This window comes from Dysgonomonas sp. Marseille-Q5470 (assembly GCF_951230145.1).
Classification (GTDB): domain Bacteria; phylum Bacteroidota; class Bacteroidia; order Bacteroidales; family Dysgonomonadaceae; genus Dysgonomonas.
In genome coordinates this window covers 57672-115342 of sequence record NZ_CATNVE010000006.1, presented here as the reverse complement: position 1 = coordinate 115342, position 57671 = coordinate 57672, and the positions used below count along the sequence as shown (strand labels likewise).

Below are 57671 nucleotides of genomic sequence, written 5' to 3'. Positions count from 1 at the left end.
ATGGACATTTTTCTGAACATCTCGGACATTGTATTTACGGAGGCTATTGGGTAGGTGAGGACTCCTCCATTCCCAACACGCGTGGTATCCGCAACGATGTGGTAAAAGCTTTACGCGATATCAAAATTCCTAATTTGCGCTGGCCTGGAGGCTGTTTTGCCGACGAATATCATTGGATGGACGGGATTGGTCCTCGCGATAAACGTCCTAAAATGGTTAATACTCATTGGGGAGGAGTTGTCGAAGATAACAGTTTTGGCACGCACGAATTTCTCGATCTCTGCGAACAGTTGAACTGTGAGCCTTACATCTGTGGAAACGTAGGGAGTGGCACGGTGGAAGAAATGTCTAAATGGGTAGAATATATTACTTTCGATGGAGAAAGCCCAATGGCAAACCTGCGTCGTCAAAATGGTCGCGAAAAACCTTGGAAAGTATCTTTCTGGGGAGTTGGAAACGAAAACTGGGGCTGCGGAGGTAATATGACTGCGGAATTTTATGCAGATCAGTACAAACGTTATTCCACTTATTGCCGAAACTATGGCGATAACAAACTCTATCTTATTGCCGGAGGCGCTAATTCAGACGACTATAATTGGACAGAAACTTTGATGAAAAATGCAGCTCGTCAAATGCAGGGATTGTCTTTGCACCATTATACAATTCCTAAGAACTGGGAAGACAAAGGTTCCGCTACACAATTCGACGAAGCGGAATATTATGTGACTATAGAAAAAACACTAAAAATGAATGATTTGTTAAAAAGACATTCAAACATTATGGACCGATACGATCCGCAAAAAAGAGTCGCCCTTATCCCCGACGAGTGGGGTACTTGGTATAACGTAGAATCTGGAACCAATCCCGGATTTCTCTACCAACAAAACACTATGCGCGACGCGATTATTGCTGCTATCAATTTGAATATATTCAATAGCTATTGCGATCGGGTAAAAATGACTAACATAGCGCAAACAATAAATGTATTACAAGCTGTAATATTAACCGACAAGGAAAAGATGTTATTGACTCCTACTTATTGGGTCTATTATCTTTATAAAGTTCATCAAGATGCAACTTTGCTTCCTATTTCACTATCTTCTGCTAAATACGAGCTGAATGGGAAAAAAATTGATGCCATCAGTGTATCAGCATCAAAAGACGCTTCAGGAAAAGTTCATATTACATTGGTAAATATAGATCCCAACAAAGAACAAAGTATAGATGCCGATTTGCGGGGAATAGAAGTTAAAAACGTTTCGGGACAAGTATTGACATCTGGCAAAATAAATGACTACAATTCCTTCGACACTCCCGATGTTGTTTCTGTGAAAGCATTTACAGGAGCGAAATTATCAAAAGACAAAATATCGATAACATTACCATCCAAATCGGTTGTAATGTTGGAACTTAATTAACAATTCATTAACAATTAATAATATCATGGATTTTAAAGATTTAGAAATTTGGTTTGTTACAGGAGCGCAATTATTATATGGAGGCGATGCTGTTGTTGCTGTGGATTCACACTCTACTCAAATGGTAAAAAGTTTGAACGACTCAGGCAAACTACCTATCAAAGTTGTTTATAAAGGAACTGTCAATTCATCTAAAGAAATAACAAAGGCTTTTTCTGATGCTAATTCTGACAATAAATGTATTGGAGTAATAACATGGATGCACACTTTTTCTCCTGCAAAAATGTGGATACAGGGATTAAAGAATTACAAGAAACCTCTGCTACATTTTCACACCCAATTCAACAAAGAAATTCCTTGGAATGAAATCGATATGGATTTCATGAATCTAAATCAGTCAGCACATGGCGACCGTGAATTTGGGCATATGGTAAGCCGTATGCGCAAAAACAGAAAAGTAATTGTCGGACATTGGTCTGATGAAAAGGTACAGGCTAAACTAGCTTCTTGGATGCGTGTATGTGCAGGATGGGCAGATGCTCAGGATATGCTTATCATTCGTTTCGGAGACAATATGAACAACGTCGCTGTAACAGATGGAGATAAGGTAGAAGCCGAAATGCGTTTGGGTTATCATGTAGACAATGCACCTATCGCAACATTAGTTCCGTATATAGAAGCCGTAAAAGAAACTGAAATAGATGCATTAATTACTGAATACGAAAAAGTATATGACTTTGCTGCTGATTGCAAAAAAGGAGGAGAAAAACATCAATTTGTACGTGATGCAGCAGCACAGGAAATAGGGCTTCGTCGTTTTCTTCAAGAAAAGGGAGCGAAGGGATTCACTACCAGCTTTAATGAACTTGAAGGCATGAAACAATTGATGGGATTTGCTTCTCAACGCCTCATGGCGGAAGGCTACGGATTCGGAGCCGAAGGAGACTGGAAAACGGCTGCCCTTGTCCGTACAATGTGGGTAATGGGAAAAGGACTGCCCGGCGGTCAATCATTCCTTGAAGACTATACGCTCAATTTCGATGGAGAGAACAGTACTATTCTGCAATCGCACATGTTGGAAATCAATCCGGATATAACCGGGACAAAACCTCGCATCGAAGTTCATTTCCTTGGTATTGGCGATGCTCGCACTTGTTCGCGCCTCGTATTTCAAGCACATAAGGGTGAAGGTGTTGCAGCTACAATTGTAGACATGGGTAATCGCTTCCGTATGATTGTAAATGAAGTAGTAGTAGAAGAACCGAAACCACTACCGAAATTGCCTGTAGCATGTGCATTGTGGAAGCCAATGCCTAACCTAGAAATTGGTGCCGCTGCATGGATATTGGCAGGTGGGACTCATCACTCAAGCTTCTCATATTCTGTCACTACCGAAATGCTGGAAGACTATGCAGATATAGCTGGTATAGAACTGGTGACTATAGACAAGAATACAACCATAAATAACTTTAAGTTTGAGTTGAAAGTAAATGAAGTATACTACTTATTAAATACAGCGTTAAGCTGAGTTAGATTGTTTCAAGTATGGGGAGTAGTGATATTCCCTATACTTATTTTATCATTAAAAAGTTAACTACCTTATGAAAGGAACATATACTATAGTTGTCAACTATAATGCAATGTGAATTTCATACTATTTATGAAAAATAAAATATATGAAATATACAATAGGACTTGATTACGGTTCTGACTCTTGCCGAGCAGTAATCATAGAAGCTGAAACAGGAAAGGAAATTGCATCATCAGTCAAATATTATAAAAGATGGATACAGGGGAAATACTGTGATCCTCAAAAAAACCAATACAGACAACACCCTCTCGATTATATAGAAGCTTTAGAAGAATCCGTAAAGGAGGCTCTGAGTAAGTCTCCGGCAGGTACAGCAGAGCAAGTAGTAGGCATGTCATTTGATACTACAGGCTCTACTCCTGCCCTGATTGATAAAGACGGGCAAGTGTTAGCATTACGACCTGATTTTGCAGAAAATTCAAATGCAATGTTTGTCCTTTGGAAAGATCATACAGCGATCAAAGAAGCAGCTAAAATAAATGAGGTAGCCAAACGCTGGCCTATCGACTATACTGCCTATGTAGGTGGTATATACTCCAGCGAATGGGTTTGGGCAAAAGTGGCACATGTTCTGAAAGAAGATAAAGCCGTAGCCGGAGAAGCTTACAGTTGGATAGAGCATTGTGATTGGATGCCCGCACTAATTACAGGCACAACAAAACCATCAGATATAATAAGAGGACGTTGTGCTGCAGGGCACAAAGCCATGTGGCTGAAAGAATGGGACGGCTTGCCAACAGAAGATTTTCTTGTAGAAATAGCACCCGAACTGAAAGGGTATAGAGAAAGACTATTTCACGATACATACACCAGCGAAGTTAAAGTAGGAAACCTAACAGAAGAATGGGCTGGCAGGCTTGGATTAACAACAAATGTAGCTGTTGGTGTAGGAGCGTTTGACTGTCATATGGGAGCAGTAGGTGCCGAAATAGAACCGAAGGCATTTGTTCGTGTTATCGGAACCTCTACTTGCGATATAATGATTGCTCCATATGAAGATATGCACGGAAAACTAATACCTGGTATCTGCGGACAGGTAGATGGATCTGTTATTCCGGGAATGGTAGGTCTAGAAGCCGGACAATCTGGTTTTGGTGATATTTATGCCTGGTTCAAATCTGTATTGGCTTGGCCTTTGGAGAATATACTAAAAGACTCGGCACTAATAGATCAGGAAACAAAGCAAAAACTAATAGACGAAACTCTTGACAAGATAATCCCTACCCTATCTAAAGAAGCTGAAAAAATTCCCGTATCAGAAAGTTCTATTTTAGCAATCGATTGGATGAACGGACGTCGTACGCCTGATGCCAATCAAATGGTAAAAGGAACAATAACAGGATTAAATTTAGCCAGTTCTGCTCCTCTAATTTTCAAAGCGTTGGTAGAGGCCACTGCTTTTGGATCGAAAGCAATTGTAGATCGCTTTCTCGAAAACGGAATTGAAATCAATAGCGTAATTGGTATAGGGGGTATCTCCCTGAAATCGCCATTGGTTATGCAAACATTGGCAGACGTATTGGCAATGCCTATAAAAGTTGCTAAATCAGAACAAGCATGCGCATTTGGTGCAGCAATGTTTGCTTCTGTTGCAGCTGGAGTCCACCCTGACATTAAAGCTGCTCAGAAAGCGATGGGACAAGGTTTTGCTCACGAATACAAACCTAATATGGAGAAACACGAGGTATATATGCAGATATATGCAAAATATCAAAAACTAGGAAAATTTACTGAAACAGAATTATTCTCTTAAACATAATATCATACTATGAACTGGAATTCACACGAATTTATTTGGCTCGACTGGGTGATTATTGCAGTTGGGATATTGGCAGTAACATGGGCTGTCTGGCGTTCGATACAAAAAGACAAACGCCTGCAACAAGGTGCCAGTAGCGAAGACTATCTGTTCGGAAAAGGCGAACCATGGTACATAATAGGTGCTGCTATCTTTGCAGCAAACATCGGATCGGAGCACCTTGTAGGACTTGCCGGAACAGGTGCTAAAGCCGGAGTGGGTATGGCACACTGGGAGATGCAAGGCTGGATGATACTTATTCTAGGTTGGTTATTCGTACCATTCTATCAACTGATGAACAACAAGATGGGCAAAATAATTACAATGCCCGACTTCCTAAAATACCGTTATACACCTGCTACAGGTTCTTGGTTGTCTATCATCACTCTTATAGCCTATGTACTTACCAAAGTGAGTGTAACCGCATTTACAGGAGGTATCTTTATGGAAAGCCTTCTAGGTCTGCCTTTCTGGTATGGGGCTATCGGCTTGATAGTACTAACAGGTATTTTTACTGTTCTCGGTGGTATGAAAGGAGTTATGACTCTATCTGCAATCCAAACACCGATACTTATTATAGGTTCATTCCTTGTGCTTTTCCTAGGATTATCTGCTCTTGGAGGAGGTAGCATCCCTGAGGGTTGGACAGCGATGATCGACTATGCAAAAACATTGAATGTAGGAGAAGATGGTGTTGCATACGGTACAAACCACATGTTTCACTTCAATACCGGTGATCCGTTATATGATGATTACCCCGGCTTTTGGGTATTTATCGGAGCTTCAATAATAGGTTTCTGGTATTGGTGTACCGACCAGCATATCGTTCAACGTGTACTTGGACAACGCAAGGGCGAAGACAACGATGTAGTGATGAAACGTGCTCGTAGAGGTACTATTGCTGCTGGTTATTTCAAATTGTTGCCTGTGTTTATGTTCCTAATACCGGGTATGGTAGCAGCGGCATTGGCTGCACGTCCCGATAGCGGATTTACATTGGATGATCCGGACACTGCGTTCGGTTCAATGGTTAAATTTGTATTGCCTGCGGGTGTGAAGGGAATTGTTACTATAGGTTTTATATCAGCTTTAATTGCTTCTTTGGCTGCATTCTTCAATTCTTGCGCAACATTGTTTACGGAAGACTTCTATAAGCCTATGTTCAAAAATAAGAGTGAATCTACTTATGTTTTAGTAGGTCGTATTGCGACAATTGTAGTAGTGATACTTGGTATTGTTTGGATACCTGTTATGATGAGCCTTGGTAGTCTTTACGACTATCTGCAAGGTATTCAATCATTACTCGCACCTGCTATGGTAGCTGTATTTGCTCTTGGTATTTTTTCTAAAAGAATTACACCTAAGGCCGGAGAAGCTGGTATGATAGTAGGATTCGCCATTGGGATGGTACGCTTATTAACCAATATATTTACCAACACCGGCAAGGATGCAATGACCGGCTGGTATTGGGAATATACAAGCTGGTTCTGGCAAACAAATTGGCTTATTTTTGAAATATGGTTATTAGTATTCATTATGTTGCTAATGGTAGTAGTGTCGTTCTTCACTCCGAAGCCAACAGCCCAACAAATAGATGCTATCACTTTCTCTAGCGATTACAAGAAACTTATTAGCAAGAGTTGGAATAAATGGGATGTTATCGCATCACTGGGAGTTGTAGTTCTCTGTGTTGCATTTTACATATACTTTTGGTAAAACAATAACATACTTATATATATTTTTTTAACAACAGAATACTTTTATAAAGGAATAAAGCAAGAGGCTGTCTTATTGGACAGCCTCTTCTGTGTTTATGCAACTCTCTTTAATTATATTTTTATAAACAGACAAATAGAACAATCATAAACAATTAAATATAAAAGCTTTTCTAAAAGCTAAAAACAGTTTCTTATACACAAGAGAACTAATCTTCTTTAATCTAATAAAAATACAAAAGACACCTCATCTCCTACCGCTCTATATCTATCACAATATTGTGAAAAGATATGCATACATCTGTTCTGCCTATAAATAAAACTTCTAATATCATTTGATAGTAAAGAGAAACAGCGAAACCTTTATACAAAGATTTCGCTGTCTCCTCAAAAAAAGTACGAATCACCTAAAAGCCTACATGATATTATCTCATATCATTAAAAAACATTAGATTATTATTTACCACTCAAACCTTCCGCAAATCCGGCATAAACAGGCTTACGGTTATAGTTCAAGCTCCATAGCCCAATAGGCTGCCCTTTTCTCCAACCGCTGTCGTCAGGACTGTCTGTCGGACTCCAATGAGTAATTCCATATTGTTGACTCACAGGAATAATTTCAAAGTATTTTTTCACAATAAACTTATAATACTCAGACATCAATAGCTGTTGCTCGAAAGTAAGGTTTGCTGTCTTAATTTCATTACCATTCTCATCTACTATACCCATATCCAATTCAGATATTTTTATAAGTTTTCCTGAAGCTTTTAATAGTTCAAACATCTTCACGACATGGTCTTCTTTACTCTTTTGTGTTGCAGAGTTTAGATAATAAGAGACATGCATTTGAGTACCGATACCATCAATCTTAGTTCCGTCTTTCTCCCAACGTTCAATCCAATTTATCAAACTCTTCAGTTTCATATTATCATCCCAGTCTGATTCCAGATTGTAGTCGTTGATGAACAACTTCATATCTTCAGGTCCATATTTTCGGGTAAGTTGGATAGCTGTACGCACATAGTCATCACCCAAGTAATCTTGCCAATAGAAATTATTCTTAGCGTCTTCTGCCGATACGTTATTTACAGATTGTAAATCATACCAACCATCGCCATCTTTATCAGCACCAGCCAGAGGCTCATTCACTACATCCCATGCTTTCACATATCCGCCACAAGCTTCCATCATACCTTTTACCCAATTTTCCATCGCATTGGTCAAAACTTCTTTCTTTTCTTCCGGAGTCAAAGGAATGGTATTGCCTGATTCTTCTATCTCAAATACGATATCATCAAAATAGAATGTAGTTGCCAGCTTATTTTTTGCAAGATTAAAAGCTATAGTACTCATTCCTTCTTGTGATGAATTGATAGAACCTGAATTAGTATATTCCTGCCATTCTGTAGTTACATCAGGACTTCCAACCATAGCGTAATGCAAATAACCGCCCGGCTCTTTATGCGCCTGAGAATCAATACTAACATTTCTACTAGCCTTGACCTTCATACTGAAACGATATTTTTCACCCTCCTTAAATACATGAGGTACTTTTACAAAGAATTGAGTGTCCCAATCCTGAGTAGCATTATCGCCTGACTGAACAATAATAGCCCGTCCCGTACCACCGGCACCTGTACCTGCAGCGCTAAATGTAGCCGCTTTAGGGCCATTAGATACTTCAGTAGCATAGAAACAGGATACATCATTGTCTTCGCAATTGCTATTGCTTACAAGATTTTTCCACCAACTAGCTGGACCTGCTGCAAGTGCTTCAATATTGAAGGAATAGGAATGCCAGCTTGGTTTTCCCCAGTTTGATAAATCTTTACTGTCAAAGGCGCCATTGTTAACTACATTATCTGTAGAGTTAGCTGCTGTCAAAGTAATATCGTCAAAATACAAATCGCCACCAAATTTACCAAAACAGAACTGAAGTTTGTTAAACGCATGACTTGGTGTAAACTGAATAGTAACATTACTCCATTCTTTACTTGCCGCAAGAGATAAACCATAAAGAACATTACTACCATCTGTAGGCCAAAAGTCTACAGTGGCCGCCGCAGAGGCCTTAATTCTCATGCTTAATGTATATGTCACACCAACCGTTAATGGGCTTGCCGGTTCGTAATAAATTTGCCAATCCCATGTATTAGCCTTAGCTTCGGTTGTATTTATATGCAAGCAATTATTTGCATCGTTAGGATCTACTTCAATCTCCTTATCAGCAATCAAATTATTCAGATATTTATTATTTTGTTGAGAGTGCCACAATATCGTATGTCCATAAATACTAAGACCTGCACCTTTAGCAGCATCAACAAATTTTACGACCTGAGAGAAATCCATTGAACCATCGTCTTTTACAATCGAACCATATTTCATCGCATTACCCGCTGTTAATTCATCGAAATTGGAACAGGCAAGACTATAAACCATGTCTCTCTTCAAAAAATCGCTAACAGTAATGCCCGATCCTAATTTGAAATTTGGATTAGCCTTGCGGTCTACATACGATTTCAGAACATCATATTCATTCAGATATTCATATTTCTCGAGATCTGCCGGCTTATCAACATTAAAGTTGCTATCAAAATTATCGACACAAGAGACCATTGTCATCACAGCGACAATAATCAACAATAATTTATTATAATACTTCATCATACTCATCTTTAGTAAAATTAAAAATGATTAGTTTTATAAGTTGGAACAAACAATTCAGAATCGATCCCTCGGGTTTGTACCACCAAAGTATCTTTAGTCACATATTGCTTTGATCCGAAGTTTATATTGTACTCCAAATACATAGCATTACGGTCTTTATTACCCCAACTATTTTTCTCTCCGTTTTTTACAAATTTACCTGAGCCACTAGCGGTATAACCTTGCGTATCGGTAGAGATAGTACACTCATTATTATCATTAAAAGTTAGGAGTAAATCACATGTAAGAGTTTGTACACCTCCTAAACCATCAGAAACAGTAGTTTTAACCGGAAACTTAGTCACCTTTAAACTTGCAGTCGTTAAACTACAAAGTTCGTCATTTTCGACATGTGGTTTACGACGTACATTGGTTGCAGTTGCACCATTCTCGGTTACAAGATCTACCCCTCGGCGCAGATATTTTGCATGCCACGGATTAATAAATTTCATTGCATATAAGACATAGTCTTGAGGCTGAATATCCCACGCTTCTGAATATGTACGAGGTGCGTTCTGTATCAAGTGACGACCGCTCAAAATACTGTCTGCATTTTGTACTTTAGTCATTAATAATGGAATTACATACGTTTTTTTCAAAGCGTCGGGATCGGAAAAGAATGCATCTTGCAATTGGACTCCTACCGATCCTTGAATCTTCTTATCAAGAATAATCTTACTACCCGCTAAAGTGTAGTAATTGGATGGCATAGCTTGAACCGGACTACCGTCTTCGAAGAATAAGTTATCACATAATCCATTATCGACAGCAATATCTATGCTGATATTCTTTTGGTTTTTATATACACCTCCCATTGTTGCGTATATTTCGCAACGATGCTCATTATCTAAAGTCGTATCATAAGTATCATCTCCCAATACGATTGTACGCACGGGGTATTGATAGGCAAAATAAACAGTTGTTCCGCCTTCATAGTTTGGGAATTCAACACCTTGATTTTCGCATGATGTCATTGATGCAATCAAAATTCCGGCAAACAATACAGGCAATAATTTGAATCGTTTCATATTTTTCAATATTTAGATATTTTTTGATTATTCATTTACCAGCCTTGATTCTGCTGTAGGTTGCTCCATTTTATAGTTTCACTATAAGGCACAGGTCCATGATACATATAATCTTTGTAGTTTCTTTCTTCTACCGGAATCACTTTATATACCAAAGCTCCACCTACTTTATCTATCTGTATACCTTTGGCTTCCTCATTCAGATTGGCTTTCCAGCGACGCAAATCCCAAAAACGTCGGTTTTCGAAACAAAGTTCAATACGACGCTCATTACGTATCAGTTCACGCATTTTGTCTTTATCGTTTTTAATGCTTTCTAGATAAGGGTCTCCTCCATTAATACCTACACCTGCACGGGCACGGATAGCCTTGATTACGTCGTAAGCGCTGTATGAATGTCCGTTGCCATTAGTTGGCCCCCAAGCTTCATTTGCTGCCTCGGCATAAGCTAAGAATATTTCAGTAAATCGTATGCGTACGGGATAATGGTATTGTGCCGTATTATATGTCGGATCTGGATTACAATCGTCACGCAATAGTTTTTTCAAATAATATCCGGTACGTGTAGATGTACTTTCATTATTTAACGCATCTTTATTATCTGCTTCGTATGTTCCGGTAATTATTTTCTTCGAATTTGTACCATACGTAGTTTCGTTATACAATACATATGCTGTCAAACGTGGATCTCTGTTAGTGTATGGTGCATTAGAAGAATATCCACTTGCAGGATCAGATATTGGATATCCGCTTGCCATAGGAAATGCATCTACTAGATTTTGAGTTGGATTTATACGTCCACTTCCATACAGCGATGGAGGATAATTACTCTTCTCTTGCGAAAGCCCCATTGCATAATCTTCGGTGCTATTATCTTTGTCCCCTCTCCATAGAATCTCTTTAGGAACAGCTCCTGATCCCAATGAGTTGATTTCAGTTTTGTTCATATACCATGTCCATCCCGTTGGGTCTATTCCACCTAGGCCATTGATACGATCCAATACGATAGCTGCATTATCAGCAGCATTAGCCCATGTTACGGTTGTACCCGTGTTGTATGCAGGACTTGCTGCAAGTAAAGCAGCTTGTGCCCTAATAGCTTCTGCGATACGAGCAGTAAGGCGACCTCGTATATGAGTACCATTTACTCGATTATAATCACTGGCATTAGTTACGCCGATCGCTTTATATTTAGCCGGGATATTAGCATCACTGATGTCATTGTAATCAAGAGGTAAGTATTCTGTCGCTTTTTCTACATCACTAAAAATTTGATCTATACAAGCCTGAAATGTATCTCTTGGCACATTGAAATCTGTACTCATATTATCTACAGTAGTTACATTAGGTATCCCCAATAGTTTTCCATCTTCAGTCCAGCCTCCATGAGCCATCAAGAGATAGTACATATTCAACGCACGCAATCCATACGCTTCGCCTTTAAGGCGATCGCAATACATGATATGTACATTCGGATCTTTTGCCCATGCAACTTTGTCGGCATTTTCTAAAAAAATGTTGAGATATTGGATAGCAGCTCTACAGTTCTGCCACTTAGACATAGGATCGTTACTAGCTGTCCACGATCCTGTTGCCATGCTTAAATAGCTACTAGCTTTATCGTTAGTCACTGCATCATCTGTCGCAATGTCTGTTTCAGATTTAGTCTGATAGGGAAGCATGGAATAAGCGTATCCTAATATTCCTTGTGCATATCCCGGTTCATTATACATATCATCTAACTCTCTATTGTTCTCTAAAGCAGGAGAAAACAGATCATCACAAGATGTTAAGAAGAGCAAGATAATGACCAGAAATTTTGTTATATTATTTATTGCTTTCATACTGTTATTTTTTTATTAAAATGCAGCTTTTATACCTATATTATAAAATCTGGTTTGTGGAGAACTACCTACATTCATTTCCATGTGTTTACGTTCCTTGGATATTGTTAGCAGGTTAGCACCGCTTACATATGCGGAAAGCTCTCTGATAAAACTATTTTTCAATATATGCTTAGGCAAGTCGTATGTAACCTGCACTTTGGCCAAATCAAAACGATTAGATTTATAGATCCAGAAGTCAGACGAACGGAAATTATTACTTCCACTTGTAGTCGTTAAACGAGGGTAAGTTGCAGTTTCTTTTGTTTCTTCCGTCCATCGGTCGCGAACGACTGCGGAATACTTACCATCTCCAGAAACCCAATAATAAGAACTATTTTTCATACCATTAGCGCCAAAGCTGCCTGTTCCTAAAGCAAAGAATGTAAAATCAGACCATTTAAGTGTCATATTTATGCCCAAAGTAAATGGCGCACCATACCAACCAGCTTTGCCTAAATATATGACATCCTTCTCATCGATAACACCATCTCCATTTTGATCTACATACTTAATATCTCCAGGTTTTAATGTACCACCCAATTGTTGTTCAGGAGAATTAGCAATATCAGCATTATCCTTAAAAAAACCAGCACTTTGTAGCCCCATAATAGCATCTATAGGTTTACCTTGAGATTTTCGATAATCTTCGACATCTATTTCGCTACGCTTGGTGGCTTTTGTATCGTAGTAAGTACCCGATACACCTAGAGAAAAATTAACCTCTTCAATTTTTTTATTCAAATTAACACTAAAGTCAAATCCTGTGCGTTTATTGTTATTATAATTCATATATGGAACAAATGAAGCTTTTGGATAAGCTGTAGACAAGTAACTAGGGAAATTTGGGCTAGGACTTACAATAAGTCCTTCCATAGAATTCATGAAGAATGACAGATCTGCAGTTATCATTTTCTTCCACAAAGAAGTTCTTAGATTCGCTGATATTTCTTTGCGTTTAATAAATGTAAGATCATCATTATTTCCACGGAGAGACATTGTATATTTTTCCAAACTACCGTCATACCAACTCCAACCATAATCCTGTCTCCAAGCCGACTTATACATATAATAATCTTCGATATCAATATCTTGATGTAAGACGCTTCCTGAAACACTCAACATTAAATCATCTACAACAGACGATCCGGATAGGAAATTTTCATTGCTCATCCTCCAACCTAATGTAAGAGATGGTGAAAATGCATTACGGTGTCCTTCGGCTAACTTTGCTGAGTGTATTACGGCTGATCCAAAATCGGCATAATATTTCTTTTGATAATTATAACCAACTTGTAATGCTAAGTTTACATTTGATATTTTATGATATTCAGAAGATACGGTTTGCTGGTAGCCCGAAGCTATTAGCATAGCCGAGAGGTTATGATTATCTGCAAAAGTATTTATATAGTCAAACTGCCCTGAAAACACCATTGTTTGAGTATCAGCACTTTTGTCAACATTTTGAACTCCTGACTTTTTATCATTACCTTCCTTGGCTAAACCTGCAATAACGTCTTTTCCATTATAGTTTGCCCATTTAGGGTTATATACCGAATAGGTATTGTCAAAAGAGGTTGTATAACCTGTAGCATAATCTACGGCGAACTTTGTATGAAAAGAAAGTCCTTTCAAAAAGCTTTCTAAATTAATATCAATTCCCGTATCAAATTGAAAATAACGGCTTGTATATTTGCTACTACCTGCAGCATAGATATCGGCAAATACATTTTGGGGATCAATGCTATTTCCTCCCAGTATATATTTACCATCAATTATATTAGTATTATTTACCAAATCCCATGCGGCCAAAGCATCTTTATCAATCATATCTAATGGGATTAACGGAGCTACACGATTGGGACGAAATGTTGATGCAGCATTCCAATAATCACCCTTTGCGCTTTTGGCATCATAAAAAGTAGCATTCGCATTAATATATGCACTAATAGCATTACTAATCATAACATCCACATTACCACGCACATTTAGACGATTGATACTATTATCCTTCGCTTCACCGATCTTAAACAAGTCATCTTGATGATAATAACCTACATTACTATAAAAATGAGCACGTTTACTTCCGCCTGTAATTTCTGCTGTAACTTCTGAACGATTAGATACTTTCTTCAAAAACTCAGAAGAATAAAAATCTACATTGGGATAACGATACGGATTTAAGCCCGAAGCGGTATTATAAATCTCATTCTCAGTATATTTAGGAAGTCTAGTGGGATCATCATTATGAAGAGCTTCATTATAAAGAGTCATATATTCAGCAGATCCTAGATATTCAGGATAGCTTTTAGATATATGAAAACCTGTATTGGCTCTTACGCTTATCCTAAGATCTTCGGTCTTACCTCTTTTGGTCGTTATATATATAACACCTTTTGCTGCGCGGCTACCATAAAGTACAACAGCCTGCGCTCCTTTCAGGAATGTTATTTGATCAATTTCGCTAGGCAAAACATTGTTGGCCACACGGGGAATTCCGTCAACCAGCACTAAATATCCTGCATTGTCGGCATCCATACCCCACAGCGAATTTCCATTCCACCCCCCGATATAGGCCTGCATATTATCTAAACTATATGTGTTATAGTTCTTTTTTGACAGTTCCTCTACATTAACAACAGATACACCACCCAACAAGTCGCTTTGAGCTACTTTTCGAAAAGCAATCTGTACGAGCGATTCTTTATCACTTTTGAGTGAGTCCGCCTCATTTTGGTCTAATGTTTGAGCTTTGGTTGCAAATGGGCAGAAGACAAACATGGCACACAAAATGAATATTGATTGTATATATTTCATCTTTTATTCGTTTAAATTACACATTCATTTACTCTATTTGGATTTACCAGCCCGGATTTTGCCCGAATTCAGGATACAGATATACATCATTGTCAGGAAGAGGGAACCAATAATGTTTGGTACCAAATACTCGAGTAAGAATAACTTCTTCTTTGAATTCTGATACCCTTGCATCTTTTGGGTCGTTATTCTTGAAAAAGTCATTGTTTTCTACACGCTTAAATTCCTGTGATGTTTTTACTGTATACGGATATTCTGTTAGTAATAACCAACGTTGCAAATCATTGAAACGGAATCCTTCAAATGAAAGTTCTACGGCACGCTCTCTACGAATTTCGTCTATAAATTTATTTTTACTTGCTGTATAAGAGCTGCCTACATGTCCTGCTTTTACACGATCTCTCACTGTGTTGATCGCACCTTCTGCAGTTTTTGAGAAATTAGAAGATTTACCGCTAGCACCACCAAATGCAGCACATGATTCGGCATACATCAAATAAATATCAGATAAACGCATATATGGCAAATAGCAGTGATAGTTTCCTCCCCAGTCATATGTTCTATCATACTCGTTGCAGGTATGAGGTACTAGCTTTTGGATAAAATATCCTGTACGGCTAGCATTAGCTACGGGTCTCATTGCACCTCCTGTATAAAGACTACAATAACGCAGATATTCCATATCCGCAGGCATAGTACTATTTACATACTTGAATCCATCAAATACAATATCATGATAGAAGCGAGGGTCTCTATTTTTGAATGGATAATTAGGATCAAAGCCGGAAGCCGGATCATTTAGAGGAAGTCCATTATCCATGCCATACATATTAACATAGTTTGCTGTTGGTTGGTGAATCACGTTATCATGAGCAACCAAACCGCCAACTTTAGGACCAAATACCTTCGCAGTATTCCAGTTACTGGCATTGAAGTCTGGAGATGGCCCCCTGAAAATTGCTTCAACAGATCCCGGTTGTAACCAGTTTTGACGAGTGGTGTAAAAAATATCCGAGTAGCTAGATGTAGAACCTTCAGCTCTCTCATGATTATAAATATCTTTGTAGTTGAACTGAGCTAATGCATATTGAGTTTGATTACCTTCTACAAGACTTAGTAGTTCACCAAAGGCTTCAGCAGCTTTTTTACAGTATGCCTCATCATAGTCATAAGTTTGACTTCCACCTATTTTTGGTCCGTTTTTCATCAATGGGCTACCTGCCCAAAGATAATTTTTACCCAAATAACCTAATGCCATTATTTTATTAATACGCAATTGGTTTTTGCCCACTGTATTTTTCCCTACTGTTGTGTTATCCCAGTCGATAGGAAGTAGATCGGCAGCTTGCCTAAAATCGGCAGCAACTTTATCTGCACATTCCTGATAACTCAATCGAGGAAGAGTCAATGTTCCGGTAGCATCTAATACATGGTCTACATAAGGTAACCCACCAAAGAATGTCATGAGTTCAAAATGCCACCATGCACGAAAGAAATATAGTTGCCCTGCAATCAGATTTTTTTCCTCAGCTGTGGCTGTTGTTAGCTTGTCCAGATTAGCCAATCCTTCATTTGCTTTACTTATGCAATACCATGCATGAGGCCATAACGAATGTCGTTTAGGAGATCCGTCTCCGGTAGCTGTAGAACTACTATTACTGTTATATAACCAATCACCTGCGCTTCTCCATGCGCGATAGTTTCCTAGGTCTACTTGGTGAGTCATGCGACCATCAGCCTCGGGGTTGAAGATTTCATCGTCACCCCAATTCCAGGAAGGAGCCCAATTACACTTCTGTTTATCAGGTATGCAATTGTAAATCTCTTCTATATAGCCCTGAAAATTCATGAAGTTCTTAAAGGCATCATCTCCTGATATAGTAGAATCAGGTTCTTTATCCAAATAATCTTCACAAGAAGCTAAACTAGTTCCTAATATTAAGAACAGGATACAACTCTTTAGAAAAGTTTTATATATATTTTTCATCATCTTTAATCTTATAATGAGAATTTAATACCTAAATTGTAACGTCTCACAGTAGGATAAGCGCCTAAATAACCTGCACCGGATAAATTTGCTTCACGGTCGTCAGGCATTCTTGTCCACAACCACAGATTATTTCCATTGAGATATATTTTCATATTTTTCACACCTAATTTCTTAATCCAGCCATCAGTAAATGTATAGGCAACCTCAGCATTCTTCAAACGGATATATGATCCGTCATATAAAAACTGAGTACTGGTATTATAGCTCGGACTAGAAGACCATCGTGGCACTACAACATCGGCAGATGTATTATCTTTCGACCACCATGTTCCTATATCGTATACAGTGTTTAGTTTATTACCGAAGCTTGTTAATGATACATCTCGGGTTACATTTGTCACACCATAGAACTGAACGAAAGCACTAAATCCTTTCCATTCGAAGCCAATAGTAGCATTGAATGTATTCTGAGGTGTACCGGAATATCCATAAGGCACTAAGTCTTTATTGTCAATCACCCCATCTCCATTGAAGTCTATTATGTTATAATCGCCGGGTAATTTTTGCGAATCGTTAGTGTCATGACGGGTACTTCCATATAATTGGTCGTAGGTATTGACATATCCGGCATCAACGTATGATGTATATTGTCCAATGCTATATCCGGCAGCTTTCTGATAAGCAGGTCTTAACGCCTGGTCATCTTTTTCTAATATTTTATTTTTAGAGTGTGTCATGTTGAAATTACCCCAAAGTCTCATATCATTAGAAAGTCGTTTATTTATACGTAATTCCAATTCATAACCATTTGTACGAACTCTACCAATATTCGCTGTAGGAGGCATAGCTCCCAAATACGACGGAGTAGAACGTTGATCACCCCATACCAAGATATCTCTACGGTCATCTCTAAAAACATCTACGCTACCAATAAATAATCCGTCCAAGAATGAGTAGTCTGCTCCTACATTTATCTTTCTTACGGTTTCCCATTTCACATTTTCATTTCCAAGTGCTGATTTTCTGTACCATGTATAAGGACTATTTCCATGATTTAAATCCATTGCTGTAACTCCTCCATAAGCCCACTGGGTCATATAAAGCCAACGTCTGGCTGAATCGAATTTGTCACCACCAAGATTATCATCTCCAATTTCCCCATATGAAGCTCTGATCTTAAGCATATCTAAGAATTTTAATCCTTTCATAAAATTCTCATTGCTTAACATCCATCCTATAGCACCAGAATTGAAGAATGCAAAACGATTTTCTTTACTGAATTTATCAGAACCATTATAAGCACCGTTGTATTCTATAAAGTATTTGTCTGCGTAATCATAAGTAGCACGGAAAGCCCAGTCTTCACGGAAAATAGGCATCACACTACCTCTCGCCTCTTCTTGACGACTGAAAACACCCATGGCTGTTATGCTATGCGCATCAAATTTACGAGCCCAATTCAATTGGGCCTGATAGTATAAATTACGTAATGTTGCTCCATTATTTACAGATCCTCCTGATGTAGCCCAGTTAACACCTTGCATCCAGTCGAACTTATTATTTCCATCAAAATTTTGTCTATAAGTTACTTGACCTGTTTCTGGATCTATCCATTTTCCCTGAGCCGAATTATTTAAATCATTTATTCCTCTTTCGAATTCAACGAAAGTATTATCCCAAGAAACAACTCCTCTAGCAGACAATCCTTTTGTTATAAAACCCAAGTCTTGCTCTAAAGTAAAGTCTGTATTGATACGAGTTGTTGTTGTCTGCATTGTACCTCCCAAAGAAAGAACTGCAGCCGAGTTACTCACATTCGAAATATTTGGATAGAATCCCCATGAGCCGTCCGAATATTGGGGAAGGAAAACATCCGGTGCAATATTATAGGCTCCAGACCATTGTTGAGCAACAGCCCATGTGGAGTTATCGGTTTGTCCCCAAGGTGTTTTCTTGATAGCATTAGAACCCGCTAGATTAACCTTAAACAAAGTTGTCTTTGTAATTTGAAAATCCAGATTACTACGAACATTTAGCCTGTCGAATCCATATCCGGCATTATAATTACGTCCATTATCATAAACGCGGAAAAGGTCGCCTTCATGCACAAAGTCGGCAGAAGCAAAGTATTTTACAACTTTTGTTCCTCCCGATACATTTATATTTGCATTATAAGACATTGCAGTCTTCTTGAATAGAGCATCCTGCCAATCTACATTCGGATAGCGTTCTCGTTGCTCTATAGTAGTCTGGTTCCGATAATTGTTGATGAATGCTTGTGGTCGTATATAAGCCCAAGAATCAGGCGTTAGAGCTAATTCATGCTCAATAGCCCTGTTACGAGCCATTAATGCATCATAAGAATCCAATTTGTTAGGTAATTTAGACGGAGCTTTTAGTGTTGCATTGAAACCAACATCTATCTTTGCGCTTCCGTCACTACCTCTCTTGGTGGTAACCAAAATAACACCATTCGCACCTTTAACTCCATAAACAGCTGTAGCAGAAGCATCTTTCAGAACAGATACGCTTTCTACCGAACTAATATCTACGGAGCTGATTGGACGTTCGATACCATCGACTAATACTAGAGGATCGCTATTGTTCCACGAACTAGCTCCTCGAATTACAATCTTTGGTTCTTCTTCTCCAGGCATCCCTGTACTCTGAGTAGTGATTACACCCGGCAAATTACCGGTAAGAGCAGCTCCAATATCAGAAATACCAGCGGCACGCTCTAAAACTTTACCTGTAGTTTGTGTGATTGCTCCTACGACACTGGCCTTCTTCTGTTGACCATAACCTACCACAACTACTTCACTTAAAATCTCTTCATTTTCGGACATAACCACTCTTACATTCTGTTTGCCTTGTATGTTTATGTCCTGTGTTGTCATGCCTACATAAGTAGCTACGATGGTCTTTGTTCCGGCTGGAACAGTTAATGAAAAATTTCCATCAAAATCTGTTACAGTTCCTACTGATGTATTGCCCTTTAAAGTAATATTAACTCCTGTAAGAGGCTCATCATTTTTGTCTACGACATTTCCCGTAATAACAGTTCCTTTCTGCGCATATGCTGCAAAGCAAATAAATAGCAGTAGTAAACTTATGCAGGGAATTTTCCAAGCTCGTTTTGTTTTATTATTCATTACTATTAGTTTAATATGATTAACAATTTTAATTTATCATAATATGATCGATTCTTAATATCAATCTAATAGGATTATAAAAGTCAGCTGTCATCAATATTAGTTTTCATGGATTAAAAATTAAATAATAAGTTAATGCCTATTATTAAAAAATACATTTGCATACTCTCTTCGAGAATTTGTCAAATCAGCATTTAGGTCTAGGAGATTATTGATCATAGAAAACATAACATAGAGTATTGTCTAGCTACATTTTCTTCAGTTTATTGGTATTTTTTCACAAAAGAGTTTTTTATCATATGGTATTACAATTTAAGGTTATTTTAAGTGTATTATTTACAATTATTATCTCAGACAGTATTTTTTATCACCACAGTTTTGGTTATCGTTTTCTGTTTTTCTAATAGTATTTGCTGCAGTAAAATGCCTGGAGAGATGGTATTAAATTTTTCAGGTAACTATCGACGTAGTGAATAATCGACTCCAAAATGTATGCTAGTTCTCCACTACGCCGAAAAAAGTTTATATGCAAATAAGCAAAAGCTTATGGTTGAAAATCATTTGAAGATGTTGAATATAAACCAATCAATGCTCCAGTAAACCCACCAGCAACATCTGTGGAAAGAATATCACCGGAAACAGTTCCTCCAACATTTTTGAATACTTGATTATCAACAGAGTAATTAAATCTATAATTATCTTCGTCTGCTTCAACCTGCAATTGTATTGGTTTGCTTACATCAATTTTTTCACTAGCAACAAGGGTAGACTTATTCTTATCTGTTCTGACAAGCAAGATATAAGAGTCGCTTCCTTTTTGTGTAATACCAAATACATAGTTAAATGATTCTTTTTGATAACAAACGATTCCGGCTAAATCAGTTTCAGAGGCAGGTACATAGTTCATGTTCACTGTTGTTGAAAATGTTTTATGCTGTTGTCTATGAAATAAAGCTGAAATAGGCTTACGATCTTTGATGTTTGCCTGGAATGGCTTAATCTGTAAACCATCTTTTGTAATATTCACAAAACCTTCACGAGGGCCTCTTACTGCTATCCATCTATGATCTAAACTTTTGCTTGAAAAATCGTCATTAAAAGTAAAGTTTCCATTAGGGAAGAAACCATTCATTCCTGTTTGATTTTGTACACCTTCCGGCATTTTCAACTTAGGCGATAGAGGAATAAGCCCATTCTCGAAAACAGGGAATTCTCCACTCCAGTCTACAGGTAATATAAATGTTTCTCTACCCGAATTTACTCTTTGTTTATTATTAGGACGAATTGCTAAAAACACGCCGTAATACTTACCATCAGGAGCTTGTACTAAATCGGCATGTCCAGCCCAATCTACTTTATCTTTTCTATCTTTTGCAAAATATCTTTGAGTCAATATAGGATTATTAGCAGCCGGCTTAAATGGTCCGCGTGGATTTTCACTAACAAAAATCACTTCACTATGCCAATCGCCAGTACCTCCTTCTGCACACATCAAAAAATAGCGACCATCTTTTTTATATATATGAGGGCCTTCTATCCATATAGGTCTCTTTGTAATATCCACCCCCCCATCTACTATTATTTTATCTGTACCAGGAATAACTCTATCGTTTTCTACATCATATTCCCATTGTTTAATAACCCTGTGACCAGAATACAATTCTTTGCCATGATCCGGAGCATCATTGTGTACTAAATAAGCTTTACCGTCATCATCAAAGAATAAAGCCGGGTCAATTCCATTAAACTCTAGGCGGATCGGGTCGCCCCATCCTTGTCGAGGATCTTTAGTTTTAACAACAATATTACCCAAACCTCCTCCAATATGAGTCGTGATCATATAAAAGGTGTCATTATGAGGATTGTATGCAATGTCGGGAGCATAAACTCCTGCACTCATTTCTATATCTTGTACTTTTAGTTGAGTTGGTCTTTCTAATACATTTCCTATTTGTGTCCAATTAACTAAGTCTTTACTATGAAAGATTGGGACTCCCGGGAAAAAAGCAAAAGATGAGTTGACCAAATAATAGTCATCTCCTTTACGAGTAATACTCGGGTCGGGATAACACCCTTGCAAAATCGGTGTATAAAATTCATTGCTTTTTAAAGGATTTTCATTATAAACCTTATCATTCCCTTGATAAATAAATTTGGAAAAAGTAGGAATCCCTTTTTGAAGTTTTTTGTTTGCCTTAGTCTGACTGCTCAAACTAAAAGGACTAAATAAGAGTATACCTGTAATAATAGCAATTACATTTTTTTTCATGATATGAATTAAGTTATTATATGGTTTTACGCTTTAGCGATAACATTACAAAGCTATATATCTAAAAAAATTAAAGGATAAAAACTTGTTTCTTTTACAATCGCACAAGTAATTACAACCCTACGGATTGTTGCATTTTCAATCTTCTATGTTGCACGTTACATTTCCTTTCACTAAAAAGACTCTCTACATAAGGGAGAAAGCGAATAATTGGCTTTTTTATATTATTTATAATCGATTGCATAAAAACAGAGTCATCGTCCCTCGTATATGCAGCAACTAATTAAGTGTACCTTCAATCGTTTTGATTTTACCGTTGCTGTCATATTCCAGTTCTACCACCTTAAGGCTACGCAACCATGTTTTCCCTCCAGATGGTACACAGTCATGGTAAAATAAATACCATTTCCCTTTGAATTCGGCAATTGCATGATGAGTAGTCCAACCGATAACCGGAGTAAGAATTACTCCTTGATACACAAAAGGACCGTATGGATTATCTCCGGTAGCATAACACAATAAATGTGTATCACCTGTGGAGTATGAAAAGTAATATTTACCATTGTATTTATGCAACCATGATGCTTCAAAAAAACGCTTCTCTGTATCTCCTGCCGTTAATGAGTTTCCGTTTTCATCTAGGATGAGAACATCGCGAGGCTCTTCTGAAAATCCAAGCATGTCAGCACTCAATTTTACAACTTTAGGACATAAAGCTAAATCTTTCCCTTCGGGCAGAACGGCACATTCTAGCGCTTTGTTGTTGCGATAACGTTGAAGCTGTCCACCCCATAATCCACCAAAATACATATAGTATTCGCCATTTTCTTCCCAAATAGCAGGATCGATACTATAACTTCCCTTTATTGGATTTTCCTCAGGAGTGAATGACCCTTCGGGCTTATCGCCAATAGCTACTCCTATACGAAAAATATCATTTTGATCCTTCAGTGGAAAATACATATAATATTTGCCATCTTTACAGGCTACATCACAATCCCACAATTGACGACCAGCCCAAGGGATATCAGCTGTATCTAAAACAACACCATGATCTTTAAGAACACCATTTTCGATATCATCCGTAGAAAACACATGATAATCCTTCATATTGAAGTGATCGCCATTATCATTTTCTTCGATTCCACTTTCCCAATCGTGTGAAGGATATATATACAATCTCCCGTTAAAAACATGAACAGCTGGATCTGCCATGTAAGCATCAGGAACTAAATATTTAGACGTTTTCATATTTCCGTTATTTCTCAGTTGATATTCTTTTTTATTTTCTTCTAGACATTGCCTCATCTATAATACTCTGAACAACAGGTTTAGCTTTATAATTCCTATCAAATAACAAAGGATAATCTGTACGTCCTCTCATTGGAAAATTATTTTTCCACGAATCGCCATCCGTAACACCCCACATAGTTACCCTACTTACTTTATCAGAATTATCCAAAAAAAGTGTAAAGTATTCCAACATCCGCTTACTCCAAACATCTGAAACAGAATCGGGCAAAGCTTCAACATAAGGATTCATCTCCTTCCTATAAGCTTCTGTATCCGATATATTAGCTCCCACATTAAAGCGAGGCGAAGGCAATGCACTCAATTCAAACTCTGTAATCATAACTTTTACACCCAATGCTGTATAGGCATCTATCGCCGCCTTATAATCAGCTAATGTCGGGGAATCTAATCCCACATGACCTTGCATACCAACGCCATCGATACGAATACCTTTTTCTTTTAAAGTTTTAACTAGATCCACAATCGCATCGCGCTTCTCATTAAGCCATTCATTATAGTCGTTGTAATAAAGCTCTGCATCGGGATCAGCTTCATGAGCATATTGAAATGCTAACGGAATGAATTCTTCACCTAATATCTCATAGAATTTACTTTTGCGAAACTCTCCATTATCTAATATCGCTTCGTTAACAACGTCCCAGCCTTTTATGCGTCCTTTATAACGGTTCACAATTGTTGTTATATGATTTTTTATCCTTTCTTTTAATACTTCAGGCGAAACGTCTTTTCCTTTATCATCAGTAAAGAACCACGACGGAGCCTGAGAATGCCAGATCAGGCAATGGCCTGTGACAAACAGGTGGTTCTGCTCACCTAATTCAACAAACTTATCCGCATCATCAAAAAAGAACTCTCCTTCTTTGGGCTGCATATACATGCTTTTCATGCAATTTTCTGCTACAATGGCAGCAAACTGATCTTTTACAATTTTCAATGAAGCTGTATCGCGACCTTGTATCTGATTTAGATTTAAAGCCGTTCCGATATAAAACTTTCCATCTAGTGCATTTTTTAAAGATGGATTTTTGTCATCACTTGTCGATTTAGCCTGAACACAGCAGAGCAATAAAAGCATCAAGCTAAAACTAAGAATAGGTGTTAATAATTTCATGATAATGATTTTCTATATTATATATTTATTAATTTCATTTTTAGATGAACGTTACTTGTCATTCAGATAACGTTCTTCGATTTCCAAATGAATCTTGTTTATCTCATTGTATTCCTGTTCAGGTTTAGATTTATCCCCGCCGGTTTTATAAATTAAACTATAAGCACAAGCCATACCAGTATCTTTATTGATTTTGATTTATGCCCCCTATCTTCACACGTCTAAGGCTAAGGACTTTCTGCATTGTAAAATTAAACCATTAACAAAAGAGAGGTAACTATTATTGATACAGCTTACGCTATCATATGTTTCGCAACAACTCTAAGATGTTTCACTTTATATCTATATTGTTTCTTCAGATTCTTGAAAGCATACAAAGAGATTTTTTGTGCTTCTTTTTCACAAAAGAGCTTGACCTCAAAAAACAGACTATTCCGTCTAAAAAGTCAATGCTAGCATAAATGCCATACATTTGCACTTATAATCGAATTGATACATGTGTAGATTTAGCTAAAATATACTAACATTTGAAATTTAAAGAAACGTACATGCAATTATACCATCATTAATATATGTGTTCCCAAAACAGAAGAAACCGATATAATCCACCTAAACAAAGACATAAAACACCCTTTACGTTTCACAAACGATAGTTTATGTTGCACATGGAACAAAATATGTTTATTTTGTTCCCTTTTTCATTGTTTAATTCTTTATTTTTGTTTCACATTCTAATACCGAAAATCTAAAATACATGAGCAAACGCTTTTTTTTGTTTATTGCCCTTTCGTGCGTCTCCATTAGTTTAAGCTTAGCTCAACAGGAACGCTTTTATGGATTAGGGAAATTATCGAGCAACCTAATCACCCGAATTACTCAAGATTCCTCAGGATTTATTTGGATAGCTACCCAGAACGGATTAAATAAATTCGATGGATGGAATTTCACTCATTATTTTTACAATGACAAAGACTCCACATCCTTATCAGGTAATTATATCGAAACTTTTTTCACTGATGACTCCGGCTCTCTCTGGATCGGTGCAAATAGAGGATTAGAATATTACAATCCTTACAAAGACTCTTTCATTCATGTCAAATTCCCCGATAATACACATCCATCAGTCAGAGGAATTATACAACTGCATAGCGGAGAAATCTGGATTGTAACAGGAGGCTATGGCGTATACTCTATTAATAAACAAACAATGACAGCAACTTCTCTCACAGATATAAACAAACTATTGGTAATCCCTTATTCTAACCATATTTTTGAAGATCGGGCACACCAAATATGGATAGTATTATCAGAAAGCCGTATGGCATGTATTTCTCCAGACAAAAAAAGCGTAAAAACTTATGATTTACCTATCGACCCTCAATATAAGGTCTATGGAATAACAGAAGACCACATGGGAAGAATGTTTGTTGCAACAAGCTCTTGTGTTTTTTTATGGGATATAATCCGTCAAGACTTTATGCGTATCAAAAATGATGAACCAAATGTAAATATACGAGGTATCGCTTGTCTTAAAGACGGAATGGTATACGTCAACACTGTAGGGCAAGGACTGAAATATATAGATACCAATACGATGACCTTGGTTACGCCTTCCAAACTTAAAAATGGATATGACAATCCTATAAAAGAACGTATTACAACTTTTTTTGAAGACAATAAAGGGAACTTATGGTTTGGATGCAATCAAAAAGGATTATTAATGGGCTTAAATGAGCCTACTCAGTTCGATTTTTGGTATTTTAAAGAAAATGGAGAGACAGGATCTATTACTTCATTATATGAAGACCGTGAAAATGAATTATGGCTAGGAACGGACAATGGTAAACTCAATAAGATAAACAACAGAGGGAAGATTTTAGAGTCTTATAATATTCAAAAAGATGTTTCTACCATATATGAGGATATCAACGGAACATTTTGGATTGGAAGCTACCAAGGAGGTGTTTATACTTTTGATAAAAAAAGTGGGAGGAGTGCTAAATATCCATCCTTCGAAGGAAAATCTGTTGTTGCTATAGCTGAAGATAAAAAGAAAAATGTATATATATCCGTACTTGGAGAAGGTTTCATTCGGTATAATATTGAAACAAAAAAATGGATATTGATATCTGATAAAACCCGTTTAGCAAATGATCAAGTTTTATCTAACAACTGGATTAATGATATCTTGTGCGACTCCGATGGGCTTATTTGGCTTGCACATAGTATAGGTGTAGACTGTTACGATCCGAATAAGAATATCCTTCTACACTATAGCGATGATACATCTCTTTCTTCTATGATTTGCACCACTCTAATGGAGGACAAGAAAAAAAATATTTGGATTGGGACAAATAATGGATTATACAGATATGACAAAAAAAACAAAAAAATAGAACACTATGGGATGGAAGAAGGTTTGCCGAACAACATTATATGCGGACTAGGCACTGATGCTACGGGAAACAACATTTGGGGAAGTACACTCAACGGAATATTCCAATTAAATATAGAAACCGGACGTATCGCATGCTACTACACAGGGAATGGACTTGTTGATAGAGAATTCTCGAAGAATATTTTCTTACAAGATAAGATGGGATATTTATATTTCGGTGGATTATATGGAGTAACGAAATTCCTCCCGGATTCAATTAAGGCTCTAAGTTTAGACTTTCAACCCAAACTAACTCATTTATACATAAATAATGTATCAGTTAGTGCTGATAAGATAATAAAAGGCAAACCGATATCCGAGACTAGACTGTTTGATGCCTCAGAGATAAACCTATCCTATAACGAAAAGTCTTTTTCTCTGGAATTTTCCACAATGAATTATCATAATCCGGAGAATGTTATTTTTGAGTATCGCCTACTGGGAATGAATGAAGAATGGATATCTACATTTCCGGGAGAGAATCGTATAACATATAACTTTTTATCTCCAGGGAATTACACCTTAGAAGTAAGAGCTTTCGAGAACAATGCTTATTCTTCTATCAAGACTCTAAACATAAAGATTTCACCACCTTGGTACAGTACTACTTGGGCAACATCCTTATATGTATTACTTTTTATCGGAATATTAACAGGTATTGTCTATACATGGCAGAAACGTCAACAAAGACGTAGAGAAGAACAAAACAATGAAGATAAATTGAAATTCTTCATTAATATTGCACATGAACTACGATCACCTACCACACTAATCATAAGCCCATTATCTGAATTACTAAAAACCGAATATGATGAAAAAACAAAAAAGTTATTAGAAACAATACAGCGTAATGCACATCGGATAATGAGCCTTATAAACCAGCTTTTGGATATTAGAAAGATAGACAAAGGACAGATGAAGATTGCATGTCAGGAAACGGATATGGTCGGATTTATAAAAGACCTAACACTTGTATTTGATTACCAAGCAAATAAGCGAGATATAAAGTTCTCTTTCGAATCAACAGAAGATCGTCTGCCAGTATGGATTGACAGAAATAACTTCGACAAGGTATTGATGAACTTGCTCATAAACGCATTCAAATATACGAAGGACGGAGGAGAGATTAAAATAACCCTTACAACTATTAAATCCGAAAATGCAGGAAAGTATGCTGAAATTAATATCATTGATTCGGGATTAGGATTAAACGAGAAAGAGGTTGAACGCATTTTCGAACGATTTTATCAAACAGAGCCATACAATCCATTAGGATTCGGCATAGGGCTGAACTTATGCAAACTATTAGTTGAGCTTCACCATGGAACTATAAAAGCTTCTAATAGGAAGGATATACAGGGTAGCTGTTTTACTGTTCGTATTCCTATAGGGAATGAACACTTCACAAAAGAAGATATTGTTCAGCAAAGCGAAACAATCCGCTTTGCATTAGAAACACCTATTTGTTGGGAAGAAAAAGATCATCCAACAGTAGCAATTAAAAATAAAAAAAGACAACGCATATTGGTTGTAGATGATGATGAAGGACTACAGGAATATATACAAAGAGAATTAAGTGCGAGTTATAAAGTCGTTACTGCAAATAATGGCAACGAAGCCTTGCAAATATTACTACAAGAACGCATCGACTTGGTCATATCAGACGTAGCAATGCCCGAGATGGATGGTTTCACTCTACTCAAGAAAATTAGAAGCAATGAGAATATAAGTCATATCCCGGTGATCCTCTTAACATCTCAGGTTGAAGCGGATAGTCGCATGATGGGCTGGAATGTAGGTGCGGATGGCTTTATGGATAAACCGTTTCTGATGGAAGAACTGCTCTTCCTTTGTAATAATCTGATATCAAACAGATCTTTATTGAAAGGTAAATTTGTAGGGGTAAAAGAGTTGGAAGAAAAAGTTACTCCCTTAGATATTAAATCGAATGACGACTTATTTATAGAACGACTGATGACTCTTATTAATAAAAATATAGACAATTCTAAATTCAGCATCGAGGCTCTATCTAAAGATGTTGGTATCAGCCGTACACAACTACATCGAAAACTTAAAGAAATAACAGGGATAACTACCAGCGACTTTATTCGAAATGTACGTTTAAAACAAGCTGCAAAATTGTTAGTTGAGAAAAAAGTAAACATATCACAAGTCGCTTATGCTACAGGTTTTTCGAACCCTACCATTTTTGCAGTTGCATTTAAGAAATTCTATGGATGTACCCCTACAGAGTATGCAGAGAGGGGAGAAAGTTAAGATGCAACATAAAAGAACGAATATGCGACATAATAGCAGTCCAAAGCACTATATACGATTGTAAAAGGAATGGATTCTGTAATTATTATTTTTAATGTTTCGTAAATTTGAAATATGATTATTGAGAAAAAACAATTATTGAAAACAAGAAAGCTTCACTGATGAAAATGACAGTTTATATCTAAAAAGCCCTAGTTTTACAAATATAATTTCTCTGATTAAACTTCGAAACATCAAAATATTTAACAATGAGTTCTATTGATTTATTAAACAAAAGTGCAGACAATATTCGTATACTGTCGGCTTCAATGGTTGAAAAAGCGAAGTCAGGACACCCTGGGGGAGCAATGGGTGGAGCCGACTTCATCAATGTTTTATTCACTGAGTTTCTCGTTTACGATCCGCAAAACCCGACATGGGAAGGTCGTGACCGTTTTTTCCTCGATCCCGGACACATGTCACCCATGCTTTACAGCACATTGTGCCTGACTGGAAAATTCACACTCGAAGACTTACAGCAATTCCGTCAATGGGGAAGCGTTACTCCAGGACACCCCGAGAGAGACATCAACCGCGGAATAGAAAATACATCAGGACCACTGGGGCAGGGACATACTTTTGCCGTAGGAGCCGCAATCGCTGCCAAATTCTTAAAACATCGTTTTGGTGAGCGTATGAATCAGACCATATATGCGTTCATCTCGGATGGAGGTATCCAGGAAGAGATTTCGCAGGGAGCAGGGCGTACGGCCGGACACCTGGGACTTGATAACCTGATCATGTTCTATGATTCAAACGGAATACAGCTATCTACAAAAACAAAAGAAGTAACCGAAGAAGATGTTGCCGCTAAATATCAGGCATGGGGATGGAGAGTGATCACCATTAAAGGAAATGATGCCTCCGAAATACGTGCCGCTCTTACAGAAGCTAAAGCTGAAAAAGAAAAGCCGACCCTTATCATCGGTAAAACAATTATGGGTAAAGGTGCCATTAAAGCAGACGGTTCAAGCTTTGAAAATGAGACTGAGACTCACGGACAACCCTTAAGTGCTGCCGGGGCTTCTTTCGACAAAACAATCGAAAACCTAGGAGGTGACCCCACAAATCCGTTCGTTATTTTCCCCGAGGTAAAAGAGCTATATGCTAAACGCAAGGCTGAACTCGAAGAAATAGTAGCAAAGAAACACGCCGAAAAACAAGCCTGGGCTAAACAAAACCCGGAGCTTGCCGAAAAAATGCAGAAATGGTTCAGCGGCTATACTCCGGCAATCGATTGGGCAGCCATAGAGCAAAAACCTAATCAGGCGACTCGCGCGGCATCGGCAACCGTACTGGGTGTGTTGGCAAAGCAAGTAGAGAACATGGTTGTTTCATCTGCCGACCTTTCCAACTCAGATAAAACAGACGGCTTCCTGAAATATACCCACAGCATGAAAAAAGGAGACTTCTCAGGAGCATTCCTGCAGGCAGGGGTATCGGAACTGACAATGGCTTGTCTGTGTATCGGCATGACATTGCATGGCGGTATCATTTCGGCTTGTGCAACCTTCTTTGTGTTCTCTGACTACATGAAACCGGCGATACGTCTGGCTGCTCTGATGGAACTGCCGGTTAAGTTTATCTGGACGCACGATGCTTTCCGTGTAGGGGAAGACGGACCGACACATGAACCCGTAGAGCAGGAAGCCCAGATTCGTCTGTTGGAGAAATTGCAAAATCACAACGGGCACAACTCCATGCTGGTACTGCGTCCGGCAGATGTTACGGAGGCAACCGTTTCTTGGAAAATGGCCATGGAAAATCAAACAAGCCCGACAGGACTGATTTTCTCCCGTCAGAACATCAACGACCTGCCGGCAAAAGAAAACCGATATGCAGAAGCTCTTCAAGCGGAGAAAGGAGCATATATAGTGGAGGAAGATGCGAACTACGACATCATCCTGCTGGCTTCTGGATCGGAAGTATCGACACTCGTTGACGGGGCTAAACTGCTGAAAGAAGACGGCATAAAAACTCGTATTGTTTCCGTTCCATCCGAGGGAGTATTCCGCACACAAAGTAAAGAATACCAGGAAAGCGTATTGCCGGAGGACAAGAAAAAGTTCGGATTGACTGCCGGGCTACCTGTGACATTACTTGGGCTCGTTGGCGACAATGGCAAAATTTGGGGAATGAACTCTTTCGGGTTTTCCGCTCCTTACAAAGTTCTCGACGAAAAACTAGGCTTTACACCTGATAATGTATATAAACAGGTCAAAGAATATCTGAAGTAATATAAAAAAACAAAGCTGATATACAGAATGGCTCGTTAACCAACCAGAAGTATATCAGCTTGTCTATTTTTAATAGTATTTATGTATAGAAATTAAATCAATATCAATGAAGAAATTATTTACAACAATATTCTCTTTCGTTTGTGTTATTCACCTTTGTGCTCAGGAAACTACTCCTAAAATCAACTATTTTGATCTGAAAGACATAATGTTATTGGATAGTCCTTTCAAAAGGGCACAGGATCTTGATAAAAAATATCTTTTAGATTTAGATGCAGATAGACTTTTGGCACCATTCTTAAGAGAAGCTGGATTGCAGAGAAAGGCAGAGAGTTACACGAATTGGGAAAACACGGGTCTTGACGGACATATCGGAGGGCATTATGTTTCAGCTCTTGCTTTGATGTATGCTTCTACAGGAGATGAACAGATAAAAAATCGTCTTGACTATATGATAAATGAATTGAAACGATGTCAGGATAAAAATGGTAATGGATACATTGGAGGTGTTCCGGGCGGAAAGGCTATTTGGGAGGAAATAGCCAAAGGTGATATTCGAGCCTCTGGTTTTGGGTTAAATAACAGGTGGGTTCCTCTCTACAATATTCATAAGACTTATGCAGGCTTACGTGATGCCTACCTTATTGCAGGGAATGAGACAGCAAAGGATATGTTAATTAAAATGACAGACTGGGCTATAAAACTAGTATCGAATTTGTCTGAAGAGCAAATACAAGATATGCTGCGCAGCGAACACGGAGGACTAAACGAAACTTTTGCGGATGTTGCCGTAATAACGCAAAATGAAAAATATTTGAAATTAGCTCATCAGTTTTCTCACCAATTAATACTAAACCCATTATTAGCTCATGAAGATAAACTAACAGGATTACACGCAAACACGCAAATTCCTAAAGTTTTAGGTTTTAAACGTATTGCTGATATCGAAGGGAATGAATCTTGGTCGGAGGCCTCTCGTTTCTTTTGGGAAACTGTAGTAGAGCATCGCTCGGTATGTATAGGTGGAAATAGTGTAAGAGAACACTTCCACCCAACAAATGATTTTTCGAGTATGATAACAAGTAATGAAGGCCCCGAGACTTGTAATACATACAATATGCTCCGTTTATCTAAAATGTTTTATCAAACATCCTTAGATAAAAAGTATATTGATTATTACGAAAAAGCATTATATAATCATATCCTTTCAAGTCAAAATCCTCAAACCGGAGGCTTAGTGTATTTCACACAAATGCGCCCCGGACATTATCGTGTATATTCGCAGCCTCAAACCAGTATGTGGTGTTGTGTTGGATCTGGAATAGAAAGCCATGCAAAATATGGAGAAATGATTTATGCACACACAAGTGATGATTTATATGTAAACCTATTCATTCCTTCTTCATTAAACTGGAAAGAAAAAAATGTTGAGATTGTTCAGGATAATAAATTCCCCGACGAATCAAAAACAGAAATCACTGTAAACCCTAAGAAAAAAAGTGAATTTACAGTGTATGTACGATACCCATCATGGTTAGAAAAAGGAACAATGAAAATTAAGCTGAATGGAAAAACGTATGCTGGAGTTCTAAAGAATGGTTATATTGCAATAAAAAGAACTTGGCAAAAAGGAGATCGCATAAGCGTAGAATTACCGATGACTATTGTTGCGGAGCAACTTCCTGACAAATCAAATTACTATTCATTCCGATATGGACCAATTGTTCTTGCTGCGAAAACAGGACAGGAAGATATGACCGGTTTGTTTGCTGATGATAGCCGTGGTGGACATATAGCACACGGAACTCTTCTCCCTTTATCCGAAATGCCTCTATTGGTTAGCGATAAAGAAGATATTACTTCAAAAATTAAACCTGTACCGGGTAAACCTCTGACTTTCAAGTTGAGTAGCCTTTATTCCACCAAATATCCGTCAGAATTGGAATTTATTCCTTTTTTCAGATTGCATGAGTCTCGCTATATTATATATTTGCCCCAAACAACAACTGAAGGATTAGCTAGTTTGCATGAACAAATAAAACGAGAGGAACAAGAACGTATAAAACTGGATTCTAAAACCATAGATAAGGTAGCTTGTGGAGAACAACAACCGGAATCAGATCACTTTATACAATTCGAAGAATCGAATGCAGGATCATTCGAGAACATTCACTGGCGGGAAGCTAAGGGCTGGTTTAGCTATCAAATGAGAAACAAAGACAAGAAGGCCAAAGTTCTATATGTCAAACATCTAGCTTCTGATAAACCAAGCATTTATGAAGTTTCGGTCAATGGAGAGAAACTTCAGAATCTAAGCTTAGATAATAAGCCAGAATCGGGAATCCAATTTATACTATTAGATATTCCTCTAAGCGAGACGACAAAAGAGATATTAGATATTAAATTTACTGCAAACAAAGAACATACAACACCGAAAATCATAGAGGTTAGATTATTAGAAGATAAATAGCTGTTTAGTATTACCTTTACATTAAAATAAAAAAGAACCAAGACTAGCTGAGTCTTGGTTCTTTTTTACGATAATATTAATGGTATGTAACCAGTGTTAATCAACATATGAAAAAAAAGAATACCCTTTTTTCAATAATTCATCATATTTTTCTTTGTTGAATTTGTAGTAAAAAGCACCTCGCTTCGAGGTTGATTTATCTTTATCCTGTTGCTTTTCCAAAACATTCATTTCCAGCATCTTCTTTCTGAAATTACGTTTATCTAATTTTGTTTGATAGATTGCTTCATAAAGGGATTGCAATTGAGGTAAAGTAAATTTTTCAGGTAATAAATTGAAACCGATAGGCTGAGTCGCAGCTTTTCGTCTAAGTATCACTAATGTATCTGATAGCATCTGGTTATGGTCGAAAACTAATTCTCCAACCTTATCCACTTCTTCCCATCTGGCATTGTGAACCTTACAAAGTTTATCATCGAACAATTCCAGATCAATCAATGCATAATATGCGATAGACACAACCCGTTCTCCTTGATCACGATTAATATCGCCATATACACCAACCTCTTCCATATATACGTTCTGAATACCGGTATATTCATAAACAACACGAGAGATTGTTTCATTAAGATGTTCATTCGAACGCAAAAATCCACCCATGAGTGTATCATGACCTTCTAATGGATTAAATTTTCGCTTCGAAATAAGTAAATACATTTTATCATCTTTAAAACCAAGTATTATACAGTCGACGGATATATAGAATTTTTCTTGCTCTTTATAGAATGATGGTGTCATCTCAATTTATTTAAATTAAAAACAAACAATAGAGTGTATAATAAACACTTATTACATGCAAATATACCATCTTTTTTATAATTATTTATCCGACTCGTATTCATTATATAATATTGCGTTATCCGACAAAAGTATGAATATACAACAACTAGAATAAAGACACAGATAGTTAAACACTTAACTACGATCTATATTATATTCTCTAATAAGTAAAACTTGTTTATTATTGAAATATTCGTCTGACAAAATTATACAAACTATTCTTCCATACATCAAAATCGTGCCCTCCTGGTGTAATGTAATAGATATGCTCTACTCCATTCTTATTAAGTGTGTTATTATATACTTCTGGCCATTCTTTTACGACATCATCATTGCTTCCTTTTACTATCATTATCAAAGTCGATTTCTTATACTTTGAAGGCACAGTAAGCGTTTCTTGTGTAAAAAGACCTTTCTCTACATCATAAGGCAGAACACCTACTGCAGGAGTGAATGCTCCGATATATGCAAATTCATCAATCATTTCTATTCCAATATGGAGAGCAGAACGACCTCCCATGGATAAACCTGCTACAGCACGATTATCTCGTCCGGAAAGTACCGGATAATTTTTCTCTATATATGGCAACAGGTCATTTTGAAGGTCATTCAAAAAATTATCATATTCCTTAAAATGTTGGACAGAGTAAAACTCCGGGGCAACTTTCACACTATCATGCCTAGCTTTGATATTGGGAATAACAACTATCATTTCTTTACATTTCCCCTCATGGAGTAAGTTCGATATAATTTGATCCGGATTGCCGCCAAACCAGTCATTCTCATTTCCGCCCAAACCATGAAGAAGATATAAGGTCGGGTATTTCTTATTCTTATCATAATTTGGCGGCAAAATTATTTTAGCGGGCCTATTGCTATTGGTTGTCTTCGAAAAATAACTGACATCGTTAACTACACCATACCTTACATCCGGTTTGCGTTGATCGAAACCAATAGGTGTATCATAATTGTTATCTACAAATGATTTCACCTTAGGTGTAGTACAACTTACCAATAAAATCAGAGATATACTGAACAGAAAGAACAGCTTTTTCATTGTTTTTGTTTGAATATTAGAGGTAAAAATTGATTAAGGCATCGTCTCCAAGTAAGCCACTCATGATGAGTTCCTGGAGATTCGTAATATGTATTATTTATCCCATTTTCCTTTAAGAAATCACTAATGCGTTTGCTGCCCATTCCCTCTTCTGAACCCATGCCTAAGAAAAGAGTATGAACTTTTTTGTTAAAAACATCAGGCTGCGCAAAAACACCGTTGTAGGCTTTCTTTATATTGTCTTCTTTCAAAAAGAAAAGAGCGCCACTAAAGGCTCCTATATGCGAAAACTTATCTATATTATTCAATGTAGTCTCAAATGTCTGATGTCCTCCCCACGACAAACCGGCCATGGCTCTGTTTTCTCTATCCGAAAATGTCCGGAAATTTGAATCAATATAAGGTATAATATCATTTATAAGTATTGGGGTAAATAATGCTCCAAACTCCTTTTGAGATTCTCCTTTTTTAGTTCCATGTATATATCCACAATTACCATAATCCATTACAACAATCATCGGAACACACTTCTTTTCACTTATCTGGTTATCTAAAATAAATGCCATTTTCCCTTGTCTGCTCCAGCCGGTTTCGTCTTCACCCATACCATGTTGAAGATACAGCACAGGATAACGTTTTGTAGGATTCGCTTCATATTCGGCAGGGGTATATACAAAACATCTACGTTGCTTCTCCTCTACTTTCGAGAAATAATAACATTCTCGAACTTGCCCATGAGCAATATCTTTTTGATACGAATAATAAACAGATTCTGCTTTAGATTCGGGAATTTCTATACCGCTCGCCATTCTTCCACAACCAAAAAACGTCTGGCTGGCGGGATCTACTACAGATACTCCATCTATCAATAAGAAGTAGTAATGAAATCCTACCACCAATGGGTCGGTTGTTACTTCCCACGTACCGGCTGCATCTTTTGTCATCGGATATTTTTTTCCACATATATCAACTTGCATGCTTTGCGCAGAAGGAGCTTGGATACGGAATGTAGCACTTAAATCTCTATTCACTATAGGATATTGACCTTCAGGAATATTGTACTCAGACGAAATACCTCCCTCTAAATCTTGTGCTGTAGCTTTAGAGGCAATAGACAGAACTAAAATAAACAGCAAAATACAGTTTTTCATAATAATTAGATATTTAATAGTTAGGACGGAAATATTATTTTATAGTTTCCACTTAAATGCATAAAAGCAAACAAATACAATAGTCCATCATAGTATGCATCAAAAAATCCATCTTCGTATGGCTTATGTTCAGAATTCCAAAGATGATGAACAAATTCACTCCTCTTAGGATAAGTAGACATTGTAGTTGCGGCAGCACTTGTAGCAACTAATCCTAAGGAGTGTCTTAAATTCTTTTTATAGTTCCCTGCCGGTAATGTATCAGAAACCATTCCTCCATCAATCGTATACTGGTCTACAAATGTTTCCAACCCTTGAGAGTATAAGAAACTTTGTATCTTAGTGCCATAGTCTTGTTGCCATTCTTTGTCTGCACAACTCCACGAATAATCCAATGCTATATTCAAAGGGACTCTCCATGAATCAAACCGAAAATCTTCACCGACAATACCATATTCAGTGCGAAATGGCCTTCCATCGTAATATGAATAATCAGGAGTTAAGCCTGTTACATGATGCACAGCCTTATGCAGATAGTCTCGGCTAGAGCGAGCACATTCTTTCCAATATTCAGAACGTCCATCTTCTGCCCATTTAGCCCAAACTTCATAGAATACAGGAATGTGATACGATGGATCGGTAAACAGAGCAGCCCCTCTGAAAGGCACAAAAGTAATTAGTTTGTGCTCTGCATCGATAAGGTTGGTCACTCCGTCTTTTCCCCCACCCTTATTCATCGAACAGTTAAGTATATTCTGAGCTTCTTTCAAATAATCGATTCCTTCATCATTTCCCCAAAGATTAGATGCAAATATCAAAGAAGTAATATAATAGAGCTCTCCATCAGACGCCGATCCTTTTGCATTAGGGGTTCCATCAGTTTTGCAACTCCATGCGAAATAACCTTCAAAAGGTCCATCTTGGTGTTGCATATTCTTTTTGCTCCAACGCCATAAGCGATCAAAAATATCCTTTTTGTTCAGTTGTACAGCAATCATCATTCCATAAGACATTCCTTCTGTCCGCACATCATGATTTTTGACATCTGATATGTAAGCCATTGAATCTCCGACTTCAAAGTAAATCTTATCTCGACCGAAAAAGAGATTTTGAAATATTCCCTGTAATTTCTCATCAACCTGTTCTTTAGAGTATCCTACTTCAGTAAAAAGATTCCTATATTTCTGCGATTCAAAAGCTCCTGTCTCCCATGGAGTGACTTCGATATGTTTATTATGATTACACGATATCAAAGAAAACAAGAAAAGTACCGTGAATAATAATTTACAATAATATTTTTCCATAAGTACAATTTAATTACTTCTTTAATGAACTTTCTTTATACAGTTGCAGCATTTTTTCTGCATATCTAGTCCCTAAAGTTCGATATCCGGCAGCACTAAAATGCAATCGGTCTTTAACTCCTTCGCATCCTTTTGAAGAAATAACATGGGCATTCGGTATAACGTTGGGTAAAGTATTTATTATTAAATTCATGTTTGCACATGCCCCATATTGTTCTTCATCTAATAGTTGTCCAGCTAGTAAGGGGGTTAAATTCGGCTCAAGATTCAGATCTTTTAGTATATTGTCATATACTTTTCTGACTTTTTCCGGCCAATCAGTCTCTCCGCTATTAGATTCACCTTGATGAAGTAATATACCTTTAATCACACCACCCTGACTTTGAGCCAGCTTAGCCATTTCTATCAATCGGGCATAAGGATTGCCATCATATTCATTAACCATATTTTTGAGCCATTCTGGAGATTGGTCTACATAAGATTGAAAATTTTCTTTATCAAAGAGTTCTATTCTACAACCTCCTACCGCAACATTGATTACACCAACCTTCGTATCTGACGGAAGGTTTGCAACCATCGTCCTTCCAAAATAATCAGCCGGACTAAGTCCTGTATGACATCGTGCTAATGGTGGAATAGCTTTATACCAGTTTCCCTTAAAACGTCCCAGTTCAGGACAGTCAACCGTTTGCAACATCATAAAACGACCATCTACATCAATAGTATCTTGCGCTTCAATCTTCGCATGCCCCTCCATGTTGGATTGCCCAAAACATAAAAAAACATGAAACTTATCCTGAGCTACAATGGACATATGAAGTGACATAAAAAACAATACAATAAAAAGAATATTTTTTTTCATATAAATGCATATTTAATAGTAAAATCTGAAGATATAATTGATTATAAAAGTATTATATCATTCAGCAAACCTCCAATAATCAAAGTACATGACATCAGTATTCTGAGGCCCTTTGAAAACGAAATATAGATCATGAACACCTGTTATCTTAGGGACATCAATCGAAACCAACTTCCATCTGTCACTGCCTCCGGTACGTGGAACTTTTATTGTACCGAGTAAAGCCCCATCTAGTTTATCTTGACGAATTTCAAATGTAACATTTGCATTATGAGTAGTTCCTATTCGTGCAAAAAACTTAGAAGCTCCTTCGTTTTGGAAATCAACATCTCTAACTTTTATGTATGCCCCATCCTTTTTTGCGGTCACAAAGACTCCAACCTGTTTATTTTGAGATGCCTTTATACCTTCAGACCATGCAATTGTTTCTGCTTCTGTTTTTCGATAAGGATTGAGAGTCCCTATTCCTTGCTTAATTCCTTCTGTCATTTTCAATTGGGGGATAGAACCATCTGCATTAAACGTCATTTCCTCAACACAGACAGACCTTGTAAAACCGCTTCCACCAGGCAGTGCTCCATTATGATAGAAAAAGTAAGTTTTCCCTTTAAAATCGATCACTCCGGGATGGTTTGTAAAAGATTTACCTTCTGTAGGCATAACAATACCACCATATTTCCATGGCCCTATAGGGCTTTTACTTGTCGAATATCCTATAAATTCGGGCAAAGGGCCTCCCGGCCAAAATAAGTAATAAAGATTATTACGCTTATATAACCATGGTCCTTCCTCGTATGAAGTCGGTCTCTCCGGATTATTTTCTCTTTTGCCGAATGATTCTGCAACCATCGGAACACGGACTACATCGCCCGAATAAGAGATCATATCTTCATTTAACTTAACATAATACAACTTGGGATTTCCCCAGTAAAGATAAGCCTGACCATCATCATCAATGAATACTGTAGGGTCGATATCTCCCCATTCTGTTTGTACCAAAGGTTCACCAAGAGCATCATAAAAAGGGCCAGACGGACTATCTGCTACCGCAACACCGATTGCTCCCCTATTATTTATTCCGGATATAACAGGTACATACATATAAAATTTCCCATCACGCTCGATACATTGAGGCGCCCAAGCATCACCTTTTGCCCATTCGAAGTCTGTATATTTCAGAATTACACCATGATCTGTCCAGTTAACCATGTCATCTGTAGAATACAACTTCCAATCATTCATTGTAAACCATGTAGAGTTATCCTCATCATGAGTTGTATAAACATATAATCTGTCATTATACACCATTGGAGCCGGATCGGCTGTATACATCGTTTGTATGATCGGATTCTGCGATTGCAATAATGTTGGCATAAATATTGCCAACATTATTAAGTATATTTTCTCTTTCATATTTTTTTCGGATTCTAATTTCATTTAAATTCCCAATAATCAAGGAAGAACAAGTTATTTTTCTGAGAGGTGCTTCTAAAACAGAAATAAAGATCATGTACCCCCTTAGCACCATTTACTGCACACGACATCAGCTTAAACCTGTCCATTGCACCCGAACGAGTTACTTCTAATGTGCCGATCAAAGGGCCACTGGTACTATCTAGGCGAATATCGATATAACCACCATTTACATTACATGCTGCAAGCACTGAAAATTCTTTTGCTCCTTTACCAAAATCAACACCACGAACACACAATGATTCATTATCATCTATTCCGGTAAGACAAATTCTGCCATCAGGCATCTTTTCCGTTTTCAAACCATATCCCCAAGCCATAGTTTCGGCTTCCACTCTGCGATACGGATTAAATAATTCAATTTGCTCCAATACATTCTCTGTCCAATATGGAACTTCCTGAATAGTTCCATCCGCATTATAATGCATTTTTGCTGCCATAGACGACCTCCTCTCATGATGTTTGAAGGTTTCTAGGTGCATTAAATCGTAACTCAATCCAAACACATAAGAACTACCTTTATAATCAATTACACCGGGATGGTTTCCTCTTGTACGCTGAGTTGGTTTCATTATATATCCTTTGGTTGTCCACGGGCCTGTAGGTTTGTCGCTCATGGCATACCCTAATCCTTCGGGACAACAAGTAGCGGCAAAAGCCATATAATAATGTCCGTTTCGTTTATATACCCATGGTCCTTCCTGATAATGCTCAGGGTTCTTATCTAATTTCACAATATTTCCAGAATAAGAAATCATATCTTCATTCAGCTTCACATAATAAACATTCGGATTCCCCCAATACATATATGCCTGTCCATCATCATCTATAAAAACTGTGGGATCTATATCCTCCCAATGTTCTTTTTGCCAGACAAGTGGTTTGTTTATAGAATCTTTAAATGGTCCATAAGGAGAATCAGATACTAAAACGCCAATACCTTGCCCATGTATCGGACAATACATATAGAATTTACCATTTCGTTCAACAACTTGTTGAGCCCAAGCTCCATTATCCTTTGTAACCCAACTAAAACTTGTTAATGATGCAACAGTCCCATGATCTGTCCAGTTTACCATATCCGTAGAGGTATAAAGCAACCAGTCGAGCATTTTAAATCCCTGAGAATCATCTTCGTCATGGGTGGTATAAAGGAATACGGTATCATTATGTACCATTGGAGCCGGATCGGCTGTATATCTTGTCTGTATAAGTGGGTACTGCGCCTTAATTTGTGATAAATTAATAACAAAAAGACACACAAAACAGCTTAAAAGAGTTAATCTTATATTCATAATTTATTTTAATAAGTTAATACAAATCCTCCCTGAGACAAAATAGATATTTCTACATCTCCATTCTGTTTCACTTCTATTTCCTTCAAATAGGTTTCTCTGTTTTTATCATCATTATACATTTTAATCTTCTTACCGGCATACATAGGTAAGTTTAATTTTAACTTCTGAGTTTCCTTCAAGGCATTTACTCCCGCAACATACCATTGGTCATTATTACGGCGGGCAATCACAGCATATTTCCCCGGATATCCGTCAATATATAATGTCTGATCCCAAGTTGTAGGTATTTTTTTCATAAAATCAAGAATGAAGCCTTGTGTATCTGTAAGGTTATTAGGTGTAAGAGCAAACATTTGAACAGCATTCTGATATAAAATACCTGTTGCCAGCTGAAAAGCATCGGTCGTTAATCGCTTTTGTCCCTGTTTGTTCCCTTTATTCAGGTATTTATTCAGGAATACACCTCCAAACTCCATAGATCCTACCGTATTGCGAATAAACGGATGCAGCGTCGAAAAGAAAGCCTCATTTTCTCGTATACCTTCCGAAAACACAAGCATTTCAGACGCCAATACAGCCTCGCTACCCACATAGTTCGGATACATGCGTTCCCAACCACGAGGAAGAGTACATCCATGGAAAATAATCATCAGTCCATAATCGTTAGCATCTGAAAGAATATCTTCGTACAAACGCATCGTCTCTTGCTTATCACCACCGAAAAAGTCAACTTTCAATCCCTTAACACCGATCTTCTTTAGCCATTTCATTTCTTCTTTACGCGAAATAGATGTGTTCATCTTATTTCTTGGACCTTGAGGAGCATCATTAAAGCCTCCATTAGAATTATACCACAAGAACACATCTACATTTTTTGACTTCGCATATTTTATCAACTCTTCAATTTTCGTATAGCCAATATTTACATCCCATAATGCATCCACCAAAATATATTCGTATCCCATTTCGGAAGCTAAATCAATATATTTTACCTGATCATCCCAATTCATACTATTATCTTGCCATACAATCCAACTCCAAGTTGCCCGACCATATTTATATGATTGACTTGCTTGATATAAAGGGTCAACAACATCGAATGGAATAGTAGTTTCTACAATAGGTTTGAGAGTTTCTCCTACAGTTATCGTACGCCAAGGCGTAATACCGGGCAGGCTAACCTGAGCACCTGTGCTGCCAAATCCGTTATTTTGCCTTTTATCCGGAAATGCTACTGTGTATAAACCTTCTTGCGTACCATCACTTAAATGTGATGCGCAATACAAACTGTTGACTCCTGTTTCTGAAACAAGAACCCAGCCGGCATCATTTATACGAAATAGACCGGGAAAAACATATCCTTGATTTTCGTGGGTTGGTTTTCCTACTTGTTCATCGTTGGTATAACCACTTTCGTAACTCGGTGAAGTACGAGCAAAGGCTTGCATCGGACTCATCATATATGACAAAAAGGTTGTAGTCGATTGAGGAAATTTGAAACCTGTAGCTTCCTTTTCTATAACACAAGCCTTTCTCTCACCCCATTCCGGAAGTTCGTAACGGAAAGCAATGTTATTGTTATTAACCTGAAACAAGATAGATATTTGATTTCCTTTTGGATTCTGAAATGTGCAGATCAAAGAATTTGCATTATAATGGATCTCTGATTGCTTTATCTTATCTTGTGTATATTTTTTATCTACCGCTCCCTCTTTTTCTGAAATATATTCGAGTCCTCTACTAAAATCACCTTCATTTGTGATAATACCTAATGGAGACTTTTCGAGCATAGTCTTATTTTTATACTCAACGGCATACATAGGAATACCATTATCAAGGAAAATTTTTACCGATAATAGTCCATCAGGGCTAGTCACTGTTGCTTTCTGACTATATGCCTGAAACATAAAAAAGGCTATAAAAACTAAACAAACAATTCTTTTCATTTTTTCTTTTATTCTATATTTAAGTATATATCAAAATTTTATTTCTAAGTTATTACCATCGTATTCAACTGTCTTTTGGGTAGCATCCTGAAGAATTATTGTCAATTTTCGACTAAGTAACATCCCTTTATAAGATCCTTTTCTATCTCCGATAATTAAGGTGCGGGAAGCATTATTCCATGTAATAGGAATCTCGGTATATTCTCCCTTTTCATAATTATAATTGTCAAATTCATCTTCGTAAAGAACAAATGACCCGTTAGCACCTGTATATACACGTAGTTGCAAGTGATCCCATTGTTTCTCTGTAGCATATTGTACTTTTGGTCCAAATGGAATAATACTTCCGGCTTTAATAAATAATGGAGTATTATCAATAGTTGTTTCCAGCTCTATTCTTTGTCCGCCTTTATATTGTTGATTAGTCCAGAAATCATACCAAGTAGTTCCGGCCGGGAGATATACCTGAGTACGCTTCTTAGCTGTAAAATCAACAACCATATTGCCATCCGCATCTTTTGCCTGATCTCTATTCCATCCTTCTTCTTCATTTACCTTTACAATCTTTTCGGGCGTGTATTGTGCTTTCACGATAGGAGCTACAAGGATTGACTTGCCAAACATAAACTCGTCATTCAGGTCTAACGCTTTAGGATCATTCGGAAAGTCCATCACTAAAGCTCGCATAAAGCTTGACTGCTTATTGGTTACTTCCCATGAAGTAGAGTAAATATATGGTAAAAGGGCATAGCGCAGATTAATCGTTTTTTCAATGGCATCATAAATAGGCTCTCCTTTTGTTCCAAAACAATAAATTTCCCTTGGCGTATCTGTTCCGTGGGAACGCATCATCGGATTGAAAGCCCCAAATTGTAACCAACGAACATACAATTCCTGAAACATTGGATTACGAGTTGCACTGCCGTCATTCCACGTTTTATTATAAGCACCGGCAAAGAAACCTCCGATATCGCTATTCCAATGAGGCAACCCACAAATAGAAAAGTTAAGACCAGCCGGAACCTGATTGCGTAAAGATTCCCAAGATGAACTAACATCCCCTGACCAAACATTGGCTCCATATCGTTGCTGACCGGCAAAACCAGAACGGGTAAGTATGAATACACGTTTATTCGAAGAGGTAGCTCGCTGATGGTCATAAACACCGCCTACTGTCATCAATGGAAATGCATTACGCACTTTCCGGAACGAACCGAGATAAGTTTTGGTATCCATATCTTCGGGTTTCCAATCTAAGTGGTCGGGTTCGGTAGAATCCATCCACCATCCATCTATTCCGTATTTAAAAAGACCGCTATTTAAATATTTCCAATAGATATCTCGCGCTTTAGGACTATACGCATCATATACACGCACACCCGATGGATAATCCATATTTGGAGGCCAAGTATCCATACCGGACTGAGGCCATGTTGTAAAATTGAATAGTAATCCGTTTTTGTCGAGTTCTCTGTAAGGCTTTGTTGCAGGACCGAATGACGACCAAATGGAAATAATCATATGAGCATTCATCGAATGAATATCATCAACCATTTTTTGAGGATCGTTAAATAGTGGGTTTTGAAAGTCCATCGCATTCCACAGATAATTATGTCCCCAGTATTGCCAATCTTGAATAATTCCATCAAGAGGAACTCCCAAGTCTCTATATTTTTTTACAACACCAACTGTTTCATCCTGACTTTTGTATCGTTCTTTACTTTGCCAAAAACCGTATGTCCATAACGGAAACATGGGTACTTGCCCTGTAAGTTCGCGCATTTGAGCAATTACTCCATCCGAATTTCCGCCATACATAAAGTAATAATCAACACAATCTCCTACCTCAGAGGAGAAAGAAGTCTCTTCTTGATCATCCTTAAATGTAGTTGGAGAATAATTGTCCCAAAATACACCATAGCCTTTATTTGATTGGAAAAATGTTACAACATTCTCTACATTTCCCTGAATTAAATATTTGGTTAAATTTCGTTGCTTCATTTTTCCATTTTGTAGCTGTCCTAAACCATAAATGGATTCATCCTTTTCAAGAGCAAATTTTTGAGAGACCGAAAACGTTTTCTCTCCGGCATCATCAAAATCCGTAAATACAGGCTGGCCTTTTTCTTTTAGCAAAAGTTTATTCTGCGTATTGTAAAAAAACATTTGTCCCGATTTTAAATCCAGAGTAACATGCATTGATGGAGTCTTTAATATAAGAACATCTCCCTTTTGCTTTTTTTCTATATTTACAGCACGATTATTATCGATAACCGAAAGGCTTTCCTTTTTGTATTGATGATTTTGTGGAGATTTTAAAATTCTTACACAAGATGGCGTGTAAAAGCGAAGCTCTATATCTATGTCACCTATGGTAGTTCGAATACCGGATTGTGTATCCTGATAATTTTGAGCTATTGACTGTGAAGTATAGCCACATGTCAGAAATAGAAGTAAAAAAATGAGACTGGGTTTCATTGTATATTAGATTTCATTAACAAATATGATTTAACAAAACTAATATATGAACTCCCTTTTTCATGTTTGATTTCAGATAAAAAACCTTACATTTTAGACAAATCAGCCTGTTTATTTCTAATTATATGTAGTGTTATTATATTTCTGTGGGAGATTTTCCAAAATATTTTTTGAATGCTGTGCTAAAATAATTATTACTTGAAAAGCCACAGATATCACTTACTTCCGAAATAGTATATTGGTGTGTTTTCAATAATTCCAAGGCATGATTAAACCTTATTGATCTGATGAAATCGATAGGTGATTGTCCTGTAAGTGCCTTCAGTTTCTGATATAGAAGAGAAGAGCTGATGTGCATTTCTGAAGCAAACTCTTCTTTCCCAAATTGAGTGTTTGACATATTTTCATGAACTATACTCAATGCTTTTTTTATAAACTTATCATTCAACTCATTTATGAAAATATCTTGTTCTGCATCAGATTGACTAATTAGCTTTAGAGCTTTATCCCGGACTATAATCCTATTTTTTAAGATTGTACTGATTCGATAATTAAGAATACGGATATCAAAAGGCTTTGTTATATAATCATCTGCTCCAAGGTGCAGACCTTCAATCAGATTCTCTTTTTCGGCTAAAGATGTTAAAAGTATAACAGGTATATGAGATGTTTCGAATGTCGATTTTACTAATTTACACAATTCCAACCCATTCATTTCAGGCATTAAAATATCAGAAAGAATCAAATCAAAAGATTTGGATTGAATAATAGCCCACGCTTCACTCCCATTACTTGCGGTTGTAACATTGTATTGATCTCTAAAAGAACAAGCTAAAAAATTCTGAAGATCTATATTGTCCTCTACAAGCAATATAGACATTTGTTTATCTTGAATATTTTTCTGATCTATATCTTTATAAAGCGAAATGTCATCGTTGAATTCTGTATTATTTTTTATTTCAGACAAAGCTGGTTTAGGCATTGCTTCCTCAACGTGTTTATAAGGAACAACTATTTTAAAGCTAGAACCTTCATTTTCTTTACTTTCGAAAAGAACATTGCCTTCATGCATGAGTATATAACTTTTTACAAGTAATAGCCCAATACCCGAGCCAACTATTTTGGAATTTATATTATTATCTCCTCTATAAAATTCTCTAAATAATTTACCTTTTGCATTTTCGGATATTCCTAGTCCGTAATCTTTAACCTCTAAAATCCATTGTTTAGGCTCACATGTTAAAATTATATCGACTTGGGTATCATCGTGCGAATACTTTATTGCATTGGAAACAAGATTATCTACTACTTTTTCTATTTTCATATCATCCAATGCAGTATTATATGAATTTTGATTTGAAGAAAAGTTTAATTTTATATTTCTCTTTCTTGACATTTCTTCAAACATTAAACATCGCTGAGATATTAATGCTACAATATCTGTCATCATCAAAAAAACCTGTCCTTTTCCGATATCTACTTTTTGGAAATCCAGCAATTGTGTGGCAACAGAGAGCAAACGTTTCGATTGACTTTGTGCTAAAGACAAGTAATATTTGGATTTTTCGGACATCATTTGATCTTTCTCGAGTTCTTCAATCGGAGAATTTATCAATGTTACCGAAGTTCGGATATCATGTGCAATATTTGTAAAGAATCGTATCTTATCTCTGGCATGCTTTTGTTTTAACCTATTGGAATATGACCTTAGAAGGTAAGCTATAATTCCTATTATAATTATAAGAAGAATAAGGCGAAACCACCATGTTTGCCAAAATGGAGGTGTTACATTTATAAACAACGAACGTTCGTCAAGCTGATTGCCAGAACTATCGAACATTCGTATTTTCAAATTGTAATTTCCTTTCTGGAGATTTGTATATGTTAGAATGGATAAATCACTAGGATTACTCCAGTCTGAATCAAAGTCTTCTAATTTCCATGAGAATTTATATCCACTTAAAGAGCTGCTTAATGGTAATAATTCGATTGTAAAATTATTTTGGTCATACCTCAATGTTAACTCAGCTCTTTTATTGATTGGTATATCACTCAATAAATCCTTATTTTGTCGTATAGATTTTCCTGATATAATTATATCCTGAATAAATATCTTCCCTTTAGTTTCATTATTATATAATAAATCAGGATTAAAAATAACCGCTCCTTTATTTGTACCCCAGATCAAGTTTCCATTTTTCTGTCTGTATTTCGAATTTGTATTAAATGATACTGTTTTTAATGATAATGATGATGGGTACTCATATACCGATTTATCTTTTATGCTGAATCTACATAAACCACTTTCGGTACCAAGCCATAGAGCATCATTATCTAACATAATACTATTTACGTAGTTCGATGTCAACCCTGATTCGGAAGTATATTTCTTTGAATTTCTTGTTTTATAGTTGAAGTAAACCAATCCATTTCCTGAAGTCCCCAGCCAGATATCATCCCCATTAATAAGAATATCCTGTACAAGACAATCATTTAAGAGCAACTCTTTATTGCCGGTATTTTTATTCATAGATATTAATCCATAATCACAAGCCAAAAGAAGTTTATCGGACGACAACTCTGCAAAAGCATACATGGATTGACGATCAAAAATACGAAAACGCTTTTCTTTCTCTTTATAGCAAATAATATTGCCGGTGCCTCCAATCCAAATATTACCTTGAGAATCTTTAAATATGTCGGATATAAATTTACCGGAAAAGCCATTTTCTTCTTTCTCTTGAAAATAATGATTCAGTTCTCTTCCTGTATCACCATCAAGAACATATACTCCGGACGAATAACTTCCTGCCCAAATATTCCCATCATTATCTTCACATAAGGCTAAAAAGACTTTAGCCTGTTCTTGTTTATTATCGTAAAATGCATCCCATTTATTTGATTTTGGATTCCATCTATTTACGCCATTATTCGTAGCAAACCATATATTCCCTTTTTTATCTTCAATTACCTTATTTACATGATTATTTATTAGCGAGTTTGGGTTATTAATTTGATGGGTAATTTGGTTTACAGGGAATATTTTTTGTTCAAAGAATGATAGACCTCCGGTATAAGTTGCCACCCAGATACGTTCATTATCATCACAGAATATATCATATACACCATCTCCATGAAGCGAGAAAAAGTCGTTAACATCTTCTTTATAGATATTCAATACTTTATCTCCATTTTCGCTCAATTCCCATAATCCTTGACCATCAATACCAATAAGAAGTGATGAGGTTGTATTTTTTTTTATCGACAATATAGGTTGTCTGGGCAATTTATTTGCTTCTTTATTCAACAATTGACGATTACTAAGATCATAAGACCAAAGCCCATTCGAAATTGTTCCTATCCAAAGTTTATTTGTTTGCGCATCGTATAAAAATGAGGAAACTTCCAATTCGTTATCTCGACTATACTTATATATATATTCCAGTTTATCTGTATCCGTATGAAAAATAGCCATTCCTTCAGGAGTAGCCAAGAACAAGCTATTTGAAGTATACTTGCTTATGAAAACAATCTCTAGATCGTGTACTTTTAATTTCAATTGATGATTCTCATATTTGTACAAACCATTAGAGGTGCCAATCCAAATACTTTTATTTTTATCGACTACAGCTCTTTTTGTAGCAATATATTCGTTATTTAATAATCGCTTCAAGTCGACCAATAAATCAAACCGATCATATAGAGGATCGTATTTAAATATCTGACTATTATTTGTGTAAGCCATTAATGTAGAGTCCGAATAATCGAGTCTTGTAAAGTAAATATCGGTAGATTTATGAGGTAATTGATATTTTCTGCAATTATTAGAAGATATCCTTAATATGCCCGTTTTGGAGGCACCCCAAATAAATCCATTATCGTCTTTAGTTATAGAATATACTTCACGAATGGATGTACCGTAAACATCATTTATATTATAAAATCGGATATCCGCAGCAAGTGCACTAATTGTAAATATAAAAAAAAGAAGCAAAAGTAAAATATTCTTCATGATATATGATGTCCATTCATTAAAGCTATAATAGGCATAGTACTTTCTTTGCCTTGTATATAATTTCTGGGATAGAAAGAGTTAAAGATATCAGCTTTAAGATTATAACAAAAGTCTAAAACAGATAACAAATATAATTGAATAAAGCCATAAAAAAAAGAAATACAAAGAATAGAACTCTACTGATTACACATAAAAAACACTGAGATAATAAATCTTTATATTTGATAGAATGATAGAGAGAATATCAGATGTAATTAATACGGTAACATTTTTTGACCAATAGTCTAATTCCTGTGATTTGTGAACATATACGGTTGAGTATTATCTATTAACTTTGTCAAATGAAAAAGTATCAATTAAAAAGCTTCAACAGTGTATTCTTCCTGCTATGGATTATTATTGCAGCTATCATATGGGCTGTAGATGACTCTAATTATCCATTTTTATTTCAAAAAATATTATCGGCGATTGCTCTTTTAGGAACCTTAATTGTTACTACACACCTTTTGTGCAATCGTATATTATCAGGAGCAATCCTAAAAAACAGAATGCCTCTAATAGTCAGCTGGATTTTGCTAATGGCTATTACTCAATCCATTCTGTTGTCGTTATTTTTAGAAGGATTCTACTTATTGGAATCACATGGAATATTGCCATTATCTGAAAATTCAGAAAATAAAGAGCTCTTTTTAGCAGAAGTATTTGGTTTTTTACCATTGACTATTCTAGTTAATCTTGGTTTTGGTGGACTAAAATTCTATTTTGAGCATGCTAAGCTCTATGAGCAACATCTTATATTACAAAAAGAACATCTGGAAACTCAACTTCAATCCTTGCAAGCTCAGATCAATCCGCACTTTATGTTTAATGTACTGAATCACATACACATCCTGATACAAAAAGATTCGGATTTGGCTTCTTCGTTGCTGATAAAATATTCAGACATTCTTCGCTATCAACTCTATGGCTCTGATAAAGAAAGTGTGAATATAGAAGATGAAATCCGATTTATGAAAGGCTACATAGAAGTTGAGAGGTATCGTTGGGAAAACACCTTGGATTTTAACGCCAACTGGCAATTAGAAAACCCTAAGATGCAAGTACCACCACTACTACTAATTCCGTTTATAGAAAATGCTTTTAAACATGTTTCGCGGTCAAAGTCACAAAAAGGATATATCAGCATCAATCTGAACCAAAACAATAAAGAATTAACTTTTGAGGTTGAGAATTCAAAATCATCTATAAAACGAACAACAGCTTCCAATTCGGGAATAGGGCTGGATAATGTCAAAAAACGTCTCAACATTTTGTACCCCAATAAACATAGTCTCATAATCAGTGAAACTGAAAATATTTATCATTCAAAACTTATAATAAATCTCAGCAATGATGGTGAATCTAAATAATATGCGACTGAGATGCTTGATTATTGACGATGAACCGGGCGCAATAGAAGGAATCAAATTCTATATTGGCAAATTAGATTTTCTAGAGATTGTAGATACCTGCTTCTCTGCTATCGATGCAGCCAGCATACTCAAAGAAAAGGAAATTGACCTGATGTTCCTTGACATTAACATGCCGGATCTCACTGGGCTTGAATTTCTCGAATCGTTGGAAACTGCACCTTTAACTATTCTTACAACAGCATACTCTGAATATGCTTTGGAAGGTTATCGTCTCAATGTTATCGACTATTTGTTGAAACCTATTGCTTTTCAACGCTTTTTTCAAGCTGCACAAAAAGCGAAAAACACTTATACTTCGCAGTTACTCTTCAAACAAAATTTAGAAAATGATGACAATGATATTTATATTAAGCAAGGTGATTCATTTATACGTATTGTATGGACAGATATACGGTATATAGAGTCGATGCAAAATTATGTAAAAATTCACCTATCGGATAAAATTCATATCGTACATCAGACAATGGCTGCTACTGAGAAGATGCTACCTAGAGAATCATTCTTCAGAATTCACAAGTCTTTTCTTGTAAATATCTCACATATCGACAGTATAAAAGGAGGTAGAATTTATGTAAAAAACAAGGAACTGCCTCTCTCAAAATACCGGCGCGGTGATTTATTTAAAATAGTTATCAATAAAAAACTCTTTGGTAAGTAATCTTTATCAGAAGGTATAAGATACTCCTATGCTATACTGTTTTTGGGAAATAATAGGAACAATAGCCAGGTTCTTATTAACATCTTCAATTCCAAACATTTTCTTAATATGAGGTAGCAACAGATAAGCTGCTTCAGCACTCAAAATACCAATCCCTGCTCCTGCCACTACATCGCTCACCCAATGTTTATTATTCATCACGCGCAAAACTCCTGTTGCAGTAGCAACGGCATAACCACTAAAAGCCAGCCACCAATTAGAATCCTTATACTCTTTGAATAGAATATGTGCATTAACAAATGTGGTGGCTGTATGTCCTGAGGGGAAAGATTGCCTGTTTGAACCGCTTGGACGCATCACTTTAGTGGTATGCTTCAATGTCTGTACCGTCGCACACATCAAGAGATTCGATGTTGCCATTAGAATTGTACGATCCCTGAGGTTGTGTTTTGCTTTTATCCCGATCAAATCAAAAGCATAGACACCAACTGCTGGAGCAAACTGAATATAATCATCTGCCGGGATACGCTTGGTCACACGCTTTATTGCAGATAATTGAGCTTCTTTATCTAATTTCTGCAAAGGCTTGACATATTGAGCAGCAATACCATAAGAGATCAACAACGATGGAGCGATCAGATTCACATAAGGAATCTTTATTTTAGGCTGGTTATTATTCTCAAATTTCAAATCGGCTAGTTTCAAATCTATATTATCTTCTTCTAACCATACGGGAGTAAGTATCGGATGCAAAAATACAGAATCAGCCTTCCCCTCCATATCAATTTGCTTGTTAAGTAGATGTTTATGCAATATCAATGTATCATTTTTTATTTCGGTCTGCCCCTTAAGAATTAAATAAAAGAAAATCAAAAGAATAGAAATAGAAACTCTTTTAGTCATATCAATACTTTAATAGTTTACAGACACAAATTTCTTGAGCTTTAAGGGGCTTTTCAAAAAGGATTGACAAGTGGACATTAGGTGTTGACCCATGGACTAAATAATATATCAAGTAGATTTTTTAATATTAGAGGTGGAGAAGGTAAAAATAAGAGAAAAGGATCGTTATACCCCATTTTAATATTTTGAATATCTTTGTTTTCGAAATACGTAATAGAAATCGAATGATGGATAAAATTTTAGCATTGTCTACACAAAATCAGCAAAAAGCTTGGGATATTATTAAGGATACTAACGTAATAAATATATGGAAATCTATAGGAGCAACAATCAATCTGATTGGGTCTTTAAAGTTGGGACTTATGATGAAGCACTGCGATATCGATTTTCATATATACACATCTCCATTCTCGTTAACTGATAGTTTTGCAGCTATGGCTCAACTAGCTGAGCATCCTTCTATAAAACGAATAGAATATAGTAACCTTTTAAAGGAAGAGGATGCTTGCCTCGAATGGCATGCATGGTATGAAGACAGGGATGGAAAAATGTGGCACATTGATATGATTCATATCGTCAAAAATTCACGCTTTGATGGATATTTTGAAGATGTTACGGATCGTATTGCTAGCGTATTGAACGAAAAAACAAAAAATACTATTCTACGTTTGAAGTACGAAACGCCTGACGATCAAAAGATAATGGGAATTGAGTATTATCAGGCTGTAATTGAAGGAGGTGTGAGAACATATCGAGACTTTATCCAATGGCGTAAGGAGAATCCGGTTACAGGTATAGTAGAATGGAAACCCTAATTTTAGACATCAAACAGTCTCATTTAAGCTCATAAAAGAATATTAGTAAAAGAATAAGCATAATAAAAACGAAGGCATCTCAATGCGAGATGCCTTTGCTTTTATAAAGATTTTTATTTTCTCAATTTTTATTTTTTAGTTGTCAGGCGTAATACAGTCAACGAATTACCGGGGAATGAACGTGTAAGTTTTTTCCCTGAGAATTTGAAATTCTCACTCTTAGGCGAAACTTTTGTGGGTTCGTCCAAAGTGTTTTCATCAAACGGACTAGCAGACGTCAATACTATAGCCTCCCCATTTCCGGTAAGCAAATCAGTACCCTTCAAGTCAATCTCAGTCTTTACACTTTTACCCGTAACATTCACGATTTTCAAAATAATATCGCCTGTTTTATCATCACGTGAAGCACTTGAACAAAGACCTTTTACTTTCAGACTTTCATCAGCAGAAACTTCCTGTATAAGTTTACCGTCCAGATATGCTTTTACCGAAGTGCCGCGAAGCTCTATCTTCACGTCATACCAACGACCGGGTTCTACATTATAAGGCATACTTTCCGTTATCAAACCGACCTCTAACATGTTCACAGAGTTCGTAAAACCACCTAAATCCCACCGGGTACGCTCTCCTCTATTCTTATTGTGGAAATAAATTTGAAATCCATTTTCTCCTTCAATCTTACGAGCTCTCACTTTTATAGTGTAATCTGTCCAGAGCGTATCTCCCATATAAATAGTGGTATTTGGTGAAATTGCAGATTGTTTCAACACACCATTGGTTGCAGACCATTCACTGCTAGGTGTATGTTTCCATGTTTCATCTATTTTACTAAAATCTGGTTTGAATAGTACTTTACCATTCGGTGCTGTTACCTCCAAATCTTTGAACTCAGCCGAATTCAACCAAGTACCCAATCCAATGCAGCCACTCGAACGAGGCATCTCAACAGTCGGGGCATAGTCTATATTAACAGGCAAATTTACTGTTCCTTGATTGGTTGCGAACATCTGCTGAACATAATAGCTCGGAATACCGAACCAGCGATTATTATCAAAATTGATCAGGTTTACAGGCCATGCTTTATGCTTGGCATGACAAAAAAGTGGAGCATAAGCTGCCATAACCACGATATCAGAATTACGTTCCATACCCGTCATCCAAGCTGCTTCACCGATAGCTCCACGTAGATTACCATTCCCTGTACCACTTGTGACAGCATACTCTCCCACAAATATTTTAGAGCCATTGCGATCATAACTGTCATATTTATTTGAATTCCAAATAAACCAATCAGGATTGCTATAATAATGCTCATCCACGATTTGTGGTTTTGGATTTTTGGGATGTCCTCCAGCCCATTCGTTAGCGATTAAAACAATATCAGGGTATTTATCATGAATAGCCTTCACAAAGAGTTCCCAGCGTTCAGCATAAGGAGCCATTCCATTTTCATTTCCTATCTCTAAATATTTCAAGTTGAATGGTTCGGGATGTCCGTTTTTGGCACGAATACTCCCCCATACAGAAGTGACAGGACCATTTGCATATTCAATCGCATCCAAAGCATCTTGTATCCATTGTCCCATCTGATCCATTGGAACCACCTCGCGGTGCGAAATACCGGCATTAATGCAAAATAAAGGTTCAGCGCCAAGATCTTCGGATAATTGTAAATATTCATGATACCCCAGGCTGTGTGTAGCATTATATCCCCAAATATTCCACAATGGTGTACGGGTATCTATATTACCGATAGTTTTTTTCCAATTGTTCATATGAGCTAAATCTTCTCCTTCTACCCAACAGCCTCCTGGGAAACGAAGAAAGGTAGGTTTTAAAGCGTTGATTGATTCAGCCAGGTCGATACGTAATCCACTATTCTTCCACGTTTTTTCTGGAATCAACGAAACCATATCCAGAAATAACTTACCATTTCCACTACCTGAAATTTCAAGCCGGGCATTAGAGTCTCCTCCCGATGCTGTAAGTACGAGAGGATAATATTTCCATTCTGATGTGATACCGTTTATTTCACCCGAAGCAAGAACATTTCCGTCTGCACTCACAATCTTTACTTGCAATGGAATTTTTAGTCCGCCAACAGCGCAGGCAGCCAATTTGAACAAATATCGTTCACCACTAGCAACATGAATCCCCCAATAACCGTTATTTTCTAATTTGAAGGAGCCATCAAAATCGATAAGAAGTGACTTACGATTGTAAGGGTTTAACGGTGGCACGGGTGGACTCGAATGAACATTGGCCTTAATAATATTAGCTGTTGATTTTTTTTCAGCCCCAATAAACTTCCAGTACTGTAATGTATCGGCATCTTCAAACGAGCGGTTGCGAATAAGTTCTGCATACAACCCACCATCAGCCGACAAGTTTATATCTTCGAAAAATATACCGAACAAAGTAGGCGAAATTGTATGTCCTGGTGTTCCAACATCAACAGTTATTTTAGCCGTCGAAGATTTCTGAGCATAAAGTTGCAAAAACGAAACAGATAAAGTCAGGCTCAAAAAGAGACAAGCTTTTCTAAATATTTTTGTTGTCATAATTCTAAATTATATAACTTCAGTTCTTGATATATTGTATCAAACGGGCTTTACACCTTCTTTTGTTTGTACAACTTTCTGAATCGTCCCATCCGGATTAAAATATAAATAATCTACACAAATAGAACGGCGATAGCTTCCTCCGGTAGGAAGAGCCCCGTTGTGATAAAAGAAATAAGTATTGCCTTTAAAATCAAGAATTCCGGGATGAGTCGTAAAACTATTGGGCACATTATCTTGTATTATTCCTTTATATTCCCATGGTCCTTCAGGACTATTCGACATACAGTATTCGATCATCTCGGGTTTTGTACCCGCTCCTGCATAGATTAAATAGTACATTCCATTTCTCTTGTAAAGCCACGGACCTTCAATATATCCTTCCGGCTTGAAAGCTGTGATCTCACTATCAAGCTCAATCATATTTTCTTTCAGTTTAGCCCATTTGCAACTGCCATTTCCCCAATAGAGATAAGCTTGTCCATCATCATCTATAAATACGGCCGGATCAATATCATCCCATCCATGTTTCATATCTGTAGTCATTTCATTTACAACGAGGGCTTTTCCTATCGCATCCTTGAAT

33 protein-coding genes (2 of these 33 cut by a window edge) are annotated in these 57671 nt (G+C 36.9%); 10 read left to right on the top strand and 23 right to left on the bottom strand.

Annotated elements, in window-relative coordinates:
- The 4 genes from QOX35_RS11465 to QOX35_RS11450 all read left to right on the top strand — a co-directional run.
- Positions 1 to 1418 carry the 3' portion of an alpha-N-arabinofuranosidase gene (locus tag QOX35_RS11465; RefSeq protein ID WP_283687006.1) on the top strand. The gene continues 118 nt to the left of window position 1, outside the view, so only the last 1418 of its 1536 coding nucleotides appear in the window; the start codon falls outside the window, past its left edge; the stop codon is at positions 1416 to 1418.
- A gap of 25 nt (positions 1419 to 1443) precedes the next feature.
- Positions 1444 to 2946, top strand: coding sequence for an L-arabinose isomerase (araA, locus tag QOX35_RS11460; RefSeq protein WP_283687005.1), 1503 nt, complete (start codon positions 1444 to 1446; stop codon positions 2944 to 2946).
- 148 nt (positions 2947 to 3094) lie between these two features.
- Positions 3095 to 4762 (top strand): ribulokinase, encoded by a 1668-nt coding sequence (locus QOX35_RS11455; RefSeq protein WP_283687004.1) that lies wholly within the window; start codon positions 3095 to 3097, stop codon positions 4760 to 4762.
- 15 nt (positions 4763 to 4777) lie between these two features.
- On the top strand, positions 4778 to 6523 hold the full coding sequence (locus QOX35_RS11450; RefSeq protein ID WP_135104267.1) for a sodium:solute symporter: 1746 nt from the start codon (positions 4778 to 4780) through the stop codon (positions 6521 to 6523).
- Between the two features lie 455 nt (positions 6524 to 6978).
- Here the strand turns inward: QOX35_RS11450 and QOX35_RS11445 are convergent, their stop codons facing one another.
- The 10 genes from QOX35_RS11445 to QOX35_RS11400 form a co-directional block, all read right to left on the bottom strand.
- Complete coding sequence (locus QOX35_RS11445; RefSeq protein WP_283687094.1) at positions 6979 to 9186, bottom strand: endo-1,4-beta-xylanase; 2208 nt, start codon at positions 9184 to 9186, stop codon at positions 6979 to 6981.
- Positions 9187 to 9206: 20 nt separating this feature from the next.
- Entirely contained in the window at positions 9207 to 10256 is a 1050-nt protein-coding gene (locus QOX35_RS11440) for a DUF5627 domain-containing protein (protein ID WP_283687003.1), read from the bottom strand.
- Between the two features lie 35 nt (positions 10257 to 10291).
- Positions 10292 to 12100, bottom strand: coding sequence for a RagB/SusD family nutrient uptake outer membrane protein (locus tag QOX35_RS11435; RefSeq protein ID WP_283687002.1), 1809 nt, complete (start codon positions 12098 to 12100; stop codon positions 10292 to 10294).
- Positions 12101 to 12115: 15 nt separating this feature from the next.
- Positions 12116 to 14956, bottom strand: a complete 2841-nt coding sequence (locus QOX35_RS11430; protein ID WP_283687001.1) for a SusC/RagA family TonB-linked outer membrane protein — start codon at positions 14954 to 14956, stop codon at positions 12116 to 12118.
- Positions 14957 to 14999: 43 nt separating this feature from the next.
- The gene (locus tag QOX35_RS11425; RefSeq protein ID WP_283687093.1) at positions 15000 to 16943 is read right to left on the bottom strand and encodes a RagB/SusD family nutrient uptake outer membrane protein; all 1944 of its coding nucleotides are present in this window, start codon (positions 16941 to 16943) and stop codon (positions 15000 to 15002) included.
- Positions 16944 to 16954: 11 nt separating this feature from the next.
- Entirely contained in the window at positions 16955 to 20098 is a 3144-nt protein-coding gene (locus QOX35_RS11420) for a SusC/RagA family TonB-linked outer membrane protein (RefSeq protein ID WP_283687000.1), read from the bottom strand.
- A gap of 544 nt (positions 20099 to 20642) precedes the next feature.
- Positions 20643 to 22367, bottom strand: coding sequence for a glycoside hydrolase family 43 protein (locus tag QOX35_RS11415; RefSeq protein WP_283686999.1), 1725 nt, complete (start codon positions 22365 to 22367; stop codon positions 20643 to 20645).
- A 279-nt stretch (positions 22368 to 22646) separates the two neighbouring features.
- The gene (locus QOX35_RS11410; RefSeq protein WP_283687092.1) at positions 22647 to 23618 is read right to left on the bottom strand and encodes a glycoside hydrolase family 43 protein; all 972 of its coding nucleotides are present in this window, start codon (positions 23616 to 23618) and stop codon (positions 22647 to 22649) included.
- A 31-nt stretch (positions 23619 to 23649) separates the two neighbouring features.
- Positions 23650 to 24792 carry an endo-1,4-beta-xylanase gene (locus tag QOX35_RS11405; RefSeq protein ID WP_412232008.1) on the bottom strand — a complete coding sequence of 381 codons (1143 nt, stop codon included), beginning with the start codon at positions 24790 to 24792 and terminating at the stop codon, positions 23650 to 23652.
- A gap of 51 nt (positions 24793 to 24843) precedes the next feature.
- Entirely contained in the window at positions 24844 to 24966 is a 123-nt protein-coding gene (locus tag QOX35_RS11400) for a hypothetical protein (protein WP_283686998.1), read from the bottom strand.
- Positions 24967 to 25546: 580 nt separating this feature from the next.
- Between QOX35_RS11400 and QOX35_RS11395 the strand changes: the two genes are divergently transcribed.
- From QOX35_RS11395 to QOX35_RS11385, 3 genes are all read left to right on the top strand, one after another.
- Positions 25547 to 29506 carry a hybrid sensor histidine kinase/response regulator transcription factor gene (locus QOX35_RS11395; RefSeq protein ID WP_283686997.1) on the top strand — a complete coding sequence of 1320 codons (3960 nt, stop codon included), beginning with the start codon at positions 25547 to 25549 and terminating at the stop codon, positions 29504 to 29506.
- A gap of 248 nt (positions 29507 to 29754) precedes the next feature.
- Positions 29755 to 31782 (top strand): transketolase family protein, encoded by a 2028-nt coding sequence (locus QOX35_RS11390; protein WP_283686996.1) that lies wholly within the window; start codon positions 29755 to 29757, stop codon positions 31780 to 31782.
- A gap of 106 nt (positions 31783 to 31888) precedes the next feature.
- The gene (locus QOX35_RS11385) at positions 31889 to 34252 is read left to right on the top strand and encodes a glycoside hydrolase family 127 protein (protein WP_283686995.1); all 2364 of its coding nucleotides are present in this window, start codon (positions 31889 to 31891) and stop codon (positions 34250 to 34252) included.
- A 96-nt stretch (positions 34253 to 34348) separates the two neighbouring features.
- On the opposite strand, the gene QOX35_RS11380 is transcribed toward QOX35_RS11385, so the two are convergent.
- The 10 genes from QOX35_RS11380 to QOX35_RS11335 all read right to left on the bottom strand — a co-directional run bounded on the left by QOX35_RS11380 (position 34349) and on the right by QOX35_RS11335 (position 50673).
- Positions 34349 to 35050 carry an NUDIX hydrolase gene (locus QOX35_RS11380; protein ID WP_283686994.1) on the bottom strand — a complete coding sequence of 234 codons (702 nt, stop codon included), beginning with the start codon at positions 35048 to 35050 and terminating at the stop codon, positions 34349 to 34351.
- A 223-nt stretch (positions 35051 to 35273) separates the two neighbouring features.
- A complete protein-coding gene (locus tag QOX35_RS11375; protein ID WP_283686993.1) occupies positions 35274 to 36149 on the bottom strand; it encodes an alpha/beta hydrolase in 876 nt (291 codons plus the stop codon).
- Positions 36146 to 37300 carry an alpha/beta hydrolase gene (locus tag QOX35_RS11370; RefSeq protein ID WP_283686992.1) on the bottom strand — a complete coding sequence of 385 codons (1155 nt, stop codon included), beginning with the start codon at positions 37298 to 37300 and terminating at the stop codon, positions 36146 to 36148. Before QOX35_RS11370 ends, QOX35_RS11375 begins: the two co-directional genes overlap by 4 nt.
- 20 nt (positions 37301 to 37320) lie before the next feature.
- Positions 37321 to 38604 carry a family 8 glycosyl hydrolase gene (locus tag QOX35_RS11365; protein WP_283686991.1) on the bottom strand — a complete coding sequence of 428 codons (1284 nt, stop codon included), beginning with the start codon at positions 38602 to 38604 and terminating at the stop codon, positions 37321 to 37323.
- Between the two features lie 13 nt (positions 38605 to 38617).
- Entirely contained in the window at positions 38618 to 39418 is an 801-nt protein-coding gene (locus QOX35_RS11360; protein ID WP_283686990.1) for a sialate O-acetylesterase, read from the bottom strand.
- A gap of 105 nt (positions 39419 to 39523) precedes the next feature.
- Positions 39524 to 40879 (bottom strand): glycoside hydrolase family 43 protein, encoded by a 1356-nt coding sequence (locus QOX35_RS11355; protein WP_283686989.1) that lies wholly within the window; start codon positions 40877 to 40879, stop codon positions 39524 to 39526.
- Positions 40880 to 40899: 20 nt separating this feature from the next.
- On the bottom strand, positions 40900 to 42234 hold the full coding sequence (locus QOX35_RS11350) for a glycoside hydrolase family 43 protein (protein ID WP_283686988.1): 1335 nt from the start codon (positions 42232 to 42234) through the stop codon (positions 40900 to 40902).
- A gap of 8 nt (positions 42235 to 42242) precedes the next feature.
- A complete protein-coding gene (locus tag QOX35_RS11345) occupies positions 42243 to 44183 on the bottom strand; it encodes a glycoside hydrolase family 97 protein (RefSeq protein ID WP_283686987.1) in 1941 nt (646 codons plus the stop codon).
- A gap of 30 nt (positions 44184 to 44213) precedes the next feature.
- On the bottom strand, positions 44214 to 46661 hold the full coding sequence (locus QOX35_RS11340) for a glycoside hydrolase family 31 protein (protein ID WP_283686986.1): 2448 nt from the start codon (positions 46659 to 46661) through the stop codon (positions 44214 to 44216).
- 136 nt (positions 46662 to 46797) lie between these two features.
- Entirely contained in the window at positions 46798 to 50673 is a 3876-nt protein-coding gene (locus QOX35_RS11335; RefSeq protein ID WP_283686985.1) for a hybrid sensor histidine kinase/response regulator transcription factor, read from the bottom strand.
- Between the two features lie 344 nt (positions 50674 to 51017).
- Between QOX35_RS11335 and QOX35_RS11330 the strand changes: the two genes are divergently transcribed.
- Positions 51018 to 52085: a sensor histidine kinase gene (locus tag QOX35_RS11330; RefSeq protein ID WP_283686984.1), complete on the top strand. Its 1068-nt coding sequence runs from the start codon at positions 51018 to 51020 to the stop codon at positions 52083 to 52085.
- On the top strand, positions 52066 to 52806 hold the full coding sequence (locus tag QOX35_RS11325) for a LytR/AlgR family response regulator transcription factor (RefSeq protein WP_283686983.1): 741 nt from the start codon (positions 52066 to 52068) through the stop codon (positions 52804 to 52806). The genes QOX35_RS11330 and QOX35_RS11325 overlap by 20 nt, the downstream gene beginning before the upstream one ends.
- Before the next feature lie 6 nt (positions 52807 to 52812).
- Here the strand turns inward: QOX35_RS11325 and QOX35_RS11320 are convergent, their stop codons facing one another.
- Positions 52813 to 53709 carry a phosphatase PAP2 family protein gene (locus QOX35_RS11320; protein ID WP_283686982.1) on the bottom strand — a complete coding sequence of 299 codons (897 nt, stop codon included), beginning with the start codon at positions 53707 to 53709 and terminating at the stop codon, positions 52813 to 52815.
- Positions 53710 to 53936: 227 nt separating this feature from the next.
- On the opposite strand from QOX35_RS11320, the gene QOX35_RS11315 reads away from it, so the two are divergent.
- Positions 53937 to 54524 carry a phosphoglycerate mutase family protein gene (locus QOX35_RS11315; protein ID WP_283687090.1) on the top strand — a complete coding sequence of 196 codons (588 nt, stop codon included), beginning with the start codon at positions 53937 to 53939 and terminating at the stop codon, positions 54522 to 54524.
- Between the two features lie 128 nt (positions 54525 to 54652).
- Here QOX35_RS11315 and QOX35_RS11310 read toward each other — a convergent pair whose 3' ends face one another.
- The gene (locus QOX35_RS11310) at positions 54653 to 57085 is read right to left on the bottom strand and encodes an alpha-L-arabinofuranosidase family protein (protein WP_283686981.1); all 2433 of its coding nucleotides are present in this window, start codon (positions 57083 to 57085) and stop codon (positions 54653 to 54655) included.
- Positions 57086 to 57124: 39 nt separating this feature from the next.
- Positions 57125 to 57671 carry the 3' portion of a glycoside hydrolase family 43 protein gene (locus tag QOX35_RS11305; RefSeq protein WP_283686980.1) on the bottom strand. Its footprint extends 410 nt past the window's final position, so only the last 547 of its 957 coding nucleotides appear in the window; its start codon lies beyond the right edge, outside the window; its stop codon occupies positions 57125 to 57127.

What these genes read in the sequence shown, in the direction of transcription:
- araA (WP_283687005.1), top strand. Translation starts at nt 1,444, where the DNA reads ATGGATTTTAAAGATTTAGAAATTTGGTTTGTTACAGGAGCGCAATTA.
- QOX35_RS11455 (WP_283687004.1), top strand. Translation starts at nt 3,095, where the DNA reads ATGAAATATACAATAGGACTTGATTACGGTTCTGACTCTTGCCGAGCA.
- QOX35_RS11450 (WP_135104267.1), top strand. Translation starts at nt 4,778, where the DNA reads ATGAACTGGAATTCACACGAATTTATTTGGCTCGACTGGGTGATTATT.
- QOX35_RS11445 (WP_283687094.1), bottom strand. Translation starts at nt 9,186, where the DNA reads ATGAAGTATTATAATAAATTATTGTTGATTATTGTCGCTGTGATGACA.
- QOX35_RS11440 (WP_283687003.1), bottom strand. Translation starts at nt 10,256, where the DNA reads ATGAAACGATTCAAATTATTGCCTGTATTGTTTGCCGGAATTTTGATT.
- QOX35_RS11435 (WP_283687002.1), bottom strand. Translation starts at nt 12,100, where the DNA reads ATGAAAGCAATAAATAATATAACAAAATTTCTGGTCATTATCTTGCTC.
- QOX35_RS11430 (WP_283687001.1), bottom strand. Translation starts at nt 14,956, where the DNA reads ATGAAATATATACAATCAATATTCATTTTGTGTGCCATGTTTGTCTTC.
- QOX35_RS11425 (WP_283687093.1), bottom strand. Translation starts at nt 16,943, where the DNA reads ATGAAAAATATATATAAAACTTTTCTAAAGAGTTGTATCCTGTTCTTA.
- QOX35_RS11420 (WP_283687000.1), bottom strand. Translation starts at nt 20,098, where the DNA reads ATGAATAATAAAACAAAACGAGCTTGGAAAATTCCCTGCATAAGTTTA.
- QOX35_RS11415 (WP_283686999.1), bottom strand. Translation starts at nt 22,367, where the DNA reads ATGAAAAAAAATGTAATTGCTATTATTACAGGTATACTCTTATTTAGT.
- QOX35_RS11410 (WP_283687092.1), bottom strand. Translation starts at nt 23,618, where the DNA reads ATGAAAACGTCTAAATATTTAGTTCCTGATGCTTACATGGCAGATCCA.
- QOX35_RS11405 (WP_412232008.1), bottom strand. Translation starts at nt 24,792, where the DNA reads ATGAAATTATTAACACCTATTCTTAGTTTTAGCTTGATGCTTTTATTG.
- QOX35_RS11400 (WP_283686998.1), bottom strand. Translation starts at nt 24,966, where the DNA reads ATGGCTTGTGCTTATAGTTTAATTTATAAAACCGGCGGGGATAAATCT.
- QOX35_RS11395 (WP_283686997.1), top strand. Translation starts at nt 25,547, where the DNA reads ATGAGCAAACGCTTTTTTTTGTTTATTGCCCTTTCGTGCGTCTCCATT.
- QOX35_RS11390 (WP_283686996.1), top strand. Translation starts at nt 29,755, where the DNA reads ATGAGTTCTATTGATTTATTAAACAAAAGTGCAGACAATATTCGTATA.
- QOX35_RS11385 (WP_283686995.1), top strand. Translation starts at nt 31,889, where the DNA reads ATGAAGAAATTATTTACAACAATATTCTCTTTCGTTTGTGTTATTCAC.
- QOX35_RS11380 (WP_283686994.1), bottom strand. Translation starts at nt 35,050, where the DNA reads ATGACACCATCATTCTATAAAGAGCAAGAAAAATTCTATATATCCGTC.
- QOX35_RS11375 (WP_283686993.1), bottom strand. Translation starts at nt 36,149, where the DNA reads ATGAAAAAGCTGTTCTTTCTGTTCAGTATATCTCTGATTTTATTGGTA.
- QOX35_RS11370 (WP_283686992.1), bottom strand. Translation starts at nt 37,300, where the DNA reads ATGAAAAACTGTATTTTGCTGTTTATTTTAGTTCTGTCTATTGCCTCT.
- QOX35_RS11365 (WP_283686991.1), bottom strand. Translation starts at nt 38,604, where the DNA reads ATGGAAAAATATTATTGTAAATTATTATTCACGGTACTTTTCTTGTTT.
- QOX35_RS11360 (WP_283686990.1), bottom strand. Translation starts at nt 39,418, where the DNA reads ATGTCCATTGTAGCTCAGGATAAGTTTCATGTTTTTTTATGTTTTGGG.
- QOX35_RS11355 (WP_283686989.1), bottom strand. Translation starts at nt 40,879, where the DNA reads ATGAAAGAGAAAATATACTTAATAATGTTGGCAATATTTATGCCAACA.
- QOX35_RS11350 (WP_283686988.1), bottom strand. Translation starts at nt 42,234, where the DNA reads ATGAATATAAGATTAACTCTTTTAAGCTGTTTTGTGTGTCTTTTTGTT.
- QOX35_RS11345 (WP_283686987.1), bottom strand. Translation starts at nt 44,183, where the DNA reads ATGAAAAGAATTGTTTGTTTAGTTTTTATAGCCTTTTTTATGTTTCAG.
- QOX35_RS11340 (WP_283686986.1), bottom strand. Translation starts at nt 46,661, where the DNA reads ATGAAACCCAGTCTCATTTTTTTACTTCTATTTCTGACATGTGGCTAT.
- QOX35_RS11335 (WP_283686985.1), bottom strand. Translation starts at nt 50,673, where the DNA reads ATGAAGAATATTTTACTTTTGCTTCTTTTTTTTATATTTACAATTAGT.
- QOX35_RS11330 (WP_283686984.1), top strand. Translation starts at nt 51,018, where the DNA reads ATGAAAAAGTATCAATTAAAAAGCTTCAACAGTGTATTCTTCCTGCTA.
- QOX35_RS11325 (WP_283686983.1), top strand. Translation starts at nt 52,066, where the DNA reads ATGATGGTGAATCTAAATAATATGCGACTGAGATGCTTGATTATTGAC.
- QOX35_RS11320 (WP_283686982.1), bottom strand. Translation starts at nt 53,709, where the DNA reads ATGACTAAAAGAGTTTCTATTTCTATTCTTTTGATTTTCTTTTATTTA.
- QOX35_RS11315 (WP_283687090.1), top strand. Translation starts at nt 53,937, where the DNA reads ATGGATAAAATTTTAGCATTGTCTACACAAAATCAGCAAAAAGCTTGG.
- QOX35_RS11310 (WP_283686981.1), bottom strand. Translation starts at nt 57,085, where the DNA reads ATGACAACAAAAATATTTAGAAAAGCTTGTCTCTTTTTGAGCCTGACT.